The organism is Kurthia sibirica (assembly GCF_003143975.1).
Classification (GTDB): domain Bacteria; phylum Bacillota; class Bacilli; order Bacillales_A; family Planococcaceae; genus Kurthia; species Kurthia sibirica.
This window is the reverse complement of record NZ_QFVR01000019.1, coordinates 1-57,671: the sequence shown is the minus strand read 5'-3', so window position 1 is coordinate 57,671 and position 57,671 is coordinate 1. Positions and strand designations below refer to the sequence as shown.

Here is a 57,671-nt window from a genome sequence, read left to right as displayed (position 1 = left end):
GTTATTAAAATAATCGACTACAGCATTCGCTTTATCGTATACACTCTTTTTATCTTCTGTAATTGATTGCGCTAACTGTGCTACACGTACAGGCATCGCCTTCGGAATTTGCAAATATTCTTTGCGTTCTTTTTTCGATAAACCACTATCTCTTTCAACTTGTGCTACTCGTGATTCTTCCAATTCTTTTTCACTATATACAGGGGAACTGTACTGAATTGTATAGGCTGTCAATGAAGTTTTTTCATTTTTTATAGTCGGACGTATTTTCCCTGACTCCATCTCAATATAAAATTTATTGCTTTTCGCATTCCCTTTTGTAATCTTTTCGAGTCCATAGGGCTGCATAATGAAGTCATATTTTTTGTTCATCTCTACTTGTAATAAGTCTCTTTTACGGGCTGGACCGGCTTTAATCGATGTTGTCACTTCATCGCCGTATTCAAAAGTTTTGACGAAAATATCACCTTTAGGACGCGTCCACCCCTTACCTGTATACAGAGATTTTGTCTCAATTCGTAAGTATTGGTCGTTTTTTGCCATATACTGCAATATGGGCGTATCATCTGCCTCAAAATCACCACCGAGTTGATCGTCATTTTCAACATAGCCGATTTTCCCTGTTGTATTCATACCTGTATTAGCCCAATTAACAACGGATTCCAGTGGTTTAGGCAAATTTTCTGACGCTTTATATTTAGGCATACTCATTGCAAATAGCGTACTTACAAAAAGCATACCTACTAGCGGTACGATAAGCAGACCGTAGTTTTTCCATGAAGATTTCATTCCCATATCATGGATGGTTTTTTCGGCAAATAAAATACCCGTTAAAGCCATGCCAATAATCATTGTACGAATAATACTATCGTTTGCATCATAGCTCGTAAATGTATCTAAAAGTGCTAAGAATATTACGGTAATGAGGAAGAAGAATAAAATGGATCGTCTAATGGTTAACCAATGATGAATTAAGTATACGGTCATCCATAGTAAGATGAAAAACAACAAGCTTTTAAAAGAATTTGTAATCGCTTGCCAATCACCTGTAAATACTGCAGCGACACTCGTTGTTAATTCGGAGAGTAACGATTGTTCTGATTGGCTATGCACATAGAGCATAAACCAAATAATATAGAGTAGTTTAATGACACCCGAAAGCCATGCGTTCATATTAAATAGGTTTGTTAGTAAACAAAGGACGATAAATGCTAATAATAATGAAAAATGACCCGTATCGGTCAATTCCATAATAGGCATTAACCATTCTCGTAACATGAGAAAAATCATACTGTATAAAAATAGTAGTTTAACCCATTTTACTATTTCTTGATTATTCATTTTCTATCCTCCTTACCGTAGGATGAAAAATCTCCTTCGTAGATGGTATGCACAATGATGCCACGTACTTTTGCCTGTTCTTCAATGGCGATGTCTTCCGCAAAAAGTTCCTGCGTGTCACGCCGAACAATGTAGACGATGATGCTATTACTCTTTTTCACAAGCCGCGCTAGTACTTCAAGCCATTCCTCTGTTAATGCCGATGTAATAAAGACAATTGTCTTGGCACTGCGCAAAGCTTGATCCTGTGCATATTTGTGAACTGCATGAAAGTTTCCAGGTTTGATGACTGCTAGATGGAGTAATGCTTTTTGTAATTCTTGCTGTGATTCGATTCCTTCAAAAAAGACATGTTGCTGTCCTGCACTTAAAAAACTTACCCGCTCTTGCTGTTTGCTAACAGCATTTAAAATGGATGCTGTCAAAGACACTTGACCTTCAAAACGTGGCCCATTTAAACCATCTAACACGATGCAAGCATCTTCATTTTGCTGTTGTTCAAATTCTTTCGTTTGTAAATCACCTGTTTTCGCAAAACTTTTCCAATGAATCCATGACATACGGTCACCTGGACTGTACTCGCGTACGCTCGACACCATTGTGGATTGCTGAATTTGTGGTTTTTGTGCTTGGCTGAACTGCCCTTGATCATGCGAAATTAGTCGATCAAAATGGAGCGGTACTATTTTTGGATAAACAATTAGCGTGATGGGTGCTGTCACATAGTTTGTTTTGCGTACCCAACCGAGAAAATCAACGATGGTTACTTGTATACCTACTAGCTCCTGTTTGCCACGAGGCAAATTTGGAATATGATAATACCAGTTCACTTGTCGTTTAAAGCCTATCGGCACTATTTTCCGCATCATTTGTTGTTCTAATTGTGAGAAAACGCCCTTTGGTTGCATTTCCTGTACGACAATAAATAGAATCGGCATGAAGGATTTGCGCTGTAGCGTCACCTTCAACTTTATGTCTTGTCCTTGTTGTAAACGACCAGTTGGTGCCTGTCTTATGATCGTCATATCGTTTATAGGTGTCAAAAATAAAAAAACGGAATATAAAACGAATGGGGCGAGCATAAAAAAGACAAACCAAAGAACAAAACCACCTTGAATGATGGCAAATAATAATGCGACAGCAAGCAATAAAACAACAAGTAGTAGTCTCACGAATGATGACGTTACTCGCTGTAATTTTGAATTCATAAATAATCCATTTTTCTCACCGGCACGGGTGTTTCAATTAGTATACGCGCAATAATATCTTCCGTTGTAATATTTTCGTAGCGTGTTTCAGGTTTTAGAATAACGCGATGCGACATAACAAAGGGGGCTAGATACTGTACATCATCTGGTGTCACGTAATTGCGGCCTCTTAAAACCGCATATGCTTGAGCCGCTTTCATCAATGAGATGGAAGCACGTGGGCTAGCACCTAAGTATACGGAAGGATGTTGGCGGGTAGCCTGTGCTAAAGATACAATATATGTTTTCAATAAATCAGATACCGCCACTTGATGTACTTCTTCTTGTAATTTCAGTAATTCTTCAATCGTAATAACTGATTGTAAGCCGTTGATTGGGCGTTCCCCTTCTGCGCGGCGTAATACTTCAATTTCATCTTCTTTTGATGGATAGCCCATTTTTAACTTCAATAAAAAACGATCAAGTTGCGCTTCTGGTAATGGGTAGGTTCCTTCATATTCAATTGGGTTTTGTGTAGCCATAACGAAGAAAGGTTTTGATATTTGGCGCGTTACACCATCAACTGTAACTGCCGCTTCTTCCATTCCTTCGAGCAATGCTGCTTGTGTTTTAGGCGACGTACGATTAATTTCATCGGCCAACACAATATTCCCCATAATAGGACCCGGTCTAAAATGAAATTCCATTTCTTTTGGGTTATAGATGGATACCCCAATGACATCAGATGGTAGAAGATCTGGTGTGAACTGGATCCGCTTAAAGTCAGCACTGACCGATTTGGCAAGTGCGCGCACCATCATAGTTTTACCAACACCTGGTACATCTTCTAACAAGACATGTCCCTGTGCTAATAATGCGACTACACTTAGTTCGGCTATATGTTTTTTACCAATCATTACTTTTTCAATATTATCGATTACTGCCTGTAATTTCGTCATTGTTTCCATCGTTGTTCCTCCAAGTTCTATTTTTCATCATCACTTCATAAATGGGATCGTGTATGTAATAAACAATAGGTGGTTTCACTAAGTCTATTATACCCTCTTTACTGGCAATGTTTGTATAAAAAAACGTGAAACAACAATTACTGTGTTTCACGTTTCCTGTTTATTTAGTCCTGTTTTGCCGCATTATTTCTTATTAGACCTATTTCACGCATGAAAAGTTCCTCTAAATGGGTGGCTGAAGATTGTTGTAATACATCTTGCAGTGGTCCATTCATCAAAATTTTCCCATCATGTAATAACAATACATCATCTGCTAATTCCTCCGCAAACGAGAGTAAATGGGTCGAAAATAGAATCGTTTTCCCAAGATCTTTTTGTTCTTGTAAAATCTTCTTTAATTCAGCAATCCACAGTAAATCTAAACCATTCGTTGGCTCGTCTAAGATTAATAACTGCTCATCACCAAGTAAGCTTTGAGCAAGATTAAGTCGTTGACGCATTCCTTTTGAAAATTGACGAACATATTGTTTACGATGCTCCCACAACCCAACACGCTTTAGCACTTCTTCCACTCTGCTACGCGGCAATTTTTTCAACTGGCTTAGCAGATGCACTATTTCGTAGGCTGTTAATGTCGGGGGGAAATTCACATCATCTGGCATATACCGCATCGATAAATTCTCTGCCCATATTAACTCACCCGAATCTGGCACTTCTTCTCCGATCAACAAACGGATCAGTGTACTTTTACCCGCACCATTGCCACCTGCTAGAGCGATGATTCGACCGCTGTGCATGTCAAAATCAATACCTTGTAAACCTTGGTTAGATGAATAGACTTTTTTGACTGCTCGTCCTTGTAAAATCACTCAACTCGCCCCTTTCTAGATAATAACCATTGAGCTAAAGCTAAAGGACCTAAAATCCATGCTGCACTTATGACAATATAAATTAGATAACCTAAAAAAGAATTATAAAACGCCGTAAAATCATAAAAAGATGGACCAAGTACTGTTGTTTGACCTGAGAATAGGAAGTAACCAAAGCGAATCCATTCTGCAGGATTGAGATGAATCATGACAATCGTCAAATTCAGCATGACATGACCTGCAACGAATGTGCCAATGGCCATTAAAACATAGGATAATAATAGTAATGCTGCCGCCCATACGACTAATGACAATGCTAAGGCATGTAGACGATTTTTTGCAATAACACCGCAAAGAATCGCAATCGCTGCAAAAATAAGAACTGTCAATATTGCAAGGAATACGAAGACAAGCGGTAATTGAAATGCTCCGGCAACACCACTCATAATTAATACAACTGCAAAAGAAAGTAATAATATTAATGAGAATGATAATACGAGTGATACATACTTACCAAAAATATAACCACTAAGTGAGAGTGGATATGTTTTTAGTAATGAATACCAGCCCGATTCTACATCGCTAGCTACACTCATACTACCGATTGTTAAAACGAATAGTGGTAGTAAAAATAATAATAGATTTAAAAAACTCGCGGTTTGTCTCGTAAAGCCATCGACTGGTAAGGCTAGCTGTTGAATCAATGCGATTGCTGCAAAGATGACGATGAATAATACACCAACTAATTGCATCCAACGACTTCGTAACATTTGTTTCCATTCAAGCTTAATAAATAATTGATTCATAATTGATTACGCTCCCCAATCAAAGTTCTCTAAATCGGTAAACGACATCACTTTACCTGCACCTTCTTTTTTTATATATGCTTTTGCTGCTGCATCATCTTTAAATGCGATGACTCCATAACTCATTGGCGTTGGAATATTTTTATCGTAAACGAAGGTTGCTTGATCAACTTCTAACCAATCTTTTCCTGTTTCATCCTTGATAAACGCCTCACCGAGATCACCTTTTTTCATTGTTGAATAGTAATCCATTAAACAGCCCAGATCATCGAACATTTTGTAATCGCCATTTTTCAAAGCAATTTGCCCCGCATATTTTTCATTTGCGATACTCATATTACAGATTTCACAAATATCTGTTGCCGGATTAATTTTTTTTGCCTCATATGTTTTATCGCCACATCCAGCCAATAAAACGGATGTTGCTAACGCAATACTTAGTAGAATTTTTTTCATATTTTAACACTCCTTCTCCAACCGTAGATGCCACCTGCAAAGAGCATTATGCCAAAAATTAAAAGAAAATAATTAATCGAGTAATTTCTCTTTTCTTCAGATATTGCTGTCATGAGTGGTTTTGAATCGACGAGTTGATTTTTTTCGGTCTTATTTGTTTGCTGATCCATTTCATTGAGTAACACAACGCTTGGTGATTCGATAAAATACTGATAAGCCGGCTCCCTGACCATCCATTGCCCAAAACTCTGTAGTGCAACGTATTTTTCATCTCCAAAACCATCACCATTTACATCAAAACCAGCATAGTCATCATAGAAATTACCATCGATATCACTGGATGTTCCATCTGATCGTATATTGACAATATTACCTAAAAAATCATTTGTGTGTACTGTATTATTCGTTTCAGAGCCTGTAAATTCCACTGCCGTTTGATTCGTTAAGAAAACATTATCTTGAATGACGGAGTTTTTCATATTTTGACTCGATATAGCAGTATGATTTCCAATCAGTTTATTATTTTTAGTCACGATATTTTTGGCGTTATATAATGTGAATCCCGAACTATTCCAATCGCTCTGATATTGAATATTATTTTTTTCGAGTACGGCATTTTCTGCAATCATCAGCATAATGCCTGTAACATTTTTTTCAAGTGTATTACCCTTCGCATAAATGTCTTTACCATACATATAATGCAAACCGTATCGACTATAGGTTGCCTTATTATTTAAAATCGTTGAGCCTGTGACACGCTCAAGATAATAGGCATCCATCACTTCTGTTATAAAACTGTCTTCGATTTGAATATCCTCACTATCATAGGCAGCTATTCCTGCCCCCTTCGTCGCATATTGACCATCTAGACCACGCATCGTGAAATTTTTGATCGCAATATTTTTTGAATTACGAATCGTCACGCCGCCCCACATACGCACCATTTTAATATTTTCAATCGTAATATGTGAAGATTTCTTCACATCTATGGCAGAGTTTGAACGTGAAAAATTTAAATTTTTCAAATGAACATTCTTGGCATTTTCAATCGTTAATACCGTTTTTTCTGCCCCCGCTTTCATCAATGTTTTTTCTGCTCCGATGATGGTAATCGGTTTGTTTATTACTGCCTGTTCTCTGTAGACGCGATCAAATAACTTCAGCGTGCCACCATCCGGCGTTTTATCGATTTGAGATTGCAAAGATTCCGCATGAGCCGTTGCTGAAAAACCGATGAAGCTAATAAAGAACATGACTAAAAATCGCCATTTCATCTTTGTGCCTCCAATTACATTCATTTAAGAACCGATTCGTAGGAACCGGTTCTTACTTTTTTATTTAGTGTCCATCATGATCACTATCTTTGTCATCATCGTGCGAACCGCTCATCATATCCATTTTTTTATGTGCTAAATCATCAATATCATGTACTGTCACAATTTTAGCTTCTGGATTTTTTTCGATAAAGGCATTCGCTGCTTTGTCATCTTTGAAAAATGCAAAGCCATATTTCATCGGTGTTTTCATATCACCTTTTACAACGACAGCTTGATCTAACTTCAACCAATCCTTATCATCATAGTTTCTCACATATTTATCAAGTGTAACCTTATGTTTTTTTTCATAATTTAACATGCAGCCCGAATCATCGAAAAATAGATTTTTACCTTGATCATCAATTGCTTGCGCAGTGAATGCACCTTGTTGATCGCTTTTTTTATATACTTCCATATTACAAAATGCACATACTTCATTTGCTGCTGGTTCTTTTAAGTTAGTTGCTACTGCAGCCGATTTGTCTGCTTGCTCTGTCTTAGATGAAGTGTTGTTGTTTGTGGCTTCTTTGTCATTTCCACAAGCAGCCAATAGGGACGCAATTAGTAGCGCGCTTAAACCAATTTGATATGTTTTCACTTGATTCTCTCCTCTTTTCTTCATTCTCTTATACTGCTATATTTTACCTGTCAATTGTGAAATAAAATGCAAATTCATGTGACTGTTTTTAGTCATTTTCTTTACCCTCGACACAAATGCGACAATCCGATTTTCTCCAATAAAAAATGCTCGCTACCAAGTCCTATTGGTAGCGAGCATTTAATTATATTATTTCCAAAAATCATCATAGATCGTAATTGGTAAATGACGTTTGTGCTGTGAACGTAAATAATGCCCTTCAATCTTATGTCGCGCAGCCTCTTCAACTGGTTTGCCTTCTAAGTAATCATCGATTTGATCATAGCTAACACCCAATGCGACTTCATCTGGTAATGATGGACGATTTTCCTCCAAATCAGCCGTTGGTACTTTATCATAAAGCATAGATGGACAGTTTAACGCTTTTAGCAGTTCTTTACCCTGTCTTTTATTGAGACGCCATAATGGGGTAAGATCAGCGCCACCATCACCAAATTTCGTGTAAAAGCCAGTGATTGCTTCCGCTGCATGATCCGTACCAATCACAACTGCGGCATTCGATGCTGCAATAGCAAATTGTACTTTCATACGTTCACGTGCTTTTTCATTACCTTTTACAAAATCTGATAGTTCAATGCCAGCATCTTTTAATGACTGTACACCAGCATCAACAGCTGGTTTAATATTCACTTTATATATTGTCGTTGGTTTAATATAGGCTAAGGCTGCCAAGCAGTCGGCTTCGTCTGCTTGCACGCCATAAGGTAAGCGTACCGCCCAAAAAGAGTAACGTTCTTCCCCTAATTCTTCATTGAGTTCATCGACTGCGAGTTGCGTTAATTTACCTGCTAATGTTGAGTCCTGCCCCCCCGATATGCCGAGGACAAAACCTTGCAAAAAAACATGTTTTTTTGCATAGGATTTTAAAAAATCGATGGTGCGACGAATTTCAAATGCTACATCAATTTTAGGTAAAACTTGCAATTCCTCGATAATGTCATGTTGCAAAGTCGTCATCTTAAAAGCCCCCTATACCTTTACTCACTTTTTCAACCATCTCTTTTACACGTTCAATATTCCCCATTTTGTTATCCCAGCATTTTTGACTTAAATCGACTGGATATTCTTCTGGATTCATGGAACGTTTATATTCATCCCACAGCAATTCTAAATTATCTTTCGCATAGGACTTCATTGCTTTGACCGTTGGGCTCGTATAAATAATTTTGCCATTTTCTACTACTTTGGTATGCAGATTTTTCGCTTCAAAATTCGTCACAAACTTCGAGATAAAAGTATGGACAGGATGGAACATTTTCAAGCGTTCTTCTGCTTGTGGTTCTTCATCATACATCGTAATATAATCGCCCTCAGCACGACCGTTTTCACGATCGATAATACGATACAGTTTTTTGCGTCCCGGCGTTGTCACTTTTTCAGCATTAGCTGATATTTTAATAGAATCGATCATCTCACCTTTATCATTTTCACTTGATACAATTTTATAAACAGCTCCTAGCGCTGGTTGATCGTAGGCCGTAATAATCTTCGTACCGATTCCCCACATATCTACTTTGGCGCCCTGTGCTTTCAAATTAAGCATTGTATACTCGTCAAGATCATTGGATACGACAATTTTCGCTTCTGGAAAACCTGCTTCATCGAGCATTTTACGAGCTGCCTTCGATAAGAATGCGATATCACCGCTATCTAAACGAATCCCGATAAAATTAATCGTGTCACCGAGTTCTTTTGCTACTTGTATAGCAGAAGGAACACCCGACTTTAACGTATTATATGTGTCTACTAAAAATACACAATCTTTATGGCGACGCGCATATGCATGAAATGCTTCATAGTCGCTACGATAAGCTTGAACTAATGAATGCGCATGTGTGCCAGATACAGGTAAATCAAATAATTTGCCCGCTCGAACATTACTCGTCGAACTGAAGCCCCCAATAATAGCTGCCCGAGTACCCCAAATTGCTGCATCCATTTCCTGTGCACGGCGTGTACCAAACTCCATCACAGTTTGATTGCCAGCAACATTTTTTATACGGCTCGCTTTCGTAGCGATTAAAGTTTGATAATTGACAATATTTAAGAGCGCCGTTTCGACTAATTGTGCCTCCACAAGCGGTGCTTCGATGCGTACAATTGGTTCATTACCAAATACGAGTTCGCCTTCAATCATCGAATAGACATCACCTGTAAAACGAAGATCTTTCAAATAGTCAATAAAATCATCTTTAAAATGCAATTCATCTCTTAAATAGGCAATATCTGAAGCGCTAAATTTGAAGTCACGTAAATAACGTAACATCCGCTCCAATCCAGCGAATATCGCATAGCCATTACCGAATGGTAATTTTCTAAAATACAGTTCAAAAACTGCCTTGCGATTGTGAATACCGTCTGCCCAATACGATTCTGCCATGTTAATTTGATAGAGATCCGTGTGTAAAGCTAAGCTGTCATCTGAATAATTTATTGTCATAATAAGCTCCTTCTTCCACTTTCTAGTCATTTTCGTATATCTTATGTACTTTCACTTACCCTTAAGTAATCATTTTAAGTCTTTTCAAATACTATATTTCAACGTTAAAATAAATCTTTCGATTCCATAATAGCAAATATCGATTTAGAAGTCGCATAATTCGTTCATGATTTCGACATATCCATACTGTCTTGTCATATGTAAAAAACATTATATCATAGTTTCTAGAAGACAATCTGTACATAAATTGGATATTTTATTCACTTTTGATATCTTCAGAAAAGTCACAAAAACAAGTTGTACTATTGGTTTTTTAATATTAAAATAAATGAATAGTCATTTATTTATTGGAAATTCCCTCTGTATTTTCTGCATGTATGAGAGGAAGAATGACAAGTAAGTCATTAAAAACGGAGGCATAAATTGCATGAAAACCTACACTATTGAAATTGCTGGATTCACACGGCATTTACCAATCATAAAAATTAATAATCATTTATCAATTGCCAGCTTTAATTTATTGGGTGATGTCGATCTTGTATGTGCAGCTGCCGAAGCAATTGCTGAGCATCTTCCTCATATTGATGTACTAATTACTGCGGAAGCAAAAGGTATTCCATTAATATATGAACTGTCTAAACACTTAAAATTACCGCGGTATGTTGTTGCCCGCAAGCAAGTTAAAAAGTATATGAATAAACCAATTATTCATGAAGTACAATCTATTACAACAGCGGAAAAACAATTGCTTGCATTGGATTATGAAGATGCGGCATTTTTAAATTATAAACGCGTGGCCATTATTGATGATGTTATTAGCTCTGGTTCATCATTAGAAGCACTTGAGCGTCTCGTTAACAAAGCAGGCGGTAAAATAGTAGCAAAAGCTTGTATTTTAGTAGAAGGTGATTCTGTGGATCGACAAGATGTTTTCCATTTAAATGAATTACCCCTCTTTACAAATGCCATGGTTGAATGCCTGGATTAACACAAAAGGTTCAGAAATCCTAAAGGATTTCTGAACCTTCTTTTATACTAGAAAAAATATCGGCAAGTGAACTGTCAACACAAGGAAGTGGTTTACTGTCGGCATTTTTTCATGAAGTTGTCTTTTCGAGAGCAAGCAATTGTTTTTTCAAAGCGAGACCGCTTCTAAAGCCTGTTAGTTTACCATTTTTGCCGATGACCCGATGACAAGGTATGATGACGAGCAATGGATTTTTTCCAATTGCTGAAGCCACCGCTCTGACAGCTGTTGGTTTACCGATTGCTTGAGCAATATCTGAATAACAACATGTTTCGCCAAAGTGTATCGTACGTAACTCCTGCCAAACTGCCATTTGAAAGTCAGTACCATTAATATCTAAAGGAATTGCATCAAACTGTTGCTTTTCTCCTGAAAAATAATATGCAAACTGCTCCATATAAGGTTGCATCTTGTCTTGATCATGTATAAATTCCGAAGCTTGGCGTTTGGTAAGCCAATCAATCATTTCATTATAAGAATTACTGACAAAACATAGTCCTATGTCTGTGGCGGCAAGATAGATTTCTTCACTACATGCGTGAAGAGTATCATAGTAAACTTTCATAGCAGCAACTACTTTCTACCGTGTATTTTATATTGTTTAGGCGTTGTGCCAACAATATTTTTGAATAATGTTATAAAATAAGAAGTATTATGCAGTCCTACTTTATGTCCTACATCCTCTACTGATAAATACGTTTCTTCTAAAAGTTTAATCGCGTTTTTAATACGCACTTGTTGAAGGTATTCAGTTGGTGTATAACCCTTTGCTTTTTTATAAACTCTTTGCAAATGGTACGGGCTACCATGAAATTCATCAGCTAAAAACTGCAATGTAATATGATCTTCAAAATGAACATCCATATACTCGTTCATTTGATCAGTCCATTCGCTTTCAGGCAATCTAATGCCACCTGGCTTGCAACGTTTACAAGGACGATAGCCGGCTTCAATTGCTAAGTCTACAGATTCATAGATGCGCACGTTCTCAATTTTTGGAGTTCTTGACGGACAAGAGGGGCGACAACAGATTTTCGTACTTGACACTGCATATACGAAATCCTTATCGACAGTTTTGTTATTTGTTATGATTGATTCCCATTCAATTTCTGTTGGTACACGTCCTAGCATTTTTCATCACCTTATCTCTTTTTCTTATTGGAATAAACAAATTATACTCGTCTTTACGTCGTATAGAAAGCCTATTTCACCATGTCCACAATATAACAATATTTTCATTTTACGCGATCTGCTATAGACTATGTATTAGGAGCTGTTCACATATGAAAACTTTTTCAAACCCTGCAATTCATTTTCACAATATTACGTTGAAAATTGATAATCGAACCATTATAAATAATGTCACTGGCTCGTTTCCTGAAGGTAAAATCACCACGCTTGTTGGTCCTTCTGGGGCTGGTAAATCGACCATTTTAAAATTATGCAATCGTTTAATTTCACAATCTTCAGGTGAACTATATATTGCTGGTCAAGCGATAGAGCATTATAATCCAATCGATCTTCGTCGAAAAGTAGGGATTGTTTTACAATCAGCACCCATGATTAAAGGTACTGTATTTGATAACCTCAATTTACCAAGAGTCTTGCAAAATAGTTCTTTATCAACTGAAGAAGCCGTATCTATATTAGCAGACGTAGGTCTAGACGATACATTCCTACAAAAAGATGCATCCTCTTTATCTGGTGGGCAAAAACAGCGGGTTTCGATTGCTCGAACGCTCGTCAATGACGCTCAGATTTTGTTGTTGGATGAAATCACTTCCGCATTGGATCACAACGCTGTCAAAGAGATTGAAAATCTTATTCTACATATTAATAATAAACATGGCGTGACGATTATTTGGATCACCCATAACCTTCAACAAGCAACTCATGTCGGCCATTATATGTGGGTTTTAATGGACGGCGAATTGATTGAAGCGGGTAACAGTAATCTGTTACTTCATTCAAAAAACAAAAAAGTTCAGCTCTTTATGAATGGAGGGGTTTAATGAATTATAGCACTTTAGCTCTGACATTACTCTTTGTTTTTATACCAATTATTCTTTCCAAAACATTAAATTTAGGTCTAGAAAAAGATACGATAATTGCGACAATTCGTTCAATTATCCAATTGTTATTTGTTGGCTATATACTGACATTTGTTTTTGAGGCACAGGGCTTGTTTTATACATTCCTGATGGTGGCATTAATGATTGGTGCAGCAACATTAAATGCCCGCAAAAAAGGACAAAACATTACGGGGATTACCTGGAAAATATGTCTCACATTACTCACAGTTGAGGGCATTACGCTGACCGTATTACTCGGCTTAAAAATCATACCCGCGACAGCACAATATATTATTCCTTTAAGCGGTATGGCAATCGGTAGCGCCATGGTATTATCTATTTTATTTTTAAATCGTTTTTCAGCTGAACTCGAAGCATATGAGGAGCAAGTTGAATTGATTTTATCTTTAGGTGGGACACCCAAACAAGCCGTTCATCGTCAACTACTCGCGGCTATTCGAGCGAGTATGATGCCGACAATTGAAAGTCAAAAAACCATCGGTATCGTACAGCTACCTGGTATGATGAGCGGTCAAATTATTGCTGGTGCTGACCCCATTCAAGCAGTACTTTTTCAATTACTCGTATTGTTTATCCTGTTATCAACAGCGGCTATTTCCAGCGTACTGCTCGGATTTTTATCCTACCCAACTTTATTTAATAATCAAATGCAAATGATTCGAGAAAAATTTCATACGGTTGAAAAATGAAAAATCGTCTTCCCATTCCATGTGGGAAGACGACTTTTTTGTCATAATATTAATTTTGTACCTAGATAACAACTTACAGACTTTAAAGAGTAAATGCAACTTGTTTGTCATAAAACAGCCAAAAAACTGTACCAAATTAGACGAAACTTACATGGAATACGTAACGGGTAATCTATTGTAAAATGTCGAAAATTCAAACATTATTTTTACACCCTTATCATAGCTCAATGCATCAATTGTTCTCCAGTTATATGCTCAAAGACAAACACCGTATGCTCATTTGGCATACGGTGTTTGTCTTTGATTATTTATTCCATCCTTTTTCCTTGTAGCGCGCGATCGCTTCGATGCGATTGCTGACGTCTAGCTTGTCTAAGATGGTTGATATATAGTTTCGCACCGTCCCGGGTGAAAGAAATAAGTCCTTTGCAATCTCCTTTGTCGTCTTGCCTTTTGCTACTAAATCCAATACTTCAGATTCACGATCTGTCAGTGGATTCGAATCATCTTCATATACAATATCGATGAGTTCTGGTGCATAAATACGACGGCCATCCATAATGACACGAATGGAGTTCACTAATTCTTCAATTGGGCTATCCTTCAATAAATAACCACGTACCCCAGCTTTTTTTGCTCTTTCAAAGTAACCAGGTCGCGCAAAGGTTGTCAAAATAACAATTCGCTTATCATCATTTTTTAATTCCTCTGCCACATCTAAGCCCGTTTTACCGGGCATTTCAATATCCATAATAATTATATCTGGTTGATGTTCATGAATTTTCTCAAGCGCCTCTTCACCATTTTGTGCTATGGCAACAACAGACATATCATCTTCCATATTAATTAGCGCCTTCATCGCACCAAGAAGCATTCCTTGATCTTCAGCAATTACGATTTTAATCATGACATCACATCCTTCGGTAAATAAGTGCCTCTAGTATAACAAAAAAGCGATGTAGTTTGCAGTAACGCGGTTCCATCGCTTCCTTGTATTAGACTGCTTTTTTAATTGGTATTAATGGGTTTGGTGTAGTTTTCAAAAAGTGTTTATTAAATTGGCGGAACGTTATGAAATAATGTGTTTCTTCATTATAAAGTTTGTATTTTAAAGAATCTAAGCTTTTTTTAATGGTAATGGTTGGCGCTTGTTGTAGCGGTGGTGTTTGCATATGGGCATCTTCTAATTCATAGTTTGGTACACGAGGTGCCAAGTGATGAACATGATGGAAACCAATATTACCTGTTAACCATTGTAATGGTTTCGGTAAATGGTAATATGAACTACCTTCTACTGCTGCTTTAACATAATCCCATTCTTCAGTCCATTCGAAATACGAATCTTCGAAGGTATGTTGTATAAAGAACAACCAGATACCTAATGAACCTGCGATAAACATCGATAAGCCACTTACGACTAACACCGATTGCCAACCTACGAAATAACATAAAGCACCATATCCTGCTACTAACACAAAATTGATAAAATATGTATTCAATCGTTCGTCCATTTTTGCATCTTTTCTATTTTTACGGTTCGAAATGAGCAGAAGATAAAGTGGACCGAAACCAAACATTACGATTGGATTACGGTAAAGACGATAGCCAAGACGCGTCATTTTAGAAGCTTCTCTATACTCATCGATAGTCATTACCCAAATATCGCCAATTCCTCGTTTATCCAGATTAGAACTTGAAGTATGATGAATTAAATGCTCACGTCTCCATTTTGAATAACCAAACAGCGTTAAAATACCTGTAATTGTACCGACTATTGCATTGAGTTTTCTATTTTTAAAAAACGATCCATGTGTACAATCATGAAAAATAATAAATGTACGTACTGCAAATAGTGATGCGACAACGCTAATTACTGCTGCCCCTAGTAAAGTATATTCAGCGACTATATATCCAGCCACTAACAATAATACTAGTGGGATTAGTGTATTGACCATTTGGATGACACTTTTTGATGTTGTTGACTTTGCGAATGGCTTCACAGCTTGATGAAGCGCTTTCGTCTTTTCTTTATCTACCATTACATAGCCCCCTTCTTAATTACCCTTATTATAAGTTGGTACTAAAAGACAATGAAGGTGTATATGTCATAGATGTAATATGACATCTGTCACTTTTCAAACATTCTCTTGCTATCATTGACTTTAAATAGTTTTTTTAAAAATCAAAACCACTGTTTTACGCTATAATTTCGCCATATATAATAAAAGACACTAAAAAAGTAGCGTGAAGCGTCTATACGCCTCATGCTACTTTTTAGTGTGGGTGATTATACATTGAAATATCGGGCATCTGGATGATTAAATACAATGGCTGATACGGATGCCTCTGGCTGCATCATGAAGCCTTCTGTCAATTCCACGCCGATATCTTCCGGACATAAGAGACCAAATAATTTGGCTTGATCATCCAAGTTCGGACATGCTGGATAACCAAAAGAAAAGCGTTGACCATTATATTTTGCTGCAAAACGGTCGCGCATTGTGAAATCAGTAGCATCTGGATAACCCACATGATCGCGCATTTCTTGATGAATCCGTTCTGCGAAACCTTCCGCTAATTCCAAAGCCGTCGCTTGAATGGCGTGACTTTCTAAAAACTTACCTTCTTCTTTTAATGTCTGTGCTTTGTCGCGTACACCATGCCCTGCTGTTACTTGCATGAAACCAACATAATCCATAACACCGCTTGCCTGCGATTTACAAAAATCCGCTAAACATAAAAATGGCGCCTTTTGCTGTCTTGGGAATGTAAAACGTTCAATTTCAATAGTACAGTCTTCCGGATCATAAATAATGACATCATCACCTGCTGATTGTGCTGGATAAAAGCGATATATGCCTGCTGGCGAAAACGTATCTGTTTGCAAATAGCCCGTCACCAAATCAAATAATTCATTGGAACGTTTATCACCGCTTGCGCGCAATTCATCATTATATCCTTTTAAACCAAGATGATGACCAATCAATGTACGCATATTGACATAGGGGTATAAATGCTTCACTGAATAATTACGCTGCACATGACGTTTGGTATCTGCCGGTATGAATACTGGAAATTCCTCACTGATGGTCTTCACTGGACGAACAGCAACTGCTACTGCTCCACGTTCAGAGCGATTCGCTTCTTTTTCCACTCGTTTTTTCTGTGCGACAAATACTTCATCAAGCAATTCTTCGCGTTCACTTCCTTGCAAACGATTGACGATATCCAAGCCAATCATTGCATCCTTAGCATACAATACGGGTCCATCATAGTTGGCAGCAATTTTTGTATCGGTGAAACGACGAGACAATGCCGCTCCACCGACTAATATCGGTGTATCGATACCAACATCTTTGAAATCCTGTGCGGTGATCACCATTTGTTGTGCAGATTTTACGAGTAACCCCGATAGCCCAACAATATCTGGTTTTTCTTTTCGGATTGCTTCAATCAGTTGTTGGGGTGTCACTTTAATGCCTAAATCAATTACTTTATAGCCATTATTACTCAATATAATATCAACCAGATTTTTGCCGATGTCATGCACATCGCCCTTCACCGTAGCAATAATAATTTTACCCTTTCCGACATCATCTGCTGATTTATCCATAAATCCTTCTAAATAGGACACCGCTGCTTTCATGACACCTGCTGATTGCAGCACTTCTGCTACAATCAACTGATTTTCATTGAACAGTTTTCCGACTGTTGCCATCCCCGCCATTAATGGACCATTTATAATATCGAGCGGTGTGTCGTACATGGTCAACGCCAGCTCTAAATCATCTAATAGCCCTTCTTTTGTACCTTCTAGAATATAGTAAGCAAGACGTTCTGGTACTGTTTTCGGAATATCATCTTCCGTTTTTTCTTTTTTCTTATCGCGATAAAAATCTGTAAAATCTGCTAAGGTTTGATCTGTCGTATTGAAAATCAAATCATTTGCTAATGTGATTTCAGTTTCTGGAATCGATGCGTAGCGTTCAAGTTTTTCCGTATTAACGATGGCATAATCGAGCCCCGCTTGCGTACAGTGATACAAATAGACTGCATTTAATACTTCGCGACCGACTGGTGGCAACCCGAAGGATACATTGGATACACCAAGGATTGTTAAAACACGTGGCAGTTTTTCTTTGATCAGACGTATTCCTTCAATTGTCTCCTCGGCCGCACCAATATATTGTTGATCACCTGTTCCTACTGGAAATACGAGGGGGTCATAAATAATGTCTTCTGGTGCTAAGCCCCATTTATTGACGAGTAAATCATATTCTCTCTCGGCAATTTCTAGTTTACGATGACGATCGACAGCCATGCCGACTTCATCAATTGTGCCAATGACGATTGATGCACCATATTTTTTGACGATTGGCATGACAGCATCAAAACGTTCTTCCCCATCTTCTAAATTGATCGAATTGATGATTGCTTTACCTTGTGAGTATTTCAATGCTTCTTCTATCACTTTTTCGTCGGTCGAATCAATGACAAATGGTACCTTTACCTTCTGCCCCACTTCCTTCATAAAATTGACCATGTCATCAATCTCTTCACGATCCGGATTAGCTAAACAGATATCGATAACATGAGCGCCATTTTTCACTTGTGCACGTGCAATTTCTGCCGCTTCTTCAAATTTACCATCGACGATCAATCGTTTAAATTTACGCGAACCGATAACATTTGTCCGCTCTCCCACAAATAGCGGGCGCATCGATTCATCATAAACAAGTGGCTCGATACCAGAAACCGTATGTTCTTGGCGTTTCTCTGGAATAGGACGAGGTGCTTTATGCGCAATAGTTTCACGAATTGCTTGAATATGCTGTGGTGTTGTACCGCAACAACCACCCACGATATTCAACCAACCTTTATCGGCAAAACCTTCCAATTTTTTAGATAGCGATGCAGGCGTTTCATGGTAATGCCCTTCTTCGTCTGGCAATCCGGCATTCGGGTAACAGCTCACATAACTGCTCGAGAGTTCCGATAAAGAACGTAAATAATCTGTCATAAATTCAGGACCAGTCGCACAATTTAATCCCACTGACAACGGGTTAATATGCTCAATTGAAATATAAAATGCTTCGATGCTTTGTCCAGCTAAGGTTGTTCCCATCGGCTCAATTGTTCCTGAAATCATAATTGGAATTTCACGACCCAATTCTTCAAAAGCTTGTTTAATACCCAATGTACCCGCTTTAACATTCAACATATCCTGTGAAGTTTCCAACAGTAACACATCCGCCCCAGCTTCAATCAACGCTTTCGCCTGCACATAAAAGTCTTGTAATAACGCATCGAATGTAATGCCACCCGTTACCGATAATGTTTTTGTCGTTGGTCCCATCGCTCCTGCGACAAAGCGAGGCCATTCTGGTGTTGACATCCGCAACGCTACTTTTTTAGCAATTTCAACAGCTGCTTTATTGATTTCGACTGCTTTATGCCCTAAGTCATATTCGTTTAATACAACAGGCGTACCACCAAAGGTATTTGTCGAAACGATATCAGCACCTGCCATAAAATATTCTTCATGAATCCTTTCAATCACATCAGGACGTGTTAGATTAAGATGTTCATTACAACCATCTAATTCTTCGCCACCAAAATCTTCCTCTGTTAAATTAGCATTTTGGAGCATCGTCCCCATTGCACCATCTAATAGTAAGATATTATTTTCTAATCGCTGTTCAATAAGATGTTTCGACATGTATACCTTCTCCTCTTTTCAGTTGATCTAGTTGGTGGATATAGTCGATTAATTCGACTGACATTTCATAACGCATAAACGGCGTAATAATGTAAATACCATTAAAAAGCTGTGCTGCTGTATCGATTAACTCCTTCGCTATTTGAACCCCTTCTGTCTGACCTGTTATCGGGTCCTCAGTCGTGGCAATTCGCATGCGTTCTAATACTTCTTCTGATAATTTAATACCCGGTACTTCATGGTGAAGGAACTCTGAATTGCGCAAGCTTGTTAATGGCATAATACCGATGTAAATTGGCGTATCTAAATGCTTTGTCGCTTCGTATATTTCAATAATTTTCTCTTTCGAATACACAGGCTGTGTAATAAAATAATCCGCTCCAGCTGCAATTTTTTTCTCTAGGCGTGGTATGGCTCTCGCAACATTTCGTACATTTGGATTAAAAGCTGCTGACACCGAAAAATTCGCTTTTTTGCGTAGAGGTTTACCAGAGAAAGATATGCCATCATTTAATTTTTTAATAAGCTGCAATAGCTCCATACTAGACACATCGTATACACTCGTCGCTCCTGGGAAATCCCCTACTTTTGTTGGATCTCCTGTCACTGCTAAAATGTCATGTATGCCCAAAGCATTCAGTCCCATTAAATGAGATTGCAATCCAATTAAATTGCGATCACGACATGTTATATGTGCTAAAGCACGTACATTTTTTTCATACTTTAATATAGAACCCATTGCAATATTTGAAATGCGTGGTGAAGCCAATGAATTATCAGCCATTGTCACAGCATCAACGCCAGCTCTTTGTAAAATTTCGGCACCCTCAATAAATTTCTCTGTTTCTAAATGGCGCGGTGTATCTAGTTCAACGATGATCGAACGCCCTCTTTTAACCTTATTATGCAGTGCTTCATACCGTGGTTTTTCAGCTTCATGTATAATAATTTCTTTTGGTCCAACTACTTTTTTGTCTTCAACAGGTGATAGATTCGCCAACTGTTTTTTCACTTCTCGGATATGCGCGGGTGTCGTGCCACAACATCCACCAATTAAGCGCACACCCTCGTTACGTAGCAATACGGCCGCTTTACCAAAATAATCTGCTTCTGATTCGAATACGAGCTTGCCATCTTCTACATCCAATAAACTAGCATTGGGTGAGGCAGATAAATAAGCATGTTGTGGAATTTCAACATTTTCAAAAGCCTGAATTGTATGATAGGGTCCCAATCGGCAATTGACGCCTACAATATTGGCCCCTGCCGCTTCTAAACCATGTAACGCATCATTTAATGACATCCCATTTACCAATACACCCGGCTCATGCATCGACACTTGTGCAATGAGCGGTAATTCGGTTTTTTGACGTAAAGCAACGACTAAAGTGTGAAGTTCCTCATAATCATAAAATGTTTCTAGCAATAGACCGTCGACTTTTTCATCGATTAAAATGGTAGCTTGCTCAAGTAGGGCCTCGATAATCTCCGGAAGAGTCGCTTCATTTTTTCGTACACCCACGACACCACCAACTGTGCCTAAAACGTATTGACCGCCAGCTTTTGCAGCTTTTTTAGCGATTTTTGCACCCGCGCGATTAAACGCTTCAACTTCTTTTTCTAAACCATAACGTGCTAGTTTAATTGCATTTGCAGTATATGTATTTGTTTGAATAATATCTGCACCTGCTTCAATATATTGACGATGAATATTTTCAATAACTTCTGGTTTTTTTATATTCAATTCCTCATAGCAAAAATCGATACCATACGAATATAGTAATGTCCCCATTGCACCATCTGCTGTTAAAATCTTCGTTTTCAAATCTTCTAATAAAGCCATACTTTTCCAACCCTTTCTATTTTGAACTCCCCAAAAATATATAAAAAAGCCTTCTTATTTATATAAATAAGAAGGCGTAAAGACAATTCCAAAAAAGTCCCTCTTATCTTTTGAGAACAGACTATTCTCCTGGAATTAGCACCTGACCATTTACATGGCTGGTTGCTGAAGCTTCTACGGGCCAGTCCCTCGGCTTCTCTAGATAAGATAAAATATTGAATTATGAAAATATTAACCGAATCATATCGCGTAATGCATGGAACGTCAATACCTTTTACCAATTAAAATCAGAAAAGTGGATAAATTGAGAATATTCTACCTTATTTATTTAAAAATAGGTTATTCATCTTTTCGTAAAATGAGAATGTGGCTCTTATATAGAAAAATCAAACTGCACAAACAGACGGCTTTTGAAAAGTATAAAATAGAGGGTTCTCATAGGATATATTTGATAGTGTCGTCGACATCATATATCAAAAAAACTATTAGACATGGACTTACTTCGTCTAATAGTTTACTTATATTATTTACTTCGTTTTCAAAGCATTTTTTGGCGCATCTTCAATCGATTGTGCTTTGACAAGTTCCCCTTGTACAATCATGCGCTTCGAACCGTCATAATTACATGTCACAAGCGTTAACAATTTTGTTTTCTTTTGATCTTCAATTACATCAACCTGCGTCGGTTGAATAATAAAAATAGATGTTATTTTGTACGTATAAATTTTCTTTTTATTCATTGTATACATAGTCATGCCTTTTTTCGCCTTGGTTAATGGACTAAAAAGGGTCGAATTATTATTCATATTATGACCAGCAAGTGCATAATTCCCTTGCCCAAATGTCATATTTTCTTTCATCGTACCTGCTCCAATTGCTAAATTAGTATTGGATACACCATATAAAATGGGTAACTCCAAGCCTACTTCTGGTACGCTAAGAACACCAATAGAATGGACATCCTTACTATTCATTTGTGCTTTTAAAACATCTTGGATACTCAGATTTTTAACATCTTTAAAATCAAAATTAACGTCCGCAGAATTTTTCGCCTTGGATTCATCAAATTGAGTAATCGCTTGTTCTGTCATATGTGAAACAACGAAGCTCATTATTTGTTTATTAAAGATGAGTGCCATTCCTAATACGAGTAAAATAACACCAATTGCTAAACTGATTTTCCGCTTCATGCCCACACCTCCATCTTCATCTATCACTCATTTTACAGAGATATGACACTGAACACAAATTTCTATTCTTGTAATTCTTCTATGATAGCTGTAGCAAGATCATGTCCATTTTGAATACAAAGACCAATCCCCACGCCATAATATGAACTACCTGCAAGCGCTACTCGCGGGTAATTTTGTCGTAACTTTTGTTCTAAACCTTTCACAGCTTGAGGATGTTCTAAATTATAAACAGGCATGAGATCCATCCACTTTGAAATAGTAACAGTGTTGGGTTCTTCCTCGATATGCAAACTTTTGCGGACATCTTCTCTAGCTACTGCAGTCAATTCAGCTTCAGTCATTGCAGAAAATTCTGCAAAGCGAGCGTTGTTTTTTTTATAAAACATGCGAATTAATAATTTACCACTTGGTGATGTATGATGCCATTTACGACTCGTCCATGTACAAGCATTACAATCCACATCGTTATGAGTCGATACGATAAAACCGGTACCATTAGCTGGCAATACGGCATCATCCATCTCGTAACCTAAGTAGACCGTAATAATAGATGCTGTCTGTAGTTTATTAAATTCTTGTTGTAGCGCTGGATGTGGTAGTAGTTTTTCAGCAACTTGGTGCGGTGTCGCTAACACAACGTAATCTGCTTCTATCTGTGCGCCATTCGTCAGGTTCACTTGATAAAAATTATCCTTTTTCTCAAGTGATTGCACTGCCGTATTTTTGTAGATTATTGCCTCTGTTAAAACACTTTCCATACGATCAAATAATTGAACTAATCCATGTTCAAAAGAAATGAATTTTTTGGAAGCTGTTTTGTCATAAAGTTCTTTATGTGCTTCAAAACCTCTGATCATACTGCCATATTTATTTTTATACTCGAGAAGATTTGGTAATGTTGAGGCAATTGTTAGCTTATACAAATCACCAGAATATACACCAGATAGTACAGGTGCAATTTGTTTTTCAACAATTTCATCACCTAAAAAATAAGCCAAGAAATCACCGATTGAATCTTCTTTTGTAAAACGGTCATTTGGTATCGTTAAATCCCGGTAAATTTGCTCTTTCCCTGCTGCTGAAACCAATGTACTAGCTTCAATAGCTGCTTCATCCATCGGAATGCCAAAAACACTATTCGTAGGAATAGCATGTAATTCATTATTCGTTAATATATATGATTTTCCCGTATCATTATATACAATCTGCTCTTGCAGATTGAGTTCCTCTATTAGTGGCATAACACTTTTATGACGTGCAACAATTGAGTCTGCGCCTACTTCCATGATGAAATCACCTTGTTTTTTTGTCACCATCTTACCGCCAAGCGTCGCATCCTTTTCTATTAACACCAATTGTATTGGTAATTGCTGTGCTGTGATTTGACGTTGTAAATAATGCATCGTACTCATGCCGGTAATACCGCCACCTACTACTGCTACTGTTTTCAAAGCAATTCACTCCGTTCATTCATGATCATGTCATTTTTAGTATAAAGCAATTCGCTGCTATGACTCATCCGATTTGTCACAAAATCATGAACAGCAGAAAAAAATAAGTTATTTCAAGGGTTATTATTTAGATTTCAGTCAACTTTCCTCTATAGTTAATAGTACTACGATCAGAAAGGGTCTTGCTATGGATTTACTAATAATCATCTTTTTTCTACTTATTGCTTTAATGGTATCTAATATAATTGGTCATTATATACCATCTATTCCGACTGCGTTAATCCAAATTGCACTCGGCGTTATATTAGCCATTTTTGCTCCAGAACTAAATTTAGAGCTCGAAACAGAGTGGTTCCTACTACTCTTTGTAGCGCCCCTTCTTTACAATGACGGGCGTAATTTCCCGCGTGAAAATCTGTGGAATATGCGTATTCCGATACTCGGAAATGCAATCGTACTGGTACTAATCACTACGATTGGTGGCGGTTTTTTCATCCACTGGCTTGTACCAGCTATCCCACTTGCTCCTGCCTTTGCATTAGCAGCCATCTTATCCCCTACTGACCCTGTTGCGGTCAATGGTATTGCAAAAAGAATTCAAATTCCAGATAAAATCCTCAGCGTTGTGCGTGGAGAATCGCTCATCAATGATGCCTCTGGACTTGTAGCATTTAAATATGCAGTTGCAGCCGCTGTTTCTGGATACTTTTCGATTCAACAGGCATTGGTCAACTTCACATATACATTCATTATCGGTGCAATAATTGGTCTTATTTTAGGTTTCGTACTAACAGAGATTCGTTTTATGGTCCGACGTGCAGGTATTCGGGATGCTGTATTCCACACACTATTCCAAATTTTAATGCCTTTTATCATTTATTTAATTGCAGAAGATGTCTTCCATGCTTCAGGCGTTATTGCTGTTGTTATTGGCGGTATCATCCAATCATTATTCAAAGATCGTACCGAAACAACTTTAGCCGAGGAACAGGTGCTAACTGAAAATGTTTGGGCAATTATTTTATTTGTGTTAAACGGTGTCGTTTTCTTATTACTCGGTTTAAATATTCCAAGCTCAATGGAAAACTCGCTTGAAGATACTGAAATGAATAACTGGACAATGATTGCTTATGCAGCTGCAATTGGTATCGTTATACTCGGTATTCGTTTCCTTTGGTCTCATTTATTCTCGGTTATTCAATACCGTCGTGGAAAAGAAAAAGAACAACCCTTGTTCAAAATGAGCCTTATTAGTAGTCTCGTTGGTGTGCGTGGTGCCGTTACAATGGCCGGTATTTTATCATTACCACTCGTATTAGAAAATGGAGACCCCTTCCCTGAACGGTCTCTCATCCTATTCTTAGCATCTGGCGTTATTCTCTTCACATTACTTGTGGCGACAATATTCTTGCCTATGCTAACAGATGATGAAGAAATCGAAGAATTATTGGAGGGGCAATTATCATTTCATGAGGCGAAAAGCTATATTCTTGTTGAAGCAGTCAAACGCATCCAAAACTCTATTAACGATGAAAATCGTTCAGTTGCCTATGATGTGATCGACAATATTCAACAACTCTTCCGTCAAACACAGCTTGAAGCAAATGCGGATGACTCTACTAGTCCACTCTATGCCAATAAAATATTGAAAATTCGTTTAGATGCCTTACGCGTCGAAAAACAATATGTCAATCAACTTTATAAAGAGAATAAACTGGATGACATGATGTATATGTCCATCAGTAACTCATTCAAAGATCGTGAAGAAATGCTCCACACAAGTACTTGGAAACAAGCGCTGTACACAATTCGTAAAGTGTATCGTGAAGCCCGCTTAGCGCGTAAACATTATCGCAATGATAAAGAACATTTCTATTCGTATATGATTATGCGCCAAGATGTTCGTCGCCAAGCATATAATCAAGCGGTCACTTACTTGAAAGAGCAAAAAGAAAAATCACCTCGTAAAGAATTGTATATGATCGTATTATATGAATATGATAAAGCATTAGATCGATTACGCAAACAACGTAAAATCGATTCTGCCCGTGAAGAAGAAATTCAAGAAGAATTAAACCTTCTCGTTTTGGAAACGGAACGTAGTGCCATTCATAAACTGTATGAAGATGGTAAAATCAATCGTGAACAAGAAAAAGAATTACGTCGACTTGTCAATTATATGGAGAGTATTTCACTCTATGAGCATGTTGAATAATTCTATATTAAACGCTCTATTCTGTAAGATTTAGCCTACACAAAGGGTGAGTGAAGTTGATTCTGTCAACTTCACTCACCCTTTCTCTGTTCATATAATAAAAAAAAGATATTACAGCCGTCTACTCTGTCAAGAATAGCTACTGTAATATCTATCATCACTTATTTCAATTTTTTTCTTTTTTTGCTATTTCGATGGCTACATGACTTGCATAAAATTCTCCACCTTCAGGATTTGGATGGATTTTATCTTTATAAAATAACTGTGGTTTGCCTTTCGACAATTCATCCCAATCAATAACATGGACATTTTTATATTTTTTCGCAGCGTTATCTAAATTTTTATTAACACTTTTTTTCCAACTACGATCAACATTTGTGTTCATTAAATAAATTTCACGATTTTTGCCCACTATCGCATAAATTTCTTCAAATTGTTGTTCTGTGAATGTACCATTTGAACCCAGACCAATAAACACCGTATGACTAATTTGGCCATTCTTCGCCATTGCTGTTAGTTCTTCAATAGCTACATCCACTTGCAAACCGACTTTCGCATTAATCGTAATATTAGGAATGAATTCTTGTAATTGGGTTGAAGCACTTAGTAAGACAGAGTCACCTAAAGCTGTAATAGGACGATTTGCTAATGCAACTTTGGCATTGGCAGCATCTTTTTTGAATTTTGCTTCAGCTAATTTCAATGCATCATTTTTAACTTTTCGTTCTTCTTTTGCGGCGGCTTTTGCTTGTTCTTTTGCCTTTTTCAAAGCGGTGGCTTTTGCTTCTTTTTTCTCTTTAGCATTTAACTTTGCTAAGGCTGCTTTCTTCTCTGCATTTTTCTGTTGTTCTTGCTCTAAATGTTGTTGTAATATTTTTTCATTTGAAGCTTCCGGCTGCGGCTGATAGATTAAACTAACGGCAAAGACAATCAAAATGCAACTAACAGCTACCGATATAGTTCTCCCTAAGATGCTCTGTTCCTTCCAACGCCAACTTACTTGACGCGTTTTAATAGCAGTCAACCAATTTTTCCATGCGCCTTTACGGATTGGGTCTTCAATATAACGCCAAGAAAGTGCTGAAAGAACAAATGTTAATACTAAGGCCAAAATAATTTTTGTCATGCTAATGGTATCTGTTTTTACAGCAATTCCCATCAATACAATAATCGGAAAATGCCAAATATAAATACCGTACGAACGTACACCTACCCATAACAACGGCTTAAAACTGAATAATTTACCGATGGAACTAGCAGGATGAACAATAACTGCAATTAAAACAGCAGTCACCGCTGAGGCTAAATACATACCACCATAATAGAGGAAGCTACTATCTTCTTGCATGAAAATCATCATAAGAATTAGTAGGGTTAAGCTGACTCCTCCGGTTACATTCAGTAGTTTTTTCAAATCTGGTGTGACATTTGCTGTCAATTTTGCACTTGGCCAAACAATCGCCAATGCAGCACCAATTAACAATGAAAACGCACGGGTGTCCGTTCCATAATAAATACGGCTTGGGTCAACATCTGGTGTAAATAAAAATGCCATCATTTCTGCCGATACAAAAGATAGCAATAATATTAAACCAGCTAACTTGCCTTTTGCTGGTAAAAACTTCAGTAAAACAAGCATAATCACGGGCCAGATAATATAAAACTGTTCTTCTACAGCAAGTGACCACATATGTTGTAACGGTGATGGTGGTGCAAATTTCGTGAAATAAGAGTGATCTTGCAATACATAATACCAATTACTAACATATGTAAAAGCTGCTACTATTTCACCTCTAAGTCCTACCAAAAAAGAACGTTGGAATAAAGTAATCCATACACTCATGAGAACGAGCATAACGACGAGCGCCGGTATTAATCGTCTAAAGCGTTTAATCCAAAAAGTTTTAAAATTAATTTTACCTGTTCGATCCCATTCTTTCACAAGAAGATCGGTAATTAAATAACCTGATAACACAAAAAATACAGTTACGCCTAAAAATCCGCCATCTATCCATTCTATATGAAGATGGTAAAGAATGACGGCAAGGACTGATAACGCCCTTAATCCATCCAGACCACTTATGTATCGATGAGTGCTTTTATTGGGTCTTGGCATTCTGCTACCTCCTATTTTATCTTTTACATTTTTTAATTTCTATTCTATATAGACGATATAGTCACTCAATAAGTTGTCTTTTTGATGACTTAATTTTTGTTTTTATGATCGTTATTATCATTCTTTAATAATAACGTAATAACGTAAATTCGTTAAGTGATTCCACTAGCTAATTATTCCTATTTTATATTTTTAAAAAAGTATATTCTGCTAAAATACATGCTAATTGACCCTTTACTATTATGACAATAAAACATTAATTAATATACCTTAAATACAAATAAGTAAAAATTTACAACAGTGAAATAAAAATAGTCTATTCCATTATTGCAAATGCATTACAAATAATACAATTCTAAAACAATTAACAAAAACTCTCTTTTTAATATGCCATTAAGCTTATGATAAAGAAAAAAGGAGGGGTTTTATGATACATAAAAAAAATTATTTATTGTTACTATTATTGAGCTTTGTGCTCATTCTATCTTCATTAGCCGTTCCACAAATACAAGTTGAAGCTGCTTCGGTTAACTATAAAGTCGTGAATACAAATTCATTGAACCTTCGTACAGGCGCAGGTGTTCAATACAAAATCATTGCAAAACTTAAAAAAAATACGGTTGTAACTCAAACTTCAAAAAAAGGTAAATGGTTTAAGGTAAAAGTCGGTTCTAAAACTGGTTATGTATCTTCAAGTTATTTGAAAAAAGTTGTTGCACAGGTGAGCCAACCTTCTACAAATAAAAACATCGGAAAATTTTATTCTGTTTCCGTAGCATCACTAAATATTCGTAGCACTTCTTCAGCCACTTCTACTAAACTGGCTGTTGCTCGCTTTGGTGATCAATTCACGATTAAAGCGCAGGCAGCAAATGGCTGGTATAAAGTTGAATATAGCCCAGGTAAATTTGGCTGGATTTCAAATAACTACGGTTATACAACAGTGAAAAAAGACAATGTATATCCTGCTGGCACAATATTTGGTCCACTAAGTGGTCGCATCATTACCGTTGATGCCGGTCATGGTGGTTCACAAGCTGGTGCTCAATACTTTGGTGTAAAAGAAAAAGACCTTAACTTAAAGGCAGCTAAAACATTGCAAAAAGAACTTGTGAAAAATGGAGCAAAAGTGGTGATGACACGTACGACTGATCAAACATTAACACTTGAAAAACGTGTTTCAATTTCAAAAGCTGCTAAGTCAGATGCTTTTATTAGCGTACATCATAATGTATCCAATAAAAAAAGTGAAAAAGGCTATTTAGCTCTTTATACTAAACAATCTGAAAAAACATTTACAAATTATTTATTTAAAGCACTACACAAACCTGTAGGAGCTGTATCAGACGTGCCTGCTGAGCAATATCGCTATCAAAATTTATTCGTACTTCGCGAAAGTCCAATTATTGGAACATTAATGGAATACGGCTATATGAATTTGAAAAACGAGCTCAATGCCATCAATACAAATAGCTATCGTCAAGCAATGGCTGTTGGTATTTCGGCTGGTGTAGCCAACTACTTTAAAAAATATTAATCTATAACATAAAAGGAATGAAGGGATGCGGATAACCGACATCACTTCATTCCTTTTTCATTCTCTTTCCCCGTCACTTTATCCAACCACCGAACTACTTGATAGACAATCCGCTTTTGCTGCTCAAGATTTGAAATTGTCGCGACGCCATCATCTTTTTGTTTACCATACATTCCAAAACCAGCATGATTGCCACCTTTAATTTCATGTAATATCGCATTTGTAGACAATTTGTTTTGTGTGTTCATGATTGCTTCAGGTGTCGTTACCTGATCATATTGTGCATAAATAGATAATGTCGACAATGTTCCCTCACTAAAATCAACTTTATTTGAAGGGTAGGACGCCAATAATAATAAACCAACTACTTTTTTAGGTTGACTGCTCACATAGTTTGCTGCGGCTACTCCACCTAAAGAATGCCCTCCAATGACCCATCTTGAAATATTCGGATAATCCAACATCATTTTTTCTGCTTTTGTCGTATCAAAAATAGCGATATTTAACATCATTTTAGGTATAGCAACGAAATAGCCATTTTTCGCTAATTCACTGGCCAAATAGCGATAAGCCATTGGTTCAACTTTAGCGCCAGGATATAAAATAATACCTGTCTCCGTTTTTACTTTTGGCTCAAAGACTAGCAAATCTTCATTTTTCTTCACTGATTTGGCTGGCACTAATGATTCTAATTCAGCTGTTCCTTTATAGGTTTGTTGCGTCCACATATAAAATAAGAAGACGCCCACAACAATGATGCTAGCTAGGATAAACAATAAGGTTTTCGTCGACTTATTCATATCATCTCATCACTCCGCTACTTGTCATTAGCATAAGAATAGCAATTTTTCGATATATCCCACAATTAATATACTTTTTTATTCTAATTATTGTATTATTCACCATTATTTTATCATGTAAACTATTTCTATTTAAAAAACCAGCCACTTATTTTTAAGAGAAAATAAGTGGCTAGTTTTTTACTATTAACTAACTTTATTTTTGAAATAATTATCCTTAAGTCTTAAATACTAAATAAAACAGATCATCTGGCGGTTTAACTAGTCAAACTATTTTTTTACCTGATTTCCAGACTGATTTCACATGATTGACGCCAAATAAATATTGTAATTCTTCATAACTTGCAACATCCCACAACACAACATCTGCTTTTTTCCCAACTTCCAGTGATCCGATAAATTCTTGGCGATTGATCGCATATGCCGCATTATAAGTAGCTGCCGTCAGTGCTTCTGCCGGTGTTAGTCGCATCGAAATACATGCTAAATTCATCACAAGTGGCATCGATACTGTAGGTGAAGAACCAGGATTACAGTCCGTTGAAATAGCGACAGCCACTCCTTCATCGATGAGCTTTCTACCCGGAGCTGCTTCTTCACGTAAAAATAAAGCTGTTGCCGGTAGCAAGCACGCAATCACATTCTTTTCAGCCATTTGACGAATACCTTCATCCGATACTTTCAATAAATGTTCCGCTGAAATGGCCCCCACCTTCGCTGCTAATTCCGCTCCGCCATAGGATACGATTTCATCAGCATGTATCTTAGGCACTAATCCTAACTTTTTACCTGCTTCTAAAATCCGCTCTGCTTGCTGTGGCGTGTAGACATCTTTTTCACAAAAAACATCATTAAATTCAGCTAATTTTTCCTGCGCGACTTTTGGCAACATATCTCGAATAATAATATCCACAAATTCATCTTCTCGTCCCTTATATTCCTTCGGTACAGCGTGGGCCCCCATGAAGGTTGGCACGATATCTAAAGCGTGTGATTGCTGTAGGCGTTTCATGACGCGTAGCTGTTTTAACTCTGTTTCAAGATCCATACCATAGCCGCTTTTCCCTTCAACAGTTGTGACACCATGCTTAGCAAAACCATCGAGACGTTTTGCTGTTTGTGCCACAAGTTCGTCTTCTGTAGCTTCGCGGGTCATACGCATCGTCGCATGAATCCCACCACCAGCATTCATAATATCCATATAACTTGCTCCACGCAAACGCAAATCAAACTCTTGTTCTCTACTGCCTCCATAGGCAATATGTGTATGTGGATCGACAAGCCCTGGTGTCACGAGCTTCCCATTGGCATTAAAGATGAGTGCGTCTTTTAGTTCATTCATATATTGGCTTTGCAGTTCCTGAGTCGTACCTATCGCTTCAATTAGTCCATTTTTCATTAGAATAGCGCCATTTTCAATAATCGCTAAATTCGACATATCTTCTTTTTTTCTTGCGCCTTTTTTGGAGGATGCTAACGTTGCTAATTGACCAATATTCTTGATGAATGTTTTCATAACAGTTGCTCCTTTTCCATCATCGGAATACGAATCCCCTTATCTTTTGCTACTTGTTTTGCGCTGTCATATCCAGCATCTACATGACGAATGACACCCATTCCTGGATCTGAAATTAATACTCTTTCAATACGTTGACGTGCTTCATCTGAACCATCTGCTACGAGTACCTGCCCCGCATGCATCGAATAGCCCATTCCGACACCACCACCATGATGGACACTTACCCAACTAGCACCACCACTCGTATTAATGAGGGCATTTAATATCGGCCAATCGGCTACCGCGTCACTGCCATCCTTCATCGCTTCTGTTTCACGATTTGGTGAAGCTACCGAACCAGAATCGAGATGATCGCGACCAAATACAATAGGGGCTGAAATTTCACCGCTCGCAACCATTTCATTGACTTTCAAAGCAAAACGATGACGATCACCATACCCTAACCAACAAATACGTGCCGGTAACCCCTGCCACTTAACCATTTTCTGAGCCATTTCAATCCAATTAACAAGCCCCTCATCTTCCGCAAACATGTCTAACGCCAACCTATCTGTTTTATAAATATCTTCTGGATTACCAGAAAGCGCAGCCCAACGGAAAGGACCTTTTCCTTCGCAAAATAATGGACGAATATAAGCTGGTACAAAACCAGGAAAATCGAATGCATTGGCTACGCCCATATCTTGTGCATATTTGCGAATATTATTCCCATAATCAAAGGTTTCTGAACCGGCACTTTGGAAATCTAACATGCACTGTACATGTTTTGCCATCGTTTGTTTTGCCTTCAGTTCATAATCCTGTGGATTTTTTTTGCGCAAGATTAATGCCTCTTCAAATGTCATACCATTTGGAATATAGCCATTTAATGGGTCATGTGCGCTTGTTTGGTCTGTTACGATATCCGGCGTAATTCCTCGCTTCAACATTTCCGGATAAATATCTGCACAGTTTCCTACTAAACCAATCGAGGCAGGCGTCCCTGCTGCTGTATATTTTTCAACAAGGATCATTGCCTCATCCAATGTTTCAACTAGATAATCACAATATCCTTCTTTTATTTTTCTTTCGATTCGTTGGCGTTCTACTTCGACGACTAAAATGACCGCTTTCGCCATTTTACCCGCCAATGGTTGTGCACCACTCATACCGCCCATACCACCTGTCAGTATAAATTTACTCGTCAAATCAGCCGAGCCAAATACTTTTTTACCGGCTTCCACAAAACTTAAGTATGTTCCTTGTAAAATTCCCTGTGCACCAATATAAATCCAACTACCTGCTGTCATTTGGCCATACATCATCAAGCCTTTTTCTTCAAGATCATAAAATGTATCCCAGTTTGCCCAAGCTGGTACAATATTTGAATTGGCAATTAATACACGTGGAGCCATTGTATGTGTACGGAATATACCGACTGGTTTACCTGACTGCACTAATAGTGTTTCATCGTTTTCCAAATCTTTCAGAGATGCTACAATCGCATCAAAACATGCCCAATTACGTGCCGCTTTACCAATACCACCATACACGACTAATTCATCAGGATTTTCTGCAACTTCTGGATCTAAATTATTCATTAACATGCGTAATGCAGCTTCTTGTTGCCACCCTTTACACGATATGTTATTTCCTCGATCTGCGCGAATAATACGTTTTGATGATTCTGCCATTGTTTATTCCTCCTCAATTTTGAATTACAGTGACTATAAATTGCACTTACTTCCCTTCATTTTATACATCCTTTTTATGACAATTCAACTTAAAGTATTTTACCCTAAAGTACGCACGCTACGCATTTTAGGTACTATAAGAGAGCTAAATCGTGTACTAACAACGTTTCAACATAACTTCTCAAAAATAAAAAACCCAAAATTAGTCAGCTTATTAGCACGTTAACACGCTAATATACTAGTTTTTTCCAATTTTTAATTGACTTCGATTGATGAAAGCACTTACAATAAACACACTAATTTAGTATCGACAATCAATATTGAGCGGGATGGCTGTAGTTGTATATATGCCAAAATCGCTCTTTTCATTTGTGCTAAAAATGAGGAGGATTTCATATGATCGTACTGACAGGAAACACTTTGACAATCGACGAAATTTATCGCGTATGCGTGCAGTTTGAAAAAATTGAAATTTCAGCACAAAGTCTAGCAGCCGTTCAAAAAAGTCGTGATGCTGTTGAGCGAATTGTTGCTGAAGAACGCGTCGTATATGGTATTACAACTGGTTTTGGCAAGTTTAGTGATATGCGTATAGAAAATGGGGATGTGGAGGAGCTCCAATTAAATCTGATTCGCTCTCATGCTTGCGGTATGGGCGAGCCTTTTCCAATTGTTGTTTCTCGTGCCATGATGCTTTTACGACTCAATGCGCTCATTAAAGGGGTATCAGGTGTACGACAAATTCTCGTACAAACATTAGCTCAGCTTATTAACGCACAAGTTCATCCTGTCATTCCACAGCAGGGTTCACTTGGTGCTTCAGGTGATTTAGCCCCTCTCTCTCATTTAGCACTTGTACTAATTGGCGAAGGTTTTGTGCATGATGATCATGGTCATGCGACACCTACTGCCACTGTATTGCAATCATTGAATATTTCACCAATCATTTTACAAGCAAAAGAAGGACTTGCCCTTATCAATGGTACACAAGCGATGACTGCAATGGGTGTCATCAATTATATAGAAGCCGAAAAAATTGCTTTTGACAGTGAATGGATAGCAGCTATGACGATGGAAGGACTTGAAGGAATAACCGATGTTTTCTATCCTGAAATTCATGAGGCTCGTGGATATCCACAACAAATTGCTGTTGCGCAGCGTATGATGACTCTCTTACAAGACAGTAAACTCACGACAACACAAGGTGAAAAACGCGTACAAGATGCTTATTCACTACGCTGTATTCCACAGGTTCATGGCGCATCTTGGCAAGCGCTCGATTACGTGAAAGAAAAATTAGAAATTGAAATCAATGCTGCTACTGATAATCCTCTGATTTTTCAAGATGGTGATTATATCGTTTCTGGTGGTAATTTCCACGGGCAGCCAATTGCTTTAGCAATGGATTTTTTGAAAATTGCAGTTGCTGAATTTGCTAATATATCTGAACGTCGTACAGAACGTCTCGTCAACCCCCAATTGAATGATTTACCACCATTTTTGAGTCCATCTCCTGGTTTGCAATCTGGTGCGATGATTATGCAATATGCGGCGGCGGCACTCGTTTCTGAGAATAAAACATTAGCACATCCAGCAAGTGTTGATTCTATTCCTTCATCGGCCAATCAAGAAGATCATGTGAGTATGGGGACAATTGGAGCACGCCATGCTTCGATGATTATTCAAAATGTTCGCCGCGTATTAGCAATCGAATGTATTTGTGCACTGCAAGCCGTTGAATTTAGGGGGACCGATAAGCTAGCAACGTTCACAAAAGCAAAATTTGATTCATTACGTTCCATCGTTCCTTCTATTAAAAAGGATCGTGTTTTCTCAATAGATATTGAAAATTTGGCAACTGCTCTAAATCCTCTTATTATTAAAAAAAATGATTAGCCCTTCCCTACTGACTACTCACATGAAGTGAGTAGTCTTTTCGTTCTCTCCTCAAAGAAAGACACTAATTTTTTGAAAATAAAAACAATATAAACATCACTTGAAAGCGTTGCAAAACACTAAAAACATGTTACAATAATGACCGAGTGACTGATTATGATTTTCGGTCAATTTATAGAAGAAGGTGAAAAGGTGAATAAAAGTCAGGCCATATTACAAGCTGCCTCTCAAACGTTTTCGCTTTTCGGATATAAGGCGACGACGATGGATCAAGTAGCTCGTACGGCAAATGTTGGAAAAGGTACGATTTATAATTTCTATGCAACGAAGGAAATTTTATTTCAAGCTGTTGTAATGGAATTGATTTCCTCCATGCGCAAAACCGTCGAAAAAGAAATGAAGCCGCAGATTTCTTTTGAAAAAAACGCTTTAAATGCTTTAAATCGTCTTTTACAATTCAGAGAAACACATGCACTCTACGTCAAACTAGTCGCAGAGGAAAAAGAGCTTCGTACACCGGCAGTTCAAAGTATGCTCACAAAAATTGAGCAAGAAATCACGCGAATATTGGCAGAGAAAATTCAGTTAGCGATGAATAAAGGTGAAATTATACAGTGTGATCCTGAGCTCGTATCCTATTTGTTATTAAAATCATATATTGCTATGATTGTTGATTGGCAAGATACACATCTAAACAAATTAGCAGAAGATACGATTTCGCAACTATTTCAAAGTACAATTTTCAAAGGGTTAATGCCCTAATTTTTTTCACTTCAAATGACTATAATTCATTTCCAGTCATTTGTTCAATCAATTAATAGGAACGAGGAGGAATTTACTATGATAAAAGCAGAATGGTTAAACATTTTCAAAAATCGTAAAATGTTAATCGCTATTATCGCTGTTCTCATGGTTCCAGTACTGTATGCTGGTATGTTTTTATGGGCATTTTGGGATCCATATGACAAACTAGAAGATATGCCTGTAGCTATTGTCAACAATGACGTAGGGGCAACAGTTGAGGGAAAACATTTAGAACTAGGTAAGGATCTATCAAAAAATTTGATGGATAGTAAACAATTTAAATTTAAAGAATTAACTTCAAAAGAAGCCACTCAGGAAATGAAAGATCGCAAGCAGTACATAACGATCGAAATTCCCAAAGACTTCAGTAAAAATGCTGGTTCATTATTAGAAGATGACCCTGAAAAAATGAAATTAATCTATAAACCAAATGAAGGCTTTAACTTCCTTGGTGGTCAAATTGGTAACTCAGCTATCGAACTAATTCGTGCTGAAGTAAACAAAAAAGTTTCTGCAACTTATGCAGAGCAACTTTTCGCTAACATTGCTAAATTAGGTGACGGCCTTGGTGATGCTGCAGATGGTGCTGGTAAATTAGGCGACGGTGCAGTCAAACTGAATAAAGGGGCTATCACATTAAAAGATGGTTTAGTCACATTGGAAGATGGCTCGGGTAAATTAGCCGACGGCGCAAAATCAGCTGCCAACGGTTCTAATGACTTAGTCGCTGGTGTAAACAAATTATTAGTGGGTGCCAATAAATTAAATGATGGCGCTAGTTCTGCTGCGGTAGGAGCCAATAAACTTAACGCAGGTACATCAGAATTAGCAACGGGCGCTACGAAATTAAATGATGGCGCTAAATCAGCTTCTGCTGGTGCGAATACATTAAATTCAAAACTTGGCGATGCGCAAGCAGGTGCCAATAAATTACAAAATGGTGCGGCTTCATTACAAGCAGGTACGTCAGAAATGGCTTCAAAATTAAACCAAAATACAGGAAATATTACTGCATTAAATGATGGCGCACAAAAAATCAGTGCAGGCATTAATGGCGATGGCTCGCAAGCAAATCCAGGCGTTAAAGGTGGACTAGCTCAACTAACTCCAGGTGCAGCTCAAGTAGATGCTGGTATTACTAAATTAGTTGCCTCACTTAAGTCGTTACCGGCTACTTTAAACGAACTAAAAACATCTTCTGTTCAATTAGATAACGGTTCGGGTAAAGTCGCACAAGGTGCTACTAATCTTCAAAGTGGCGCCGCTGAATTAAAATCAGGTACGACAAAACTTGCTGGTGCTTCAGCTCAACTTGTACAACAAATTCAAGCAATGAATATTCCTGAAGCGGATAAGGCAAAATTATTGGCAACAGCTAATGCAGTCAATGATGGTGTTAAAAATACGGATGCAGGTGTTGGCAATATTCAATCTGGTGCAGCTTCACTTAGCGCTGGTGCCAATGATCTTCATGCTGGTACAACAAAACTAAAAAACAAAGTAAATGATTCAAACAGTCCTACTATTTCGCAAGATCAAACAAATGATATGGAAAAACTTCAACAAGGTGCTCATCAAGTAGCAACTGGCTTAAGTACTCTGAATACAAAGGTTGCCAATGAATTAGCTCCAGGTGCCAATAAATTAGCGACTGGTACAAAAACACTGGCAAACTCTTGGAGTGCTTCAGTAGAAGGTGCCAATAAATTAAATGCTGGTGCAACGGCATTAAACAACGGTGTTGGTGATTTAGGCAACGGTATTGGTCAGCTTCATACTGGTGCTGGTTCGCTAGCAAATGGTTTAGGTACATTAACAACTGGTACAGGTTCACTAGTTGGAGGCATTGGCCAGCTACAACAAGGTTCAAGTGACCTTGCTAATGGACTTGCCGCATTACCAGCTGGTACATCTTCACTAGTGCAAGGTACGACTACTTTACGTGATGGTTCATCTACATTATCATCCGGCTTAAATGAAATGGCAGACAAAACAGGTGGTATGATTGACGGCGTTACGAAATTAGCCAACGGTTCTGAAAAACTTGCCGACGGTACAAAAGATTTAGCAAAAGGCTCAGATACATTAGAAACAGCTCTTGCTGACGGTCATGAACAAGCATCTGAAGTTCATCCGACAGACAAAACATATGATATGGTCGGACAACCGGTCGTTGTACAAAAAGAAGCAGTCAATGAAGTGCCAAACTACGGTACTGGTTTTGCTCCTTACTTTATCGCATTAGGATTATTCGTCGGTGCATTATTAATCACAATTGTCTTTCCTCTTGTTGAACCAGCAATCCGTCCTAAGAGCGGAGCAGCATGGTACGCAAGTAAAGCCGTTGTTTTAGCAGTTGTCGGTTTCCTACAAGCATTGCTAGCTGTACTCATTGTTAAATATTCACTCGGTATGGAAGTATATTCAATGGTGGCCTTCTTCTTCATGGCACTCATTACAAGCTATGCTTTCCTAGCCATTACACAAATGCTCGTATCTATTTTAGGCGATCCAGGTCGATTCATCGCCATTATTATTCTAATCCTTCAATTAACTACAAGTGCTGGTACATTCCCACTTGAATTAGTTCCAGGACCATTACAAATTTTCAATAAATTATTACCGATGACTTACTCGGTATCCGGTTTTAAATCAGCTATATCTACCGGGGACATGAGCTACTATTGGATGAACTTTGGTGTTCTTGCTGCATTTGCAATTATCATTTCAGCAATCACATTTGGTTACTTTGCATTAGTATTCAAAAAGCGTCACTCCGCAGAAATAGATAAAAAATAATCGTCTTGATTCATAGAAAAAGGGAAATTGCATCAGCAATTTCCCTTTTTCTATACTTTTTTTGAAAGATGATGTTAAAGTATTTACCTCATTTTCAGCCTAGCAGTCAACTGCAAAGCCACAGGCAGATATACCCTATTTACATATAATTTCATTGCCATTTTTTCGTAGATGGTTGGCATAATCACATCTACTTCATTGTATCATTTCAACTAGGTTTTACCGTCATTTAAAAAATTGTACGTGAGTAGGTAATTAATGTTACAGTTAGATAGAATAAATACATTTGTGATTAGGAGAACAACATGATTGAAATTAAAGTTTCAGAAATAAGCGATGGCGAATATAACAGAGGCGTTTTTGCTAAAGTTGATATTAAAAAAGGTACTCTTTTACATGAAGCACCTGTTATTTCCTATCCGAACGAACAACACGAACATATTGAAAAAACATTGCTTGCTGATTATGCATTTGAATATGGTTTAGACCAAACAGCTATGCTGTTAGGTTATGGTATGCTTTTCAACCATTCTTATGACCCGAATGCAACCTATGAAATTAACTTCCAAAATCGCACTTTTGATTTTACTGCACATAAAGATATTAAAGCCGGCGAAGAAATTTTCATCAACTATAATGGTGAACCAGAAGATACAGAAGAATTATGGTTCAATAAAGAAAAAGAAGAGTAATTATAAAAAGAGATGCTGTTGCCATGACATCATCTTTTTTTATTTTATATGAAGGAGGCCATGACAATCGCTGGTACACTACTTATTTTCCTCGTTGCACTTATCTTACTGGCACTAGGTATTTTAAATAAAAAGAAAAACGTCATTATTTTTGCAACCATTCCCTTTATACTTATAGTTATTTACGGCATCATATGGTTTTTTTATACTAGTTAACGCAAACTGCTAATTGAACTATTCGATTAGCAGTTTTTTAATTGATCTGTATGATGACGTTTATATTTTTTACTACAAAGGAAAAGATACTCTAGTGATTTATATTCATGTCATCATTCTACTGGAGGTTTTTCTATGTCGATACTCGTACTTTACGGAGGGAATCGTCCCAAAAGCAATACTGAATTTTTAACAAAAAAAGTCATTGAGAATATGGATGTTGAGGAAATTTATTTAAAAGATTACTTAATCGAACCAATTATGGACCACCGTCATGCAGCGGGGGGCTTTCCTGCTGTTGCAGATGATTACAGTGAAATACTGGAACGTATGCTGACGCATGATACAATCATTTTTTCCACACCCATTTATTGGTATAGTATGACAGGGATTATGAAAAATTTTATCGATCGTTGGTCACAAACATTAAAAGATTCACATTACCCCCATTTCAAAAATCAAATGGCTGATAAATCTACCTATGTGATTACAGTTGGTGGCGATCAGCCACATATAAAAGGATTGCCTATGATTGAACAATTTCAGCATATTTTTGATTTTATGGGCAGTCATTTTGCTGGTTATATCATTGGTGAAGCAAATCTACCACTAGGCATTAAAGAAGATGCCAATGCACTTTTCCAGGCTAAACAACTGAATCATAAATTATTAAAATTATCATTCGATAAAACATAATTGTTTACTAATCGCTTCATTGTTAGCGCATAAAAACCAGGCATTAGTAGGATACCCGTGTAATTGAAAATTTCTCTCTAGAACAGCCTATGATGACAACGGTAAAAGGCATCTTTCCTCACAAGAAGAAAGATGCCTTTTATCGTTGTTGCTATTATTTCGTAAATGTAATATCGATATCGCCATCTCTGACATCTACATTAAGTGATTTATCTTTGCCATCTCTATTTTTTGGTAAGTTATTATTTCTACCATCTGAAACAATACTAAAGATTCCAAAGTCTTTTTCTTCACCAACTACACTACCTTTAACATCACCATGACTGGTTTTTAGTAGGAACGCTTTTCCTACATCAACATTGTTTAATTCAATATCACCATCTGAATTACGTGCTTCAATATCTTTCGAAGACGTCACATTCTCTAAACTAATATCATCATCTTCCGTTTCAACGTAGATATAACTAGTTGCTTTTACATTACTTAAATCAATATCGCCATCTCTTGTTTTTGCATCGATTATACCGTCTACATTAACGGAGTCCATTTTAATTTCTTCATTTCTTGTTTTCAGTTTTAGATCGCTCTTTATATTATCTGGAATGGCTACTTTTATATTATAATCTTCTTTTTCTTTTTTCAATTTGAAATAATCTTTTAGGTTTTTCTCTGTTTTATAATCCATTTTTAATTTTTTGTCATCTGTTACTTTAATATTAAAGAATTCTTCATCTCGGTCATAGTACGTAATATGAACTTTATCATCTGTCGATTTTTCTACATCAATCTCAGTTGCTTCTGTTATTATTTCTAACTTAGAAATATCCGAGGCAGCAACTGAGTATTTTTTTTCTTTCAGTCCTTCTTGAGAACCTTTTTTACCCGAATCGGAATCAGAAGAACACGCACCTAAAACTAAGACCGAACTAGCTACTACTAAAGAATACGCAAATGGTTTCATTTTTTTGTTCATTTTATCTCCTACTTTCCAATATGTTTTGATCAAGCATACTCAGTTATTAAAGTATTTGATTTTTACAGACATTTTTCAAATGACTAATTAATAACTAACCTTTTCATGACTGCCTTAAACTGGTTTAAATTAACAATAATGACATAACTACATCTATACAAGTGATGATAGGACTTAAATTGTTTTTGTTTATTCATAAAATAATTACTTTCACATACAACCTAACACAAAAAGCAACACGACAAGTAATTGAATCGTTACTTGTCGTGTTGCTCTTGAATTTTTGTCTAGAGATGAAATACTTTCCTTACATCATGCCGCCCATACCGCCCATATCAGGCATTGCTGGTGCTGATGCTTCAGGGATATCTGCTACAACTGCTTCTGTAGTTAGGAATAGAGCTGCAACCGATGCTGCATTTTGAAGTGCTGAACGTGTAACTTTTGCTGGATCGACGATACCTGCATCAAACATATTCACCCATTCGCCATTCGCTGCATTGAAGCCTGTACCTACTGCTTCACGTTTTAGACGATCGACGATTACTGAACCTTCAAGACCTGCATTATTTGCGATTTGACGGATTGGTTCTTCCAATGCACGTAAAACGATTTTTACGCCTGTTACAACGTCGCCTACTTCATCTGCTGCTACCGCTTCAACTGCGCTGTAAACGTTCACTAGCGCTACGCCTCCGCCTGATACGATACCTTCTTCTACTGCTGCACGTGTAGAATTCAATGCATCCTCAATACGTAGTTTACGTTCTTTTAGCTCTGTTTCTGTTGCTGCGCCGACTTTAATGACTGCGACACCTCCAGATAATTTAGCTAAACGTTCTTGTAGTTTCTCTTTGTCGAACTCAGAAGTAGAATCTTCGTGTTGAGAGCGGATTTGGCCGATACGTGCTTCGATATTTGTTTCTTCGCCAGCACCTTCTACAATAGTCGTATTATCTTTTGTTACAACTATTTTACCTGCGCGACCAAGCATATCAATAGTCGCTTCTTTTAAATCTAAACCAATTTCTTCCGTAATCAATTGACCGCCCGTTAGAATAGCGATATCTTCTAGCATTGCTTTACGACGATCACCAAAACCTGGAGCCTTAACCGCTACAACATTGAATGTACCGCGTAATTTATTTACCACTAATGTAGCAAGTGCTTCACCTTCAACATCTTCAGCAATAATTAACATCGGACGGCCCTGTTGTACAACTTGTTCTAGTACTGGTAGGATATCTTGGATATTCGTAATTTTTTTATCCGTGATTAAAATATACGGATTATCTAAAATTGCTTCCATTTTATCTGTATCAGATACCATATAGTGAGAAAGGTAACCGCGATCGAATTGCATTCCTTCTACTACTTCCAACTCGGTGTTAAAACCTTTAGATTCTTCTAACGTGATGACACCATCGTTACCAACGCGTTCCATTGCTTCAGCAATTAGTTCGCCTACTTCAGCATCACCTGCAGAAATCGCTGCTACTTGTGCAATTGATTCTTTATTTTCTACTTTTTTAGAAATTGACTGTAGTTCAGTAACTGCTGCTGCTACTGCTTTTTCAATCCCTCTACGAATACCTACTGGGTTTGCACCAGCGGTAACGTTTTTAAGACCTTCTGTAATCATTGACTGTGCCAAAACTGTGGCTGTGGTCGTACCATCACCAGCAATTTCATTGGTTTTTGAAGCGACTTCAGAAACTAGTTTTGCTCCCATATTTTCAAATGGATCTTCTAGTTCGATATCTTTGGCAATTGTTACACCATCATTTGTAATCAGCGGTGAGCCAAATGCTTTTTGTAAAACAACATTGCGCCCTTTAGGTCCTAATGTCACTTTAACTGTATTTGCTAATTTGTCGACACCTTTTAACATTAAGCTACGTGCATCTTCGCTAAATTTAATTTCTTTTACCATAATCGTATAACCTCCTGAGTTTTTTATATGTTTTTGCTATTTATTCAACGATTGCTAAAATATCTGCTTCTCGGATAATTAAAAATTCTGAGCCATTATATTTCACTTCAGTACCTGAGTATGGAGCGTAAATAACATAGTCTCCTTCTTTAACGGCTAAAGGTACAATTGATCCAGAATTTGTTACAAAGCCAGTACCGACTGCAACAACTTTACCTTCTTGTGGTTTCTCTTTTGCAGAGTCTGGTAGAACAATACCGAATGCAGATTTTTCTTCAACTTTTACTACTTCAATAATAATACGATCACCTAATGGTTTTAACATGTTAAATAACCTCCTATAATGTGTTTTATATCACTTTAGCACTCTATCACTTAGAGTGCTAATTACATGTTTAATATTAATATTTTATAGGTGATTATGCAAGTGAGAGCTATGAATAATTTTCATTTTCGCTCCACTTCTTTTAGAATAGAGACATTACGTACTTGAGAGGAATTTCTACATGAAAACTAAAAAGACCGCACTTTATATACTACTCGTATATATTGCTATGCAACTATCATCTATCTTCATTATTAAACCGATGTTGAACATTGCAAAAATGATTAATCCAGATGCTTCACAAATGAGCCTTAAAATTATGGCAATTAGTTGGACATCTGTTTTTACATTCTTTATCGGATTCTTAGTTACTGTACTACTAATCTTACGCGATAAAGGATTTTTCAATCATGTGTTCAAAGGAGCTAAATCATCTATACCTGTCTCTATTTTATGGGGGGTCTTTGGTTTCGTACTCGTACTCGTCGGTCAATCTGTCGCTACTGCGATTGAAGGGGCAATCGGGATCGATATAGGTTCAGAAAACACAGCCCAACTCACGTTAATAGCACAAGCTTCTCCGATATTCATTATCGCGATTGTTTTTATTGGCCCGTTTTTAGAAGAGGTTGTTTTCCGTCGTGTTATTTTTGGTTCACTTTATCAAAACATGAGTTTCTTCCCCGCAGCATTCATCAGCGCAATCATTTTTAGCGCTGTTCATATGGAATTTGAGCATCTTTTACTCTATGCTACAATGGGACTGATTTTTGCCTTCTTATATCATAAAACGAAGAGATTATTGACGTCCATCATCGCACATACCATGGCAAATGGTTTTGTCATTTTGATACATTTTTATGCCGAACCGCTTCAAAAATGGCTTAATACAATGGCACAATTTATTTATTTGAACTAATACAAAAGAGATTTGGACAGATGTCATTTAGCTGTATTCAAAGCCAAATAGTCCATTTAATTGTTATTTATTCGCATGCAGAAAGCCGAACGATTATAGAATGCTATGGGCGCATTTTTATAATCATTCGGCTTTTTCAATTATTAAAAACCAATTGATACTTTCATTATTCTAATTTTGGTTTGAAAATATTTTTCAATGCGTCACCTAAAAAGTTAAAAGATAACACTTGAAAAATGACGATCACGCCCGGCAAGATCGCAATATAAGGATTGGAGTCCAAATATAAGCTACCTAACCTCAAAATATTTCCCCACTCTGGAATGCGTGCACCAACCCCCATGCCAATATACGTTAAACTACTCGTTGCAATCGTGACGCCACCAATCATTGTGATTACTTTAATGAGCATCGGTGCAAATGTTTGAGGAATAATGAGACGCCAAATAATGTAGCGATCTTTTTCACCTAATGCGCGTGCGGCAAGAACAAAACTTTTATTGGTCATTTTTAAGACATTCAATCGCATCGTCTGCGCATATTTAGGTATGCCACTTAAACTCATCGCGATAATTAATGAATATACATTCGCACCAAATGCCGATACAATGACAATGGCCAATAACAATCCAGGAATAGCATTAAATAAATCAAAAATCCGTACTAAAACATGATGGGTGAATTTTTTATAGTAACCGGAGATGACCCCAAATACGCCACCAATAATCATCGGAATAAGCGTCGATAAAAATGCGATGATTAGCGAAATCCGCGCCCCAAAAATAATTTTAGAAAAAACATCTCTGCCTTGATGATCTGTGCCAAATGGAAATTCTTTACTTGCCCCTTGTAAAATTGTTCCGTTATTTATTTCTATCGCATATTCATACTTAAAAGTCACGATACTAGTAACGGAGATACCTATTAAAAAAAAGATAAAAAACATCCCCATCATCGCTAAAAAATCCTTCGTTAGCTTATACCAAATTGTCGTCCATCTATGCATGATGAATCGTGAATGCTTGGCCAGTTTAAAAAAGAGATGAATCGCTAAAATAATCATAAATAGATTGCACATCACTAGACCAATTGAAGCCAGATATGCATAGATTTTTGTCTTTTTCTTCGTTTGATTTTTCTTATAAAAATAGCTCACTAGTAATAGATTCACTAAAAAGCCAAGCATCAATAGAGACATCCCGATCATATAAATAATAGAGACATTTGGTTTATATAAATTGATAGCTGATACAGCAATCATGAACCAGTTTAGAACCAAGGCAAAATACGATAAGGTATACTCAATTGATTTTTCTGAGCGTAACATAGCAAAAGCATTGGTGGCAGTGAATACATTGCCAATCAACAAACTACATAATTGAATATATAGTAATACATTTAGCATTTGTGTTTTTTTAGTTGCCGATTTTATTTGCCATAAAATAAGAAGCTGGATACATGCTGTAAATAAATAGAGGATCGTCAGCAGCAACCAGAATTTACTATCTATTTTTTGTAATAGATTATAAATAAATACACAGGTTAGCAAAATAGATAATAACAACGCATAGCCTGCTTGTTTATATGTTTGCGTTTGCTTCAGAACTAATTTTGTTATATCTGTCATCTACTCACCTCTTTGCTATCGCTATGCATATGCGGATTCAACCACGCAAATAAAATATCTACCAGTAAATTAATCAGAATGACGATGAAAGCGATATAAACAACGCCTCCCATAATCGCAGGTACGTCAGGTATTAAGTGTTTGGTAATCATATAGTTGCCAATACCATCAATTTTAAAAAGTTTTTCTGCAACTGCTGTTCCACCGAGCATAATACCCGACTGCAAAAGTACGATAGAAACGATTGGTAACAACGCATTTCTAGTAATATATTTAAAAAAAATTTTTTGTTGCGCTAAACCTAAAGCCTGCGCTGACACAATATATTGTTCATCCATTATTTTTACGATTGTTGCACGTGTCACACGCGCCACTGTCGCAATGCTCACCGTACTCAAGACAATCAATGGTAAAATAATCGATAAATAATCCGACGGTGAATAACGTGCAGGTACTATATTTTGTTTTATTGAAAATTCCATACTGAGGATTAGCCCTTGCCAAAATCCTGGCATAGAGATTCCTACTATAGCAGCAAACATCACACCATAATCCCATAATGTCTGCTGACGTAATGCTGCAAGTACACCTACTGGAATACCAATGATGACGACAAGGATAATTGCTAATGCCGTGAGTTTTAATGTTATTGGAAAGCGTTGAGCGATGCTTGTTGATATCTGTTCTTCCCCTTCAAATGAGGTTCCTAAATTGAAGGTTAGTAATCCTTTAACATTATCTTTTAATCGACTACTATAGGAATCGTTTAGATGATATTGTTCATTGAATGCTTCTTTTTGTTCTGCCGTAGCTTGTTTTCCTAACACATTTTCTGCTGTATCCTTTGGTGCAAAAAACAGCAGTGTAAAGACGAAAAGAATCACGCCAAAAAAAACAATGATACTACTAATAATTCGCTTATAAATATAGGATCTGAGTGGTTTTTTATAGAGCCATAAATAACCATACATTAACAGACCAGGAATGAATGTCTGTCTAATCCACTTCTTAGATTTTAATAATAGTGCAAAATAGCTCATATAATCTATAGTAGTTGAGGCTTCATTTTGTTTCACTTGTTTTTTAGCTCTTTTGGTTGCTTCCTTTTCTATTTTTTTGGGGTGTTGATGAATATGAAAATAGTCATTCTCTTTACGAATTTGGTCTTTTAATTGTGTAATTAACGAATTAAAATTAGCTGCTTCGGGTAATTCATATAAAGCAGGTTTTTTTATTAAGAAAATAATAAAGACAATGATATGCAACGGGAGTCCTAAAATTAATAGCAGCATTTTATTTATTGGATTAGATGCTAATCTAACAAATACTTTATCCATCATGATCCCCTTTCACTTTGTCTTTTACCAAGGAGGTTGTCGTTGTGAATCCATTATTAATCGTGCGAAATTTACATATTATCCACGTATCTGACGAAAAATCTACAGAAATCATACAAGGGATAAATTTTACAATAGCACCAGGCGAAATACTTGGTATTTCCGGCAATGCTCAAAGTGGTAAAGCTATACTATCCAAAGCCCTTATGCGTCTATTACCCGCATCACATTATTTGCTCTCACAAGGGACGATTCATCTTTCTAATATCGAACTATTATCCTTACAAGAACAAGAGATGGCGAAAATACGTGGACATTATCTGACAATGATTTTTGCCAATCCTCAGCGCTCATTTAACCCTACGAAAAAGATTGGGCAACAACTGATCGATGTTCTTGACCGTCACCAACATTTAACGGCTACCCAAGCATACGAAAAAGCACTGGCATTACTACAATTTGTTGAATTGAATGATGTAGAGGATTTGTTCACCCGATATAGCTATACGTTAAGTGCTGAGTTAGCGCATAAAGTATCGATTGCTATAGCCCTAGCTTGCCAACCCAAATTAATCATAATAGAAGAACCTTCAGAATTAGTTGATGCACTTGCTCAAAAAGAATTAATGAAATTGCTGAAAAAAATTCAACTACATTATAAAATAGCTATTCTACTCATTACCCAAAACCCAAGATTCCTAGCAGATGTATGTGATCAAGTAATTGTTCTGCAACATGGTAAAATAAGTGACAAACCCTATGCAGTCACATCGTCCATTGATTTAAAAACACGGCCTAAATTATTGGCAGAACCAACTACTCTACTGGATGTTCGTGCTATCACACAGTATGTCACTGGAGAAAATGGTGAAATATTTAAAGCCGTTAATCAATGCAGTTTCATCGTAAACACAGGTGATGTATTTGGCATAATTGGTGAAGCGAATGCAGGTAAATCAACACTGGCATACAGTATTTTACAGTTGATTCACACCACTTCTGGCAATATATTATTTAAAGAAATCGTCCTTAATGCATTACCAAAAAATAAATTACAGCGTGTTAGATGTGATATACAAATACTATTTCAAGATTTCTCCAGCGCTTTGAATCCCAGAATGCAAATTGGTGAATCGCTTGGTAGAGTGTTACTTCTGCATAATTTAGTCACGACAAAACAACAAAAAATAAAACGAGTGGCTGAGTTATTACAACTTGTTGGTCTTTCACCTACTCATGCACAGCACTACCCTCACGAATTTTCTGCTGTACAATTGCAGCGTATCAATATTGCTCGCGTACTCTCGGTTAATCCATCGCTTGTTATTTTAGATGAACCGTTTGCAGACTTTAATCCTTCTGAAAAAAAGGAAATTGCTGATTTACTGCAAAAGTTGAAATATACATTCAACCTTACCTATCTATTTATATCTAGAAATATCACAAATGCTTTGGCTATTTGTGATCGTATAGCGATTATGCATAAAGGAACGATTGTCGAACTTGCTACGAGCGCTGAACTTGCTTCAAATCCGCTCCATCCTTATACATGCTCTATTTTAAAATCATCCTTTGCAACAGACAATATACGTAATTTGACCAGTCAGGGCTATGATGATCTAAAACTTAAAGAAATTACACCTACACATTTTGTGCTGCTACCGTAAATACAAAAAAGCGAGTTATTCACCTAGTAGTGAATAACTCGCTCTTACTTATATTTAGACATCCGTCACTGCTTCCATCTCTCTTTGCTGCTCTGCTCTCAAATATTTACGATAGCCTACTCTAGAAACCATGATACTAATTTCGTATAGCACGCACAACGGTAACGTCACAATCATATGTGACATAATATCAGGCGGCGCGATTAATGCAGCGATACACAGCAACGCAAAGTAAGCATATTTCCGAATTTTACCTAGGTACATCGGTGTGACAATACCCAGGCGTGTTAAAAATAACATGACAATCGGTAGCTGGAATATAATGCCGAAGGGCAATGTTATTTGCATGAGAAATTGAAAATACTCATAAATTCCAATCGTTTGTTCAACATCTAAATTTCCAGCCAAATTGAACATCCATTTCAACATATAGGGTAGTAATACTAAATAAGAAAATACAACACCTCCGATGAATAGGAAGAATGTATATGGTATGTAGCGCAAAGTAGCTTTACGCTCCTGTTCTAGTAACCCTGGACTGATGAATGCCCAAAGTTGGTATAAAATAACCGGGGATGTAAAAACAAGCGCTAATACAAAAATCACTTGAATATACACCTTCATCGGGTCCGTCACTTTAAAGGCGTGAAGTTGCAATGTTTTAGCATCGCCATGAAACTGTAGAAATTGGATTAATGGTTGAGCTATGAAAAAACTACCTATTCCCGCGATGATGAGGAAAAAAGCAATAATCATCAATCTTTTACGTAGCTCCTGAATATGCTCAACTACTGTTAGGTCATTATTCTCCATCTGACTAACACCCTTACTTATTTTCTTCTGTCGTTACTTTTTTTGTAATTATTACAGGTTCTTCGACTGTTGCCACTACTTTAGCTTCTTCGATTGTTTCTTTTTTCTCTTTTGTACTATCAAAATCATCATCTGTTAAACCTTTTGTAGCTGACTTAAATTCTCGGAGTGTAGAACCCATTGCGCGTCCTAGCTCTGGCAATTTTTTCGGACCAAAGATGATAATTGCTACCGTTGCGATTACGCCTATACTTACTGGACCAACCATTACAGACACCTCCTTTGTTAGATACTTCCATTTTAACCGATTTTGGTTAATTTGTATAATAAACCTTAATGACAATAAAGGATTAGCTCGCTTATTCTTCTACATTTCTCATGAAGTAACTAAGCGTTTGTAATTCAATCGATAAATCGATTGTATGTACGCGAAATGTTTCAGGTACTTGTAATCTTACAGGAGTAAAATTTAAGACACCTGTAACACCCATTGCAACTAGCCGATCAACCATCATTTGACCTGAACGCGCTGGCACTGTCAAAATGGGCAATTCCGCACCAAACTCGCTAAACTTTTCTTCCATAACATCTGGATGAAAAACCATTACATCATTGACCATCTGTCCTTCGACTGGATAATTCGTATCAAATGCCACAACAATTTTCATATTATGATTACGTTGGAAATTGTATTTTAATAGCGCATGTCCTAAATTACCAATACCAATTACTGCGACATTCATACGCTGATCTTGATCAAGAACACCTCTAAAAAATAGTAGTAATTTTTGAACATCATAGCCATACCCCTTTTTACCTAACTGTCCAAAATAAGAAAAGTCTCGGCGGATTGTTGCAGAATCTATTTGCATGGCCTCGCTCAATTCTTTTGATGAAATTCTTCCCTTCCCCGCGTCAGAAAAATTTTGGATGAAGCGATAATACAGAGGAAGTCTTTTCGTTGTTGCTTGTGGAATTTTATAATTCTCTTTCAAACAAATGATCCCCCTAGTGATCCGAATATATAAAGTCACATAATATGCATGCATCACCATTGCACCAATGATGTCATTCCGATACACTTAGATTGAACTGAGGTGTCTGAAATGATTGTGTTACAAGTCAATCAATTATATAAATCATATATTGCGGATGAAATTTTAAGCGGCGTTAAGCTCGAAGTGCAACATCGTGATCGCGTTGCACTTGTCGGTCGAAACGGCACTGGTAAATCTACTTTATTAAAAATAATAGCTGGACAACTGTCGTATGATTCCGGCGATATCATTATGCCAAAAGACATTAAGCTTGGCTACTTGGATCAACATGCAGGTTTGGAATCAAATCTTTCTGTTTGGGAAGAAATGATGACCATTTTTGAGCCTGTGAAACAGCTTGAGCAACAATTGCGCAAACTTGAGGCAGATATGGCGAATCCCGTTATACATGATGATCCAGAACTCTATCAAAAAATTATGACAGAGTACGATCAGTTACAGCATGATTTCAAGGAACGTGGTGGCTATCAGTACGAAGCGGATACACGCTCTGTCCTTCATGGTATGCAGTTTTATCCAGATTCTTATGAACAGTCTATAACTTCCTTATCAGGTGGTCAACGCACAAGATTAGCTTTAGCCAAACTATTACTAAAAAAACCCGAGCTGTTAATACTTGATGAACCTACAAACCACTTGGATATCGAGACTTTAAATTGGCTTGAAAATTATTTAAAAAATTATGATGGTGCTATTTTAATCGTATCACATGACCGCTATTTCTTGGACCAAGTTGTATCGATTGTTTATGAAGTTTCTCGTCAGCATGTCACAAAGTTCACAGGTAACTATTCAGCTTATTTAGATGAAAAAGCAAAAACTTATGAGCGTGATATGAAGCAATTTGAAAAACAGATGGATGAGAAGGAAAAACTTGAAATTTTCGTCCAAAAAAACCTTGCGCGTGCATCGACTACAAAAATGGCTCAATCACGTCGTCGCGTTTTAGAAAAAACAAATTGGATGGACTCTCCAGACGGCGATGAAAAATCGGCCATCTTTAATTTTGAAATAGACAAACAGAGTGGTAATGATGTCCTGTCGTTAGATGACTTAACGATTGGTTATCAAAATACACCTATTTCTAGCCATATTAATATTCGTTTATATCGTCAAGACCGCACTGCCTTGGTCGGACCAAATGGTGTCGGCAAATCAACGTTATTAAAAACGATTATTAAAGAACTACCTCCTCTAGCTGGAGATATTCGTTACGGCACGAATACAAAAATTGGTTACTACGATCAAGAACTCGCAAAATTAAGCTCGAATCGTAGCGTCCTTCGTGAACTATGGGATGAATGGCCAATGATGAATGAAAAAGATGTACGTTCGGTTCTTGGACGATTCCTATTTTCTGGTGAAGATGCTGATAAAATCGTTCATGATTTATCCGGTGGCGAAAAAGCACGACTGACACTAGCAAAACTTATGTTAGAGAAAAACAATGTGCTCGTACTCGACGAACCGACCAACCATCTGGACTTAGATAGTAAGGAAGTTTTAGAAAATGCTTTAATCGGTTATCCAGGTACATTATTATTCGTGTCCCATGACCGTTACTTTATTAATCGTATTTCGACAAAAGTTGTTGAACTATCAAATGACGGTTCCTTCGAATATTTAGGTGATTATGATTACTATCTAGAAAAAAAAGAAGAGCTTGCTGAAATTGCTGCTGAAAAAGCTGCGTTAGCCGCTCCTAAAAAAATGGTCGAAATAAAAAAAGTACATCACAATGCAATTGACAAGGAAGCGAAGAAAAAAGAACGAAAAATCCAACGTCGCATCGAAGAACTAGAAGGCGAAATATCAACGATTAGCACAACAATTGACAACTTTGAATCAGACCTTTGTGACCCCGCTATTTTCTCACATCATGAAAAAGCGACAGCGCTCCAAAATGCTTTAGATGATGCAAAGGAACAACTTGAGCTTCTTGAAATGGAATGGATGGAACTTAACGAAGAATTAGAAACATTATAATATAGTAAAATAACTAAATCGGCTGAAATATGCCGATTTTTTCTTTCCTGTGTATAACTTTTTATGAAAATCCACAAAGTTATACACAGTTTCAAGTATGATATCATGCGTTATTCACAAAGTTCTCCACAGTATCCACAGAATTATCTGACTTTATCCACAGGAAGCTGTGCAAAAATGAATCATTTTACATAAATTATATAGTTTCTTTACATAATATTATAAAAGCGATTCCTCCTATAAATAAGGAGAAATCGCTTTTTATTTTTTAATCATGTTTCCACGATATCAATTCCATACCCGGTCTGCCGTTTAATGACCAGTCACTTCTAACGCCTGCTTCATACATTTTGCTACCCGCTGCAGCAATCATTGCCGCATTATCTGTACATAAATGCAATGGTGGTACATAGAATGGAATTCCTTCTTTTTCAAACGTTTTTTCCAGTGATGCACGCAACCCTTTATTGGCTGAAACACCACCCGCAGCAATCACTTGTTTTACTTTATATTGCTGTGCTGCTCTTACCGTTTTGGCTGTTAACACTTCCACTACACTATCTTGGAATCCTTTTGCAACATGCTCGGGATTAATTACTTCCCCACGTTGAATGGCATTATGTTGATAGTTAATAACAGATGATTTTAAACCGCTGAAACTAAAGTCATATGAGTCTTTTTCCAACCAAATACGCGGAAAATCGACTGCACCATCACTGTTATGAGCCATTTGATCAATTCGTGGACCACCTGGATAAGGTATGTTTAAAACACGAGCCACCTTATCGTAAGCTTCACCAGCTGCATCGTCACGCGTTTCACCAATCAGCTCGAAAGAACCGTGCTCTTTCATGATGACTAATTCTGTGTGTCCACCTGACACAACAAGGGCAAGCAATGGAAATACCATTGGCTGCATTAATGCATTCGCATAAATATGACCTGCGATATGATGTACACCAATAATTGGTAATCCGTTCGCAAAAGCAAATGCTTTCGCTGCGTTAATGCCTATTAATAACGCTCCAACGAGCCCTGGTCCCTCTGTAACACATACGCCATCTAAATCTTCAGCTGTCATATTAGCCTGCTCTAAAGCAGCTTCTATGACAAGTGTCACTTGTTCTACATGATGACGTGAAGCAATTTCTGGTACGACTCCACCAAAACGTTTATGACTCTCAATTTGGGAAGCTACTATATTTGAAATAATTGTCGTACCATTTTTGACAATTGATGCCGCTGTTTCATCACAGCTACTTTCGATTCCTAAAATATATACGTCTTTTTCCATTATAAATTCACCCACATGACAAGAGCATCCTCTTGATTATCTGTATAGTACCCTTTACGAATACCACCATCTGAAAAACCTAACTTACGGTATAGATTTTGTGCCACAATATTCGTTACGCGAACTTCTAAACTCATGACATTAACCTTTTTATCTTTAGACAAAGCAATAGCGTGACGCATCAACGCCTCACCAATACCCTTTCCGCGTCCCTCAGGTAAAACCGCTACATTTGTTATTTGACTATCATCAAAGACAATCCACATGCCACAGAAGCCGATTATTTTATCGGTGTCATCTACCGCCACAATGTAATGAGCTTGCGTATTTGACGTCATTTCTTGATAGAAGGCATTCAATGTCCATGGTGTAGGAAAAACATCTACTTCAATAGCATGAACTGCTTCGACATCTTCAATTGTCATCAAGCGATAATTAATCATTTTTCGCTTTCTCCTTTTGTTCTTTAATCCAATTTGCCTCTGCTTCTGCTATTCTTTTATACGTTGGCACGAATTGATGAACATCCTCAGCTGCCGGTAATTCCTGTTGCTGTGCTAAGTGGATTAATTGTGCCGCATTTGGTAAATCTACTGTATACGGCGCTCTTAATGCCTTTTCACCTAATACAGAGATGATTGTTTCCCAAAATAACTCTACATCATGTCCAATGAATACGATTGGACGTTTTGTCACTACCAACTGCTGCAATAAACCGTCCATACTATAATGACCATCTTCCACAATAGTAGCTAGGTGATTACTCCCATCATACGCACCAGCATACACATTTTGACGTCTTGCATCCATTAATGAACAAATAATATGTGGATTGTATTCAATATTCGCAGCTAATGTCTTTAAGCTAGAAACCCCGACAATTGGAATTTTTAATGTCCATGCCAATGTTTTAGCAATTGTCACACCAATGCGAACACCTGTATAAGAACCGGGTCCTTCACTTACTGCAATGGCATTTAGATCTTTAGGTGTTAATTTTGCACGCGTAAAAATCCGCTCGATTGCCGGCATTGCACCACCTGAATGATTCAATTTAATATTTGTAACTTCCTCCGCAAGAATTTGTCCATCTTTAACAATGGCTACTGCTAGAGGTGTATTTGCTGTATCGATTCCTAACCAAATCATTTTATGATCTCCTTACATAATTGCTCGTATCTTTTCCCCTTCGCCTCAAAGAGGAAAAGTCGTGCATTGTCATCGATTCTTTTTATTTGGATATTTAAACGTTCTTCAGGTAAATCTTCTTCTATTAAATGAGCCCACTCAATAATCGACACCGCATCGCCAAAAAATAACTCATCCCAACCTAGATCTTCATCGCTATTTGCTAAACGATATACATCCAAATGATTTAGCGGTAATCTACCTTCATATTGTTTCAAAATAGTAAAGGTCGGACTATTTACAGTACGCGTAATTCCTAAGCCTTTCGCAAGAAATTGTGTAAAGGTTGTCTTACCCGCTCCGAGATCACCTTCTAATGTAATCGTGTCCTGAGCTTCTAATAAGTTCGCAATCTTTTCTGCAAGTCTTTTCGTATCCTCAATCGACTGAATATTTATTTCAACTGTCATTTTTTCCGCCCTTTCCAACATCCTTACTTCTATATTAACGAAATCATGTAAAATGTTCAAAGTGAATGAATTATTTTTTTAAACAAAAAAATAACACAGCATCTTTCGCTGTGTTTACATAAATAAAAAAATGGCGGTCTGGACGGGACTCGAACCCGCGACCTCCTGCGTGACAGGCAGGCATTCTAACCAGCTGAACTACCAGACCATTTTTGGTTGGTTGAATTCTATATGGCAATACTTTTTTAGAAACATGTCACTTTGTAAATTTTTTGCTGTTTCACAAATCGTTACTGCTCTACTCAACTTCTTTATTCTACTATACATTCCTTCTACTTGGCAATACTTTTTTAAAATAAATATTTCTTTCATTTCACAATAAAAAACAGAGCCTAAGACAAATGTATTTTCAACAGAGAAAATACATGTCCGCTTCGAAAAATGCTTTCCGCGGACATGGCTTCAAAGTCCTCGTCACTGCGTTCCTGTGGGGTTTTCTGCATGTTCAATTGATTTGATGATTCGTATGGGAGACATACTATTTTTATTCTGTCTCAGGCTCTACTTTTTTTAATGTATTGTTCTTTTTTATTATACATAAATATTCCAGCAACTACCGCAAGGAATATACCAACAATTAGTAAGAAAAAGGTATCTCTCGACATACCCGTTTGAGGCAGTATAGTACCTGTTGGCTCTTTCGTTGATGTCGAAAATAAAAGGATGTAATACACTTATTTATCATCAAAAAAAAGAAACCACAACGTGGTTTCTTCATGTGCTTAGCCGTCCTACTCTCACAGGGGAAAAGTCATTATTTACTGAAACTGCGCATTTCTTCGTTAGCTTCCAGTCGTTTGATCCTCACGTACTCATGTACGTTGCGTCCTCACTTCTGTCGCTTCCTCGAACTACTTGCTCCAGTAAACAATGACATCGTATTCAAGTGAATGAACAGAGAAAATAAAAGGGTGTAATACACTTATTTATCATCAAAAAAAAAGAAACCACAACGTGGTTTCTTCATGTGCTTAGCGACGTCCTACTCTCACAGGGGGAAACCCCCAACTACCATCGGCGCTAAAGAGCTTAACTTCCGTGTTCGGCATGGGAACGGGTGTG

Annotated in this window: 49 protein-coding genes, 1 tRNA gene, 1 rRNA gene and 1 riboswitch (1 of these 52 running past the window's edge); of the genes, 14 read left to right on the top strand and 37 right to left on the bottom strand. The window is 37.2% G+C overall.

The annotated features are described in order from the left end of the window. The 10 genes from DEX24_RS12885 to DEX24_RS12840 all read right to left on the bottom strand — a co-directional run. Positions 1 to 1,341: the 5' portion of a transglutaminase TgpA family protein gene (locus DEX24_RS12885; protein WP_109306819.1), read on the bottom strand. It extends 885 nt beyond the left edge of the window; the window shows 1,341 of its 2,226 coding nt (coding positions 1–1,341); the start codon lies at positions 1,339 to 1,341; its stop codon lies off the left edge, out of view. Further along, positions 1,338 to 2,549, bottom strand: coding sequence for a DUF58 domain-containing protein (locus DEX24_RS12880; protein WP_109306818.1), 1,212 nt, complete (start codon positions 2,547 to 2,549; stop codon positions 1,338 to 1,340). Before DEX24_RS12880 ends, DEX24_RS12885 begins: the two co-directional genes overlap by 4 nt. Further along, positions 2,546 to 3,496 carry an AAA family ATPase gene (locus DEX24_RS12875; protein WP_109306817.1) on the bottom strand — a complete coding sequence of 317 codons (951 nt, stop codon included), beginning with the start codon at positions 3,494 to 3,496 and terminating at the stop codon, positions 2,546 to 2,548. Before DEX24_RS12875 ends, DEX24_RS12880 begins: the two co-directional genes overlap by 4 nt. A gap of 164 nt (positions 3,497 to 3,660) precedes the next feature. Further along, positions 3,661 to 4,365: an ABC transporter ATP-binding protein gene (locus DEX24_RS12870; RefSeq protein WP_246131371.1), complete on the bottom strand. Its 705-nt coding sequence runs from the start codon at positions 4,363 to 4,365 to the stop codon at positions 3,661 to 3,663. After that, positions 4,362 to 5,171, bottom strand: coding sequence for an ABC transporter permease (locus tag DEX24_RS12865; RefSeq protein WP_109306816.1), 810 nt, complete (start codon positions 5,169 to 5,171; stop codon positions 4,362 to 4,364). The genes DEX24_RS12870 and DEX24_RS12865 overlap by 4 nt, the downstream gene beginning before the upstream one ends. Before the next feature lie 6 nt (positions 5,172 to 5,177). Continuing rightward, a complete protein-coding gene (locus DEX24_RS12860) occupies positions 5,178 to 5,627 on the bottom strand; it encodes a nitrous oxide reductase accessory protein NosL (protein WP_109306815.1) in 450 nt (149 codons plus the stop codon). Beyond that, positions 5,624 to 6,901, bottom strand: a complete 1,278-nt coding sequence (locus DEX24_RS12855; RefSeq protein ID WP_109306814.1) for a right-handed parallel beta-helix repeat-containing protein — start codon at positions 6,899 to 6,901, stop codon at positions 5,624 to 5,626. Before DEX24_RS12855 ends, DEX24_RS12860 begins: the two co-directional genes overlap by 4 nt. A 64-nt stretch (positions 6,902 to 6,965) precedes the next feature. Beyond that, positions 6,966 to 7,541, bottom strand: a complete 576-nt coding sequence (locus DEX24_RS12850) for a nitrous oxide reductase accessory protein NosL (protein ID WP_246131370.1) — start codon at positions 7,539 to 7,541, stop codon at positions 6,966 to 6,968. Between the two features lie 189 nt (positions 7,542 to 7,730). Continuing rightward, on the bottom strand, positions 7,731 to 8,558 hold the full coding sequence (nadE, locus tag DEX24_RS12845) for an ammonia-dependent NAD(+) synthetase (protein ID WP_109306812.1): 828 nt from the start codon (positions 8,556 to 8,558) through the stop codon (positions 7,731 to 7,733). Between the two features lies 1 nt (position 8,559). Further along, positions 8,560 to 10,041: a nicotinate phosphoribosyltransferase gene (locus DEX24_RS12840; protein ID WP_109306811.1), complete on the bottom strand. Its 1,482-nt coding sequence runs from the start codon at positions 10,039 to 10,041 to the stop codon at positions 8,560 to 8,562. A 427-nt stretch (positions 10,042 to 10,468) separates the two neighbouring features. Here DEX24_RS12840 and DEX24_RS12835 point away from each other — a divergent pair, with 427 nt between their 5' ends. After that, positions 10,469 to 11,029 (top strand): phosphoribosyltransferase family protein, encoded by a 561-nt coding sequence (locus DEX24_RS12835; RefSeq protein WP_109306810.1) that lies wholly within the window; start codon positions 10,469 to 10,471, stop codon positions 11,027 to 11,029. Positions 11,030 to 11,138: 109 nt separating this feature from the next. On the opposite strand, the gene DEX24_RS12830 is transcribed toward DEX24_RS12835, so the two are convergent. Next, positions 11,139 to 11,633 (bottom strand): methylated-DNA--[protein]-cysteine S-methyltransferase, encoded by a 495-nt coding sequence (locus DEX24_RS12830; RefSeq protein ID WP_109306809.1) that lies wholly within the window; start codon positions 11,631 to 11,633, stop codon positions 11,139 to 11,141. An 8-nt stretch (positions 11,634 to 11,641) separates the two neighbouring features. Beyond that, complete coding sequence (locus DEX24_RS12825) at positions 11,642 to 12,199, bottom strand: bifunctional transcriptional activator/DNA repair enzyme AdaA (RefSeq protein ID WP_109306808.1); 558 nt, start codon at positions 12,197 to 12,199, stop codon at positions 11,642 to 11,644. 152 nt (positions 12,200 to 12,351) lie between these two features. On the opposite strand from DEX24_RS12825, the gene DEX24_RS12820 reads away from it, so the two are divergent. Together DEX24_RS12820 and DEX24_RS12815 are read left to right on the top strand one after the other, a co-directional pair. Further along, positions 12,352 to 13,080 carry an ABC transporter ATP-binding protein gene (locus DEX24_RS12820; protein WP_109306807.1) on the top strand — a complete coding sequence of 243 codons (729 nt, stop codon included), beginning with the start codon at positions 12,352 to 12,354 and terminating at the stop codon, positions 13,078 to 13,080. Continuing rightward, positions 13,080 to 13,850 carry an ABC transporter permease gene (locus DEX24_RS12815; protein ID WP_109306806.1) on the top strand — a complete coding sequence of 257 codons (771 nt, stop codon included), beginning with the start codon at positions 13,080 to 13,082 and terminating at the stop codon, positions 13,848 to 13,850. Before DEX24_RS12820 ends, DEX24_RS12815 begins: the two co-directional genes overlap by 1 nt. 304 nt (positions 13,851 to 14,154) lie before the next feature. On the opposite strand, the gene DEX24_RS12810 is transcribed toward DEX24_RS12815, so the two are convergent. The 6 genes from DEX24_RS12810 to hemG all read right to left on the bottom strand — a co-directional run bounded on the left by DEX24_RS12810 (position 14,155) and on the right by hemG (position 24,056). Continuing rightward, positions 14,155 to 14,757, bottom strand: coding sequence for a response regulator transcription factor (locus DEX24_RS12810; protein ID WP_109306805.1), 603 nt, complete (start codon positions 14,755 to 14,757; stop codon positions 14,155 to 14,157). Positions 14,758 to 14,845: 88 nt separating this feature from the next. Then, positions 14,846 to 15,889, bottom strand: coding sequence for a Delta(5) desaturase DesA (desA, locus tag DEX24_RS12805; protein ID WP_109306804.1), 1,044 nt, complete (start codon positions 15,887 to 15,889; stop codon positions 14,846 to 14,848). Between the two features lie 248 nt (positions 15,890 to 16,137). Beyond that, positions 16,138 to 19,569 carry a methionine synthase gene (gene metH, locus DEX24_RS12800; RefSeq protein WP_109306803.1) on the bottom strand — a complete coding sequence of 1,144 codons (3,432 nt, stop codon included), beginning with the start codon at positions 19,567 to 19,569 and terminating at the stop codon, positions 16,138 to 16,140. Further along, positions 19,550 to 21,412 (bottom strand): bifunctional homocysteine S-methyltransferase/methylenetetrahydrofolate reductase, encoded by a 1,863-nt coding sequence (locus DEX24_RS12795; RefSeq protein WP_109306802.1) that lies wholly within the window; start codon positions 21,410 to 21,412, stop codon positions 19,550 to 19,552. Before DEX24_RS12795 ends, metH begins: the two co-directional genes overlap by 20 nt. 100 nt (positions 21,413 to 21,512) lie before the next feature. Further along, a riboswitch (SAM riboswitch) is annotated at positions 21,513 to 21,621 on the bottom strand. 318 nt (positions 21,622 to 21,939) lie between these two features. Further along, positions 21,940 to 22,602 carry a class A sortase gene (locus DEX24_RS12790; RefSeq protein ID WP_109306801.1) on the bottom strand — a complete coding sequence of 221 codons (663 nt, stop codon included), beginning with the start codon at positions 22,600 to 22,602 and terminating at the stop codon, positions 21,940 to 21,942. A gap of 62 nt (positions 22,603 to 22,664) precedes the next feature. Beyond that, positions 22,665 to 24,056, bottom strand: a complete 1,392-nt coding sequence (hemG, locus tag DEX24_RS12785) for a protoporphyrinogen oxidase (RefSeq protein WP_109306800.1) — start codon at positions 24,054 to 24,056, stop codon at positions 22,665 to 22,667. A gap of 187 nt (positions 24,057 to 24,243) precedes the next feature. Between hemG and DEX24_RS12780 the strand changes: the two genes are divergently transcribed. Then, entirely contained in the window at positions 24,244 to 26,271 is a 2,028-nt protein-coding gene (locus DEX24_RS12780) for a Na+/H+ antiporter (protein ID WP_109306799.1), read from the top strand. Positions 26,272 to 26,437: 166 nt separating this feature from the next. Here the strand turns inward: DEX24_RS12780 and DEX24_RS12775 are convergent, their stop codons facing one another. Next, positions 26,438 to 28,387, bottom strand: coding sequence for an acyltransferase family protein (locus tag DEX24_RS12775; protein WP_109306798.1), 1,950 nt, complete (start codon positions 28,385 to 28,387; stop codon positions 26,438 to 26,440). A 427-nt stretch (positions 28,388 to 28,814) separates the two neighbouring features. Between DEX24_RS12775 and DEX24_RS12770 the strand changes: the two genes are divergently transcribed. Continuing rightward, positions 28,815 to 29,924, top strand: coding sequence for an N-acetylmuramoyl-L-alanine amidase family protein (locus tag DEX24_RS12770; protein ID WP_109306797.1), 1,110 nt, complete (start codon positions 28,815 to 28,817; stop codon positions 29,922 to 29,924). A 41-nt stretch (positions 29,925 to 29,965) separates the two neighbouring features. Here DEX24_RS12770 and DEX24_RS12765 read toward each other — a convergent pair whose 3' ends face one another. The 3 genes from DEX24_RS12765 to hutU form a co-directional block, all read right to left on the bottom strand. Then, positions 29,966 to 30,724, bottom strand: a complete 759-nt coding sequence (locus tag DEX24_RS12765) for an alpha/beta hydrolase (RefSeq protein WP_109306796.1) — start codon at positions 30,722 to 30,724, stop codon at positions 29,966 to 29,968. 265 nt (positions 30,725 to 30,989) lie between these two features. After that, positions 30,990 to 32,240 (bottom strand): imidazolonepropionase, encoded by a 1,251-nt coding sequence (hutI, locus tag DEX24_RS12760; RefSeq protein ID WP_109306795.1) that lies wholly within the window; start codon positions 32,238 to 32,240, stop codon positions 30,990 to 30,992. Further along, positions 32,237 to 33,916: a urocanate hydratase gene (hutU, locus tag DEX24_RS12755; RefSeq protein ID WP_109306794.1), complete on the bottom strand. Its 1,680-nt coding sequence runs from the start codon at positions 33,914 to 33,916 to the stop codon at positions 32,237 to 32,239. The genes hutI and hutU overlap by 4 nt, the downstream gene beginning before the upstream one ends. A gap of 396 nt (positions 33,917 to 34,312) precedes the next feature. Here hutU and hutH point away from each other — a divergent pair, with 396 nt between their 5' ends. The 6 genes from hutH (at position 34,313) to DEX24_RS12730 (ending at position 41,019) form a co-directional block, all read left to right on the top strand. After that, entirely contained in the window at positions 34,313 to 35,812 is a 1,500-nt protein-coding gene (hutH, locus tag DEX24_RS12750; protein ID WP_109306793.1) for a histidine ammonia-lyase, read from the top strand. A gap of 192 nt (positions 35,813 to 36,004) precedes the next feature. Beyond that, the gene (locus DEX24_RS12745; protein ID WP_109306833.1) at positions 36,005 to 36,574 is read left to right on the top strand and encodes a TetR/AcrR family transcriptional regulator; all 570 of its coding nucleotides are present in this window, start codon (positions 36,005 to 36,007) and stop codon (positions 36,572 to 36,574) included. Between the two features lie 78 nt (positions 36,575 to 36,652). Then, positions 36,653 to 39,415: a YhgE/Pip domain-containing protein gene (locus DEX24_RS12740; protein WP_170112943.1), complete on the top strand. Its 2,763-nt coding sequence runs from the start codon at positions 36,653 to 36,655 to the stop codon at positions 39,413 to 39,415. A 305-nt stretch (positions 39,416 to 39,720) separates the two neighbouring features. Then, a complete protein-coding gene (locus DEX24_RS12735) occupies positions 39,721 to 40,107 on the top strand; it encodes an SET domain-containing protein (RefSeq protein WP_109306791.1) in 387 nt (128 codons plus the stop codon). A gap of 60 nt (positions 40,108 to 40,167) precedes the next feature. Then, positions 40,168 to 40,323: a hypothetical protein gene (locus DEX24_RS17245; protein ID WP_170112942.1), complete on the top strand. Its 156-nt coding sequence runs from the start codon at positions 40,168 to 40,170 to the stop codon at positions 40,321 to 40,323. Positions 40,324 to 40,458: 135 nt separating this feature from the next. Beyond that, the gene (locus tag DEX24_RS12730) at positions 40,459 to 41,019 is read left to right on the top strand and encodes a flavodoxin family protein (RefSeq protein WP_109306790.1); all 561 of its coding nucleotides are present in this window, start codon (positions 40,459 to 40,461) and stop codon (positions 41,017 to 41,019) included. A gap of 154 nt (positions 41,020 to 41,173) precedes the next feature. Here the strand turns inward: DEX24_RS12730 and DEX24_RS12725 are convergent, their stop codons facing one another. The 3 genes from DEX24_RS12725 to groES form a co-directional block, all read right to left on the bottom strand. Then, positions 41,174 to 41,992 carry a DUF4097 family beta strand repeat-containing protein gene (locus DEX24_RS12725; protein WP_109306789.1) on the bottom strand — a complete coding sequence of 273 codons (819 nt, stop codon included), beginning with the start codon at positions 41,990 to 41,992 and terminating at the stop codon, positions 41,174 to 41,176. Between the two features lie 307 nt (positions 41,993 to 42,299). After that, complete coding sequence (gene groL / locus DEX24_RS12720; RefSeq protein WP_109306788.1) at positions 42,300 to 43,925, bottom strand: chaperonin GroEL; 1,626 nt, start codon at positions 43,923 to 43,925, stop codon at positions 42,300 to 42,302. Between the two features lie 40 nt (positions 43,926 to 43,965). Further along, positions 43,966 to 44,250, bottom strand: coding sequence for a co-chaperone GroES (gene groES, locus DEX24_RS12715; protein ID WP_109306787.1), 285 nt, complete (start codon positions 44,248 to 44,250; stop codon positions 43,966 to 43,968). A 181-nt stretch (positions 44,251 to 44,431) separates the two neighbouring features. Between groES and DEX24_RS12710 the strand changes: the two genes are divergently transcribed. Next, positions 44,432 to 45,169, top strand: coding sequence for a CPBP family intramembrane glutamic endopeptidase (locus DEX24_RS12710; protein ID WP_109306786.1), 738 nt, complete (start codon positions 44,432 to 44,434; stop codon positions 45,167 to 45,169). A 166-nt stretch (positions 45,170 to 45,335) separates the two neighbouring features. Here DEX24_RS12710 and DEX24_RS12705 read toward each other — a convergent pair whose 3' ends face one another. Both DEX24_RS12705 and DEX24_RS12700 read right to left on the bottom strand, forming a co-directional pair. Then, positions 45,336 to 46,796, bottom strand: coding sequence for an ABC transporter permease (locus DEX24_RS12705; protein ID WP_109306785.1), 1,461 nt, complete (start codon positions 46,794 to 46,796; stop codon positions 45,336 to 45,338). Then, positions 46,793 to 48,133, bottom strand: a complete 1,341-nt coding sequence (locus DEX24_RS12700) for an ABC transporter permease (RefSeq protein WP_186819606.1) — start codon at positions 48,131 to 48,133, stop codon at positions 46,793 to 46,795. The genes DEX24_RS12705 and DEX24_RS12700 overlap by 4 nt, the downstream gene beginning before the upstream one ends. Positions 48,134 to 48,177: 44 nt before the next feature. Here DEX24_RS12700 and DEX24_RS12695 point away from each other — a divergent pair, with 44 nt between their 5' ends. After that, positions 48,178 to 49,800, top strand: a complete 1,623-nt coding sequence (locus DEX24_RS12695; protein WP_170112941.1) for an ABC transporter ATP-binding protein — start codon at positions 48,178 to 48,180, stop codon at positions 49,798 to 49,800. A 54-nt stretch (positions 49,801 to 49,854) separates the two neighbouring features. Here the strand turns inward: DEX24_RS12695 and tatC are convergent, their stop codons facing one another. The 3 genes from tatC to DEX24_RS12680 all read right to left on the bottom strand — a co-directional run bounded on the left by tatC (position 49,855) and on the right by DEX24_RS12680 (position 51,608). Further along, positions 49,855 to 50,613, bottom strand: a complete 759-nt coding sequence (gene tatC, locus DEX24_RS12690) for a twin-arginine translocase subunit TatC (RefSeq protein ID WP_109306783.1) — start codon at positions 50,611 to 50,613, stop codon at positions 49,855 to 49,857. Between the two features lie 13 nt (positions 50,614 to 50,626). After that, complete coding sequence (locus tag DEX24_RS12685; protein WP_109306782.1) at positions 50,627 to 50,881, bottom strand: twin-arginine translocase TatA/TatE family subunit; 255 nt, start codon at positions 50,879 to 50,881, stop codon at positions 50,627 to 50,629. 91 nt (positions 50,882 to 50,972) lie between these two features. Then, a complete protein-coding gene (locus DEX24_RS12680) occupies positions 50,973 to 51,608 on the bottom strand; it encodes a redox-sensing transcriptional repressor Rex (protein WP_109306781.1) in 636 nt (211 codons plus the stop codon). Between the two features lie 111 nt (positions 51,609 to 51,719). Here DEX24_RS12680 and DEX24_RS12675 point away from each other — a divergent pair, with 111 nt between their 5' ends. Next, positions 51,720 to 53,657 carry an ABC-F family ATP-binding cassette domain-containing protein gene (locus DEX24_RS12675; protein WP_109306780.1) on the top strand — a complete coding sequence of 646 codons (1,938 nt, stop codon included), beginning with the start codon at positions 51,720 to 51,722 and terminating at the stop codon, positions 53,655 to 53,657. Positions 53,658 to 53,925: 268 nt separating this feature from the next. Here the strand turns inward: DEX24_RS12675 and tsaD are convergent, their stop codons facing one another. The 7 genes from tsaD to rrf form a co-directional block, all read right to left on the bottom strand. Then, on the bottom strand, positions 53,926 to 54,951 hold the full coding sequence (gene tsaD / locus DEX24_RS12670; RefSeq protein WP_109306779.1) for a tRNA (adenosine(37)-N6)-threonylcarbamoyltransferase complex transferase subunit TsaD: 1,026 nt from the start codon (positions 54,949 to 54,951) through the stop codon (positions 53,926 to 53,928). Further along, the gene (rimI, locus tag DEX24_RS12665) at positions 54,951 to 55,394 is read right to left on the bottom strand and encodes a ribosomal protein S18-alanine N-acetyltransferase (protein WP_109306778.1); all 444 of its coding nucleotides are present in this window, start codon (positions 55,392 to 55,394) and stop codon (positions 54,951 to 54,953) included. Before rimI ends, tsaD begins: the two co-directional genes overlap by 1 nt. Further along, the gene (tsaB, locus tag DEX24_RS12660) at positions 55,387 to 56,100 is read right to left on the bottom strand and encodes a tRNA (adenosine(37)-N6)-threonylcarbamoyltransferase complex dimerization subunit type 1 TsaB (protein WP_109306777.1); all 714 of its coding nucleotides are present in this window, start codon (positions 56,098 to 56,100) and stop codon (positions 55,387 to 55,389) included. Before tsaB ends, rimI begins: the two co-directional genes overlap by 8 nt. Continuing rightward, positions 56,097 to 56,549, bottom strand: a complete 453-nt coding sequence (gene tsaE, locus DEX24_RS12655; protein ID WP_109306831.1) for a tRNA (adenosine(37)-N6)-threonylcarbamoyltransferase complex ATPase subunit type 1 TsaE — start codon at positions 56,547 to 56,549, stop codon at positions 56,097 to 56,099. The genes tsaB and tsaE overlap by 4 nt, the downstream gene beginning before the upstream one ends. Before the next feature lie 131 nt (positions 56,550 to 56,680). Further along, positions 56,681 to 56,757 (bottom strand) — tRNA-Asp (locus DEX24_RS12650). Positions 56,758 to 57,103: 346 nt separating this feature from the next. Then, positions 57,104 to 57,283, bottom strand: coding sequence for an LPXTG cell wall anchor domain-containing protein (locus DEX24_RS17865; protein WP_109306776.1), 180 nt, complete (start codon positions 57,281 to 57,283; stop codon positions 57,104 to 57,106). Positions 57,284 to 57,578: 295 nt separating this feature from the next. Beyond that, positions 57,579 to 57,671, bottom strand: a 5S ribosomal RNA gene (gene rrf / locus DEX24_RS12640); the annotation flags it as partial.

What these genes read in the sequence shown, in the direction of transcription:
- DEX24_RS12880 (WP_109306818.1), bottom strand. Translation starts at nt 2,549, where the DNA reads ATGAATTCAAAATTACAGCGAGTAACGTCATCATTCGTGAGACTACTA.
- DEX24_RS12875 (WP_109306817.1), bottom strand. Translation starts at nt 3,496, where the DNA reads ATGGAAACAATGACGAAATTACAGGCAGTAATCGATAATATTGAAAAA.
- DEX24_RS12865 (WP_109306816.1), bottom strand. Translation starts at nt 5,171, where the DNA reads ATGAATCAATTATTTATTAAGCTTGAATGGAAACAAATGTTACGAAGT.
- DEX24_RS12860 (WP_109306815.1), bottom strand. Translation starts at nt 5,627, where the DNA reads ATGAAAAAAATTCTACTAAGTATTGCGTTAGCAACATCCGTTTTATTG.
- DEX24_RS12855 (WP_109306814.1), bottom strand. Translation starts at nt 6,901, where the DNA reads ATGAAATGGCGATTTTTAGTCATGTTCTTTATTAGCTTCATCGGTTTT.
- nadE (WP_109306812.1), bottom strand. Translation starts at nt 8,558, where the DNA reads ATGACGACTTTGCAACATGACATTATCGAGGAATTGCAAGTTTTACCT.
- DEX24_RS12840 (WP_109306811.1), bottom strand. Translation starts at nt 10,041, where the DNA reads ATGACAATAAATTATTCAGATGACAGCTTAGCTTTACACACGGATCTC.
- DEX24_RS12835 (WP_109306810.1), top strand. Translation starts at nt 10,469, where the DNA reads ATGAAAACCTACACTATTGAAATTGCTGGATTCACACGGCATTTACCA.
- DEX24_RS12830 (WP_109306809.1), bottom strand. Translation starts at nt 11,633, where the DNA reads ATGAAAGTTTACTATGATACTCTTCACGCATGTAGTGAAGAAATCTAT.
- DEX24_RS12825 (WP_109306808.1), bottom strand. Translation starts at nt 12,199, where the DNA reads ATGCTAGGACGTGTACCAACAGAAATTGAATGGGAATCAATCATAACA.
- DEX24_RS12820 (WP_109306807.1), top strand. Translation starts at nt 12,352, where the DNA reads ATGAAAACTTTTTCAAACCCTGCAATTCATTTTCACAATATTACGTTG.
- DEX24_RS12815 (WP_109306806.1), top strand. Translation starts at nt 13,080, where the DNA reads ATGAATTATAGCACTTTAGCTCTGACATTACTCTTTGTTTTTATACCA.
- DEX24_RS12810 (WP_109306805.1), bottom strand. Translation starts at nt 14,757, where the DNA reads ATGATTAAAATCGTAATTGCTGAAGATCAAGGAATGCTTCTTGGTGCG.
- desA (WP_109306804.1), bottom strand. Translation starts at nt 15,889, where the DNA reads ATGGTAGATAAAGAAAAGACGAAAGCGCTTCATCAAGCTGTGAAGCCA.
- metH (WP_109306803.1), bottom strand. Translation starts at nt 19,569, where the DNA reads ATGTCGAAACATCTTATTGAACAGCGATTAGAAAATAATATCTTACTA.
- DEX24_RS12795 (WP_109306802.1), bottom strand. Translation starts at nt 21,412, where the DNA reads ATGGCTTTATTAGAAGATTTGAAAACGAAGATTTTAACAGCAGATGGT.
- DEX24_RS12790 (WP_109306801.1), bottom strand. Translation starts at nt 22,602, where the DNA reads ATGAAGCGGAAAATCAGTTTAGCAATTGGTGTTATTTTACTCGTATTA.
- DEX24_RS12780 (WP_109306799.1), top strand. Translation starts at nt 24,244, where the DNA reads ATGGATTTACTAATAATCATCTTTTTTCTACTTATTGCTTTAATGGTA.
- DEX24_RS12775 (WP_109306798.1), bottom strand. Translation starts at nt 28,387, where the DNA reads ATGCCAAGACCCAATAAAAGCACTCATCGATACATAAGTGGTCTGGAT.
- DEX24_RS12770 (WP_109306797.1), top strand. Translation starts at nt 28,815, where the DNA reads ATGATACATAAAAAAAATTATTTATTGTTACTATTATTGAGCTTTGTG.
- DEX24_RS12765 (WP_109306796.1), bottom strand. Translation starts at nt 30,724, where the DNA reads ATGAATAAGTCGACGAAAACCTTATTGTTTATCCTAGCTAGCATCATT.
- hutI (WP_109306795.1), bottom strand. Translation starts at nt 32,240, where the DNA reads ATGAAAACATTCATCAAGAATATTGGTCAATTAGCAACGTTAGCATCC.
- hutU (WP_109306794.1), bottom strand. Translation starts at nt 33,916, where the DNA reads ATGGCAGAATCATCAAAACGTATTATTCGCGCAGATCGAGGAAATAAC.
- hutH (WP_109306793.1), top strand. Translation starts at nt 34,313, where the DNA reads ATGATCGTACTGACAGGAAACACTTTGACAATCGACGAAATTTATCGC.
- DEX24_RS12740 (WP_170112943.1), top strand. Translation starts at nt 36,653, where the DNA reads ATGATAAAAGCAGAATGGTTAAACATTTTCAAAAATCGTAAAATGTTA.
- DEX24_RS12735 (WP_109306791.1), top strand. Translation starts at nt 39,721, where the DNA reads ATGATTGAAATTAAAGTTTCAGAAATAAGCGATGGCGAATATAACAGA.
- DEX24_RS17245 (WP_170112942.1), top strand. Translation starts at nt 40,168, where the DNA reads ATGACAATCGCTGGTACACTACTTATTTTCCTCGTTGCACTTATCTTA.
- DEX24_RS12730 (WP_109306790.1), top strand. Translation starts at nt 40,459, where the DNA reads ATGTCGATACTCGTACTTTACGGAGGGAATCGTCCCAAAAGCAATACT.
- DEX24_RS12725 (WP_109306789.1), bottom strand. Translation starts at nt 41,992, where the DNA reads ATGAACAAAAAAATGAAACCATTTGCGTATTCTTTAGTAGTAGCTAGT.
- groL (WP_109306788.1), bottom strand. Translation starts at nt 43,925, where the DNA reads ATGGTAAAAGAAATTAAATTTAGCGAAGATGCACGTAGCTTAATGTTA.
- groES (WP_109306787.1), bottom strand. Translation starts at nt 44,250, where the DNA reads ATGTTAAAACCATTAGGTGATCGTATTATTATTGAAGTAGTAAAAGTT.
- DEX24_RS12710 (WP_109306786.1), top strand. Translation starts at nt 44,432, where the DNA reads ATGAAAACTAAAAAGACCGCACTTTATATACTACTCGTATATATTGCT.
- DEX24_RS12705 (WP_109306785.1), bottom strand. Translation starts at nt 46,796, where the DNA reads ATGACAGATATAACAAAATTAGTTCTGAAGCAAACGCAAACATATAAA.
- DEX24_RS12700 (WP_186819606.1), bottom strand. Translation starts at nt 48,133, where the DNA reads ATGGATAAAGTATTTGTTAGATTAGCATCTAATCCAATAAATAAAATG.
- tatC (WP_109306783.1), bottom strand. Translation starts at nt 50,613, where the DNA reads ATGGAGAATAATGACCTAACAGTAGTTGAGCATATTCAGGAGCTACGT.
- DEX24_RS12685 (WP_109306782.1), bottom strand. Translation starts at nt 50,881, where the DNA reads ATGGTTGGTCCAGTAAGTATAGGCGTAATCGCAACGGTAGCAATTATC.
- DEX24_RS12675 (WP_109306780.1), top strand. Translation starts at nt 51,720, where the DNA reads ATGATTGTGTTACAAGTCAATCAATTATATAAATCATATATTGCGGAT.
- tsaD (WP_109306779.1), bottom strand. Translation starts at nt 54,951, where the DNA reads ATGGAAAAAGACGTATATATTTTAGGAATCGAAAGTAGCTGTGATGAA.
- rimI (WP_109306778.1), bottom strand. Translation starts at nt 55,394, where the DNA reads ATGATTAATTATCGCTTGATGACAATTGAAGATGTCGAAGCAGTTCAT.
- tsaB (WP_109306777.1), bottom strand. Translation starts at nt 56,100, where the DNA reads ATGATTTGGTTAGGAATCGATACAGCAAATACACCTCTAGCAGTAGCC.
- tsaE (WP_109306831.1), bottom strand. Translation starts at nt 56,549, where the DNA reads ATGACAGTTGAAATAAATATTCAGTCGATTGAGGATACGAAAAGACTT.